The sequence below is a fragment of the Amycolatopsis sp. NPDC101161 genome (assembly GCF_044768185.1).
Classification (GTDB): domain Bacteria; phylum Actinomycetota; class Actinomycetes; order Mycobacteriales; family Pseudonocardiaceae; genus Amycolatopsis.
In genome coordinates, this window is record NZ_JBIWPI010000003.1 from 784913 (window position 1) to 842289 (window position 57377).

At 73.6% G+C, this 57377-nt stretch carries 43 protein-coding genes (1 of these 43 cut by a window edge); 20 read left to right on the top strand and 23 right to left on the bottom strand.

Annotated features, from left to right (window positions below; translation table 11 throughout):
* Positions 1-66: 66 nt before the first annotated feature.
* The 3 genes from ACIRSS_RS25415 to ACIRSS_RS25425 all read right to left on the bottom strand — a co-directional run bounded on the left by ACIRSS_RS25415 (position 67) and on the right by ACIRSS_RS25425 (position 13377).
* Positions 67-6111 carry an AMP-binding protein gene (locus tag ACIRSS_RS25415; protein WP_400898998.1) on the bottom strand — a complete coding sequence of 2015 codons (6045 nt, stop codon included), beginning with the start codon at positions 6109-6111 and terminating at the stop codon, positions 67-69.
* Positions 6108-9914: an amino acid adenylation domain-containing protein gene (locus tag ACIRSS_RS25420; protein WP_400898999.1), complete on the bottom strand. Its 3807-nt coding sequence runs from the start codon at positions 9912-9914 to the stop codon at positions 6108-6110. The genes ACIRSS_RS25415 and ACIRSS_RS25420 overlap by 4 nt, the downstream gene beginning before the upstream one ends.
* A 448-nt stretch (positions 9915-10362) precedes the next feature.
* On the bottom strand, positions 10363-13377 hold the full coding sequence (locus ACIRSS_RS25425; RefSeq protein ID WP_400899001.1) for an MGH1-like glycoside hydrolase domain-containing protein: 3015 nt from the start codon (positions 13375-13377) through the stop codon (positions 10363-10365).
* A gap of 171 nt (positions 13378-13548) precedes the next feature.
* Here ACIRSS_RS25425 and ACIRSS_RS25430 point away from each other — a divergent pair, with 171 nt between their 5' ends.
* A complete protein-coding gene (locus ACIRSS_RS25430; RefSeq protein ID WP_400899003.1) occupies positions 13549-14733 on the top strand; it encodes an MFS transporter in 1185 nt (394 codons plus the stop codon).
* Positions 14734-14763: 30 nt separating this feature from the next.
* Here the strand turns inward: ACIRSS_RS25430 and ACIRSS_RS25435 are convergent, their stop codons facing one another.
* Entirely contained in the window at positions 14764-15957 is a 1194-nt protein-coding gene (locus ACIRSS_RS25435; RefSeq protein ID WP_400899005.1) for an oxygenase MpaB family protein, read from the bottom strand.
* Positions 15958-16130: 173 nt separating this feature from the next.
* Here ACIRSS_RS25435 and ACIRSS_RS25440 point away from each other — a divergent pair, with 173 nt between their 5' ends.
* Entirely contained in the window at positions 16131-17291 is a 1161-nt protein-coding gene (locus tag ACIRSS_RS25440) for a TetR/AcrR family transcriptional regulator (protein ID WP_400899007.1), read from the top strand.
* A 27-nt stretch (positions 17292-17318) separates the two neighbouring features.
* Here ACIRSS_RS25440 and ACIRSS_RS25445 read toward each other — a convergent pair whose 3' ends face one another.
* Both ACIRSS_RS25445 and ACIRSS_RS25450 read right to left on the bottom strand, forming a co-directional pair.
* Positions 17319-19685, bottom strand: coding sequence for an acetyl-CoA acetyltransferase (locus ACIRSS_RS25445; protein ID WP_400899009.1), 2367 nt, complete (start codon positions 19683-19685; stop codon positions 17319-17321).
* On the bottom strand, positions 19682-20743 hold the full coding sequence (locus ACIRSS_RS25450; protein WP_400899011.1) for an MBL fold metallo-hydrolase: 1062 nt from the start codon (positions 20741-20743) through the stop codon (positions 19682-19684). Before ACIRSS_RS25450 ends, ACIRSS_RS25445 begins: the two co-directional genes overlap by 4 nt.
* A 110-nt stretch (positions 20744-20853) precedes the next feature.
* Between ACIRSS_RS25450 and ACIRSS_RS25455 the strand changes: the two genes are divergently transcribed.
* Entirely contained in the window at positions 20854-21453 is a 600-nt protein-coding gene (locus ACIRSS_RS25455) for a TetR/AcrR family transcriptional regulator (RefSeq protein WP_400899013.1), read from the top strand.
* Here the strand turns inward: ACIRSS_RS25455 and ACIRSS_RS25460 are convergent.
* Positions 21450-23105 (bottom strand): discoidin domain-containing protein, encoded by a 1656-nt coding sequence (locus ACIRSS_RS25460; protein ID WP_400899014.1) that lies wholly within the window; start codon positions 23103-23105, stop codon positions 21450-21452. The two genes, ACIRSS_RS25455 and ACIRSS_RS25460, sit on opposite strands and share 4 nt — an antisense overlap.
* 455 nt (positions 23106-23560) lie before the next feature.
* On the opposite strand from ACIRSS_RS25460, the gene ACIRSS_RS25465 reads away from it, so the two are divergent.
* Positions 23561-24043: a carboxymuconolactone decarboxylase family protein gene (locus ACIRSS_RS25465; protein ID WP_400899016.1), complete on the top strand. Its 483-nt coding sequence runs from the start codon at positions 23561-23563 to the stop codon at positions 24041-24043.
* A gap of 50 nt (positions 24044-24093) precedes the next feature.
* On the opposite strand, the gene ACIRSS_RS25470 is transcribed toward ACIRSS_RS25465, so the two are convergent.
* Together ACIRSS_RS25470 and ACIRSS_RS25475 are read right to left on the bottom strand one after the other, a co-directional pair.
* Positions 24094-25455, bottom strand: coding sequence for an MDR family MFS transporter (locus tag ACIRSS_RS25470; RefSeq protein ID WP_400899018.1), 1362 nt, complete (start codon positions 25453-25455; stop codon positions 24094-24096).
* Positions 25452-26912: an aldehyde dehydrogenase gene (locus ACIRSS_RS25475; RefSeq protein ID WP_400899020.1), complete on the bottom strand. Its 1461-nt coding sequence runs from the start codon at positions 26910-26912 to the stop codon at positions 25452-25454. Before ACIRSS_RS25475 ends, ACIRSS_RS25470 begins: the two co-directional genes overlap by 4 nt.
* Positions 26913-27064: 152 nt before the next feature.
* Between ACIRSS_RS25475 and ACIRSS_RS25480 the strand changes: the two genes are divergently transcribed.
* The gene (locus ACIRSS_RS25480) at positions 27065-27607 is read left to right on the top strand and encodes a TetR/AcrR family transcriptional regulator (RefSeq protein WP_400899022.1); all 543 of its coding nucleotides are present in this window, start codon (positions 27065-27067) and stop codon (positions 27605-27607) included.
* Between the two features lie 202 nt (positions 27608-27809).
* Here the strand turns inward: ACIRSS_RS25480 and ACIRSS_RS25485 are convergent, their stop codons facing one another.
* The 3 genes from ACIRSS_RS25485 to ACIRSS_RS25495 are packed head-to-tail and all read right to left on the bottom strand — an operon-like array spanning position 27810 to position 30691.
* Positions 27810-28904 (bottom strand): CaiB/BaiF CoA transferase family protein, encoded by a 1095-nt coding sequence (locus ACIRSS_RS25485; protein ID WP_400899024.1) that lies wholly within the window; start codon positions 28902-28904, stop codon positions 27810-27812.
* 13 nt (positions 28905-28917) lie between these two features.
* Positions 28918-29682, bottom strand: coding sequence for an enoyl-CoA hydratase-related protein (locus tag ACIRSS_RS25490; protein ID WP_400899026.1), 765 nt, complete (start codon positions 29680-29682; stop codon positions 28918-28920).
* Positions 29683-29695: 13 nt separating this feature from the next.
* Positions 29696-30691, bottom strand: coding sequence for a phosphotransferase family protein (locus ACIRSS_RS25495; protein ID WP_400899028.1), 996 nt, complete (start codon positions 30689-30691; stop codon positions 29696-29698).
* 108 nt (positions 30692-30799) lie between these two features.
* On the opposite strand from ACIRSS_RS25495, the gene ACIRSS_RS25500 reads away from it, so the two are divergent.
* The 3 genes from ACIRSS_RS25500 (at position 30800) to ACIRSS_RS25510 (ending at position 33728) form a co-directional block, all read left to right on the top strand.
* Positions 30800-31633, top strand: a complete 834-nt coding sequence (locus ACIRSS_RS25500; RefSeq protein WP_400899030.1) for a TetR family transcriptional regulator — start codon at positions 30800-30802, stop codon at positions 31631-31633.
* 121 nt (positions 31634-31754) lie between these two features.
* Positions 31755-32924, top strand: coding sequence for an acyl-CoA dehydrogenase family protein (locus tag ACIRSS_RS25505; protein WP_400899773.1), 1170 nt, complete (start codon positions 31755-31757; stop codon positions 32922-32924).
* 36 nt (positions 32925-32960) lie between these two features.
* Entirely contained in the window at positions 32961-33728 is a 768-nt protein-coding gene (locus ACIRSS_RS25510; protein ID WP_400899774.1) for an IclR family transcriptional regulator, read from the top strand.
* Positions 33729-33733: 5 nt separating this feature from the next.
* On the opposite strand, the gene ACIRSS_RS25515 is transcribed toward ACIRSS_RS25510, so the two are convergent.
* Genes ACIRSS_RS25515 through ACIRSS_RS25530 form a run of 4 tightly spaced genes read right to left on the bottom strand, consistent with a single transcriptional unit; the run spans position 33734 to position 37174 of the window.
* A complete protein-coding gene (locus ACIRSS_RS25515) occupies positions 33734-34432 on the bottom strand; it encodes an alpha/beta hydrolase fold domain-containing protein (protein WP_400899031.1) in 699 nt (232 codons plus the stop codon).
* Positions 34429-35670: an amidohydrolase family protein gene (locus ACIRSS_RS25520; RefSeq protein ID WP_400899033.1), complete on the bottom strand. Its 1242-nt coding sequence runs from the start codon at positions 35668-35670 to the stop codon at positions 34429-34431. The genes ACIRSS_RS25515 and ACIRSS_RS25520 overlap by 4 nt, the downstream gene beginning before the upstream one ends.
* The gene (locus ACIRSS_RS25525; RefSeq protein WP_400899035.1) at positions 35670-36434 is read right to left on the bottom strand and encodes an SDR family NAD(P)-dependent oxidoreductase; all 765 of its coding nucleotides are present in this window, start codon (positions 36432-36434) and stop codon (positions 35670-35672) included. Before ACIRSS_RS25525 ends, ACIRSS_RS25520 begins: the two co-directional genes overlap by 1 nt.
* A gap of 11 nt (positions 36435-36445) precedes the next feature.
* The gene (locus tag ACIRSS_RS25530; RefSeq protein ID WP_400899037.1) at positions 36446-37174 is read right to left on the bottom strand and encodes an SDR family NAD(P)-dependent oxidoreductase; all 729 of its coding nucleotides are present in this window, start codon (positions 37172-37174) and stop codon (positions 36446-36448) included.
* A 121-nt stretch (positions 37175-37295) separates the two neighbouring features.
* Between ACIRSS_RS25530 and ACIRSS_RS25535 the strand changes: the two genes are divergently transcribed.
* Genes ACIRSS_RS25535 through ACIRSS_RS25545 form a run of 3 tightly spaced genes read left to right on the top strand, consistent with a single transcriptional unit; the run spans position 37296 to position 39546 of the window.
* Positions 37296-37862 carry a carboxymuconolactone decarboxylase family protein gene (locus ACIRSS_RS25535; protein WP_400899039.1) on the top strand — a complete coding sequence of 189 codons (567 nt, stop codon included), beginning with the start codon at positions 37296-37298 and terminating at the stop codon, positions 37860-37862.
* The gene (locus tag ACIRSS_RS25540) at positions 37859-38716 is read left to right on the top strand and encodes a fumarylacetoacetate hydrolase family protein (protein WP_400899041.1); all 858 of its coding nucleotides are present in this window, start codon (positions 37859-37861) and stop codon (positions 38714-38716) included. The genes ACIRSS_RS25535 and ACIRSS_RS25540 overlap by 4 nt, the downstream gene beginning before the upstream one ends.
* Positions 38704-39546, top strand: coding sequence for a fumarylacetoacetate hydrolase family protein (locus ACIRSS_RS25545; RefSeq protein ID WP_400899043.1), 843 nt, complete (start codon positions 38704-38706; stop codon positions 39544-39546). Before ACIRSS_RS25540 ends, ACIRSS_RS25545 begins: the two co-directional genes overlap by 13 nt.
* Here ACIRSS_RS25545 and ACIRSS_RS25550 read toward each other — a convergent pair.
* Entirely contained in the window at positions 39536-40438 is a 903-nt protein-coding gene (locus tag ACIRSS_RS25550; protein WP_400899045.1) for an SAM-dependent methyltransferase, read from the bottom strand. The genes ACIRSS_RS25545 and ACIRSS_RS25550 overlap by 11 nt on opposite strands.
* 47 nt (positions 40439-40485) lie before the next feature.
* Between ACIRSS_RS25550 and ACIRSS_RS25555 the strand changes: the two genes are divergently transcribed.
* The 3 genes from ACIRSS_RS25555 to ACIRSS_RS25565 all read left to right on the top strand — a co-directional run bounded on the left by ACIRSS_RS25555 (position 40486) and on the right by ACIRSS_RS25565 (position 44331).
* Positions 40486-40992, top strand: a complete 507-nt coding sequence (locus tag ACIRSS_RS25555) for a DUF6630 family protein (RefSeq protein ID WP_400899047.1) — start codon at positions 40486-40488, stop codon at positions 40990-40992.
* A 187-nt stretch (positions 40993-41179) separates the two neighbouring features.
* Positions 41180-43867 carry a BTAD domain-containing putative transcriptional regulator gene (locus tag ACIRSS_RS25560; protein WP_400899049.1) on the top strand — a complete coding sequence of 896 codons (2688 nt, stop codon included), beginning with the start codon at positions 41180-41182 and terminating at the stop codon, positions 43865-43867.
* Entirely contained in the window at positions 43864-44331 is a 468-nt protein-coding gene (locus tag ACIRSS_RS25565) for a cupin domain-containing protein (protein ID WP_400899051.1), read from the top strand. Before ACIRSS_RS25560 ends, ACIRSS_RS25565 begins: the two co-directional genes overlap by 4 nt.
* 4 nt (positions 44332-44335) lie before the next feature.
* On the opposite strand, the gene ACIRSS_RS25570 is transcribed toward ACIRSS_RS25565, so the two are convergent.
* The gene (locus ACIRSS_RS25570; protein ID WP_400899053.1) at positions 44336-45202 is read right to left on the bottom strand and encodes a LysR family transcriptional regulator; all 867 of its coding nucleotides are present in this window, start codon (positions 45200-45202) and stop codon (positions 44336-44338) included.
* A gap of 156 nt (positions 45203-45358) precedes the next feature.
* Between ACIRSS_RS25570 and ACIRSS_RS25575 the strand changes: the two genes are divergently transcribed.
* Together ACIRSS_RS25575 and ACIRSS_RS25580 are read left to right on the top strand one after the other, a co-directional pair.
* Positions 45359-45592, top strand: a complete 234-nt coding sequence (locus tag ACIRSS_RS25575) for a hypothetical protein (RefSeq protein WP_400899055.1) — start codon at positions 45359-45361, stop codon at positions 45590-45592.
* A 184-nt stretch (positions 45593-45776) separates the two neighbouring features.
* Positions 45777-46631, top strand: a complete 855-nt coding sequence (locus ACIRSS_RS25580) for an NAD-dependent epimerase/dehydratase family protein (RefSeq protein WP_400899057.1) — start codon at positions 45777-45779, stop codon at positions 46629-46631.
* 2 nt (positions 46632-46633) lie between these two features.
* Here the strand turns inward: ACIRSS_RS25580 and ACIRSS_RS25585 are convergent, their stop codons facing one another.
* The 5 genes from ACIRSS_RS25585 to ACIRSS_RS25605 all read right to left on the bottom strand — a co-directional run bounded on the left by ACIRSS_RS25585 (position 46634) and on the right by ACIRSS_RS25605 (position 53122).
* Positions 46634-49522, bottom strand: a complete 2889-nt coding sequence (locus ACIRSS_RS25585; protein ID WP_400899059.1) for a helix-turn-helix transcriptional regulator — start codon at positions 49520-49522, stop codon at positions 46634-46636.
* Positions 49523-49589: 67 nt separating this feature from the next.
* Entirely contained in the window at positions 49590-49763 is a 174-nt protein-coding gene (locus tag ACIRSS_RS25590) for a hypothetical protein (RefSeq protein WP_400899061.1), read from the bottom strand.
* 40 nt (positions 49764-49803) lie between these two features.
* On the bottom strand, positions 49804-49986 hold the full coding sequence (locus ACIRSS_RS25595) for a hypothetical protein (protein ID WP_400899063.1): 183 nt from the start codon (positions 49984-49986) through the stop codon (positions 49804-49806).
* A gap of 53 nt (positions 49987-50039) precedes the next feature.
* Positions 50040-50219: a hypothetical protein gene (locus ACIRSS_RS25600; protein WP_400899065.1), complete on the bottom strand. Its 180-nt coding sequence runs from the start codon at positions 50217-50219 to the stop codon at positions 50040-50042.
* Between the two features lie 38 nt (positions 50220-50257).
* A complete protein-coding gene (locus ACIRSS_RS25605; protein WP_400899067.1) occupies positions 50258-53122 on the bottom strand; it encodes a type 2 lanthipeptide synthetase LanM family protein in 2865 nt (954 codons plus the stop codon).
* Between the two features lie 411 nt (positions 53123-53533).
* Here ACIRSS_RS25605 and ACIRSS_RS25610 point away from each other — a divergent pair, with 411 nt between their 5' ends.
* The 4 genes in view from ACIRSS_RS25610 to ACIRSS_RS25625 are tightly spaced (at most 31 nt apart) and all read left to right on the top strand, a layout consistent with a single transcriptional unit that may run on beyond the window.
* Positions 53534-54019: a cobalamin B12-binding domain-containing protein gene (locus tag ACIRSS_RS25610; RefSeq protein ID WP_400899069.1), complete on the top strand. Its 486-nt coding sequence runs from the start codon at positions 53534-53536 to the stop codon at positions 54017-54019.
* A complete protein-coding gene (locus tag ACIRSS_RS25615; RefSeq protein WP_400899071.1) occupies positions 54016-55260 on the top strand; it encodes a methylaspartate mutase in 1245 nt (414 codons plus the stop codon). Before ACIRSS_RS25610 ends, ACIRSS_RS25615 begins: the two co-directional genes overlap by 4 nt.
* 31 nt (positions 55261-55291) lie before the next feature.
* Entirely contained in the window at positions 55292-56275 is a 984-nt protein-coding gene (locus ACIRSS_RS25620) for an asparagine synthetase A (RefSeq protein ID WP_400899073.1), read from the top strand.
* Positions 56272-57377: the 5' portion of a glutamate synthase-related protein gene (locus tag ACIRSS_RS25625; RefSeq protein WP_400899075.1), read on the top strand. 148 nt of this gene lie beyond the right edge of the window; 1106 of the gene's 1254 nt are visible here — the first part of the coding sequence; it begins with the start codon at positions 56272-56274; its stop codon lies off the right edge, out of view. Before ACIRSS_RS25620 ends, ACIRSS_RS25625 begins: the two co-directional genes overlap by 4 nt.

The following is a 57377-nucleotide window of genomic DNA, read 5'->3' on the forward strand; positions in this document are numbered from 1 at the left end:
CCCCACCCCCCCACCCCCCCGCGCGCCCGCGAAACCCGCCGTGGGGTCCGCCGGGGGGGGTGGTTCTTAAAAAACCGGTAAAAACCCCTTTTCCCCACCCACGACCCCGGCCGGGCTGGGAGTCTCTTGCGGCTCGGCTGTGCGGAGCCACTCCACTGCCGCCGCCGCGTCCTCGCAAGGCGCCGCCAGGCGCCAGCGAGCCTCCGGCCGGCCCGACTGCAGGTGCCGGAGAACGTCCACATAGGACTCCGGGTGGGCCGACAGGTACGAAGCCACCCGGTCCGCTTCCCGCCGCAACGCGGCCGCGCTGCGGGCCGAAAGCACCAGGCACCGCACCGGCTCCGGGCGCGACGGCGGCACCGGGCGGACCGACTCCAGCACCACGTGCGCGTTCGTCCCGCCGATGCCGAAGCTGCTCACCCCGGCCACCCGTGGTCCGGCCGGCCACGGCTCCGCCCGCGTCGGCACCCGGAACGGCCCCCACTCCACCGCCGGGTTCGGGGCGCGGAAGTCCACCGTCGGCGGGAGGACGCCGTGGTGCACCGCCAGCGAAGCGCGGATCAGCCCCACCACGCCCGCCGCCGCGCCGAGGTGGCCGAGCTGGCTCTTCACCGACGACAACGCGCAGCCCGCCGACTCCGGCATCGCCTCGCGCAGCGCCGCCACCTCGATCGGGTCGCCGAGGCGGGTGCCCGTTCCGTGCGTCTCCACGTACCCGACGTCCGCACCCGTGCGTCCGGCCCGGCGCAGCGCCGCCCGGATGGCCGCGCGCTGCCCCGCCGGGGACGGGGCGCTGTAGCCCTGCTTCACCGCGCCGTCGTTGGTCAGCGCCGAGCCCGTGACCACCGCGTACACCGTGTCGCCGTCCCGGCGAGCCGCCGAAAGCGGCTTCAGCACCACCACGCCGACGCCGCTGCCGCCCACCGTGCCGCCGGCGTCGTCGCTGAACGGGCGGCAGTGCCCGTCCGCCGAAAAGATGTGCTGCGGCCGGTACCGGTACCCCTCGGCCAGGGTGACGTCGACGAGCACCCCACCCGCCAGCATCACCTCCGCCTCGCCCCCGCGCAGCATCCCGGCGGCCTGGTGGACGGCGACCAGCGAGCTCGAGCACGCCGTCTGGGTCGTCAGCGCGGGCCCGGTGAGGTCGAGGTGGTACGCCACCTTCGTCGCCAGGAAGTCCTTCTCGTGGTGCAGGGCCAGCTGGAACCCGTCCGGCAGCGCGGCCGGGTCGCCTTCGCGCAGCAGCTGCTGGAAGTACGTGTTCTCGCCGCAGCCCGCGATCAGCCCGACGCCGGCCCCCGAAGTGATCCCGGCGTGCGCCAGCGCTTCCACGCACGCCATCAGCAGCTGCCGCTGCTGCGGGTCCATCAGGCCCGCGTCGCGGTGGCTGATCCCGAAGTGCTCCGGGTCGAACGCCAGGGGGTCGTCCAGGAGGCTGCGCGCGCCGACCAGGCCCTCGGCCGCCGGGAACTCCTCGATCCCCCGACGCCCCGAGACGACCAGGTCCCAGAACGCCGCCAGGTCCCGCGCGCCGGGCAGCCGCACCGCCATGCCGACGACCGCCACCGGCTCGTCGGCGACTGCGGCGGCGGAAGCCCGAGCCGGGGCCGGGCCGCTCTCCAGGTGCCGCGTCAGGTCCCGGAGGGTGACGTGCTCGAAGAGGTCGGCCGCGGTGAACCGGTAGCCCGCTTCCGCGCAGCGCAGGTGGAACCGCATCAGCGAGAGCGAGCTGGCACCGGCGGCGAAGAACGTTTCGTCCGGACCGATCGGCGTGCCGGTCACCTCCTCGAACAGCGCCGCCAGTTCGCTCGACGGACGCGGAGCCGTCCGCTGGAGGTCCGTCCCGGCGGTGCGGGAGGCGGCGTCCCGGTCGAGCTTCCCGCTCGGCGTGCGCGGCAGGGCGTCGACGACGCGGAAGCGGTCGACGCGCGCGTGCGGCGGCAGCAGCGGCACCAGGAAATCGGCCAGTTCCGCGGCCGACGGCGTCCGGCGGCACTCCAGGAACGCGGTCAGCCGGTCGTCTTCGGCCGCGACGACCGCGTTGACGACATCGGGGTGGCGCAGCAGCGCGGCTTCGACCTGCCCGAGCTCGAGCCGGTGTCCGCTGAGCTTGACCTGCCGGTCGGCGCGGCCGTCGAAGTGCAGCACCCCGGCGCGGTCGAAGTGCGCGAGGTCGCCGCTGCGGTAGTACAGCTCCGGCAGCTCGGCGAACTTCTCCGGAGCCGCTTCGCCGAGGTAGCAGCGGTTCGCCGCGAGCCCGCCGATGAGCAGCTCCCCCACCTGTCCGGGCGGCAGCGGCGCGCCCGCGGCGTCGGCGACCCGCAGGACCGCGTTCGCCACCGGGTGGCCGATCGCGGGCCGGTCGGGCCAGCGCGCGGGATCGCCGTCGAGGGTCAACGCGCTGACGACGTGGGTCTCGGTCGGCCCGTAGTGGTTGTGCAGGCGCGCGCCGGGCAGCCCGGCGAACCAGCGGCGGATCGCCGGCGTGCACACGAGCTGCTCGCCGGCGGTGACGACGTCCCGCAGCCGCGACGGGTACCGCCCGAGCCGGACGCCGTGCTCGGCCAGCAGCTGCAAAGCCACGTACGGCAGGAAGATCCGTTCGATCCCGGCCGTTTCGAGCTGGGCCAGCAGCGCCGGGACGTCGTGGCGCCACTCCGGGCGGATCAGGTGCAGCCGGCCGCCGCCGCACAGCGTCGTGAAGATCTCCTGGAACGACACGTCGAACGACAGCATCGAGAACTGCTGGGTCGCCGCGGGCGGCGCGTCCTGCCACTGCAGCAGGTTGGCCAGGGTGCGGTCGGGGACGCGCACGCCCTTGGGCACGCCGGTCGAGCCCGAGGTGAACAGCGTGTAGAGCGGCCGTCCGGCGTGCCGGGCCGGGACGTCCGGCACCGGTCCCTCGGTAAGCGTGACGAACCGCTGCTCGACGTCGGTCTCGAACGCTTCCCCCGGGGCGAGCAGGACGCACCGCGGCCGGACCCGGTCGAGCATGCCGCGCAGCAGCTCCGGCGGGTACGCGGGGTCCAGGGCCACGGCGGTGATGTTCAGCCGGGCCAGGGCGAGGAGCGCGACGACGTGCTCGGCCGACGGCCGGAAGTACAGCGCGATGTCGGTCGCGTCGGCGGGCAGGGTGGCCGCGAGCCGGGCCGCGTGCGCGTCCAGCTCGGCGTAGGTCAGCGTCGTGTCGCCGGTCAGCGCCGGGGCGTCGGGGGTCCGTGCGACCTGCCGCGCGAAGCCTTCGGCCACGGTTTCCCACGTCAGTTCGGCGGCGGCCCCACGGCCGTGGTCGCGGCGGTCCGGAGTCCGGGCGTCGCCGTGCAAGGCGCGGTCGAAGACTTCGCCGAGGGCCGTCGCCTCGGCTTCGGTGAAGTGGCCTTCGCCGTACTCCCACAGGCAGTCGAAGCCGTCGGGGCGTTCCACGACCGACAGCGTGAGCGCGCACTTGGCCTCGGCCGCTTCGATCCACTGTGGACTGACCGTGCAGCCGGGGAGCCGCAGCGCCGCGAAGTCGGTGTTCTCCAGGACGAACAGGTAGTCGAAGGCCGCGTACCCCGGATCGAGGTCGGCGAAAGCGATGTCCTGGCCGTCCAGGGCCGCACCGGACGCTTCGCCGAGCCGGCGGAGCTGGGTGTCCAGGTCTTCGTCCGGGTCGACGGTCAGCGGCAGCCGGACGGTGTTGGCGAACATCCCGACGCTGTCTTCGAACTCCCGCACCGGCCGGTTCGCGACCGGGGCGGCGATCCGGGGCCGGGTCCGCCCGGTCACCGCGTAGAGACTCCAGGCGAACACGCCGAGCAGGAGCTGAAACCGCGTGAGACCCAGCTCGGCGGCCCATTCGTCGACGCGCTCGCGGTCGATGCGAGTCGTGTGCAGCCGGCCGGCCAGAGAGGCCTCGCCGAGGGGTTCGGCGTCGTCGGACCGCTCGGTCAGCTGGGCGCGGTAGCCGGGAGAGGCGAACCAGCGGGCCTGCCAGGCGGCGAAGTCGAGTGGCGTGTGCGCGTCCCGCGGCGCGGCGCCGGACAGCTCCCGGAACAGGATGTTGAGCGACCAGCCGTCGACCGCGATGTGGTGCAGGCACAGCAGGAACGTGCCGTCGGGACGCCAGGCCGCCCGCAGCAGCCGCCCCGAGGCGAGGTCGAAGGGCGCGGTGAAGAAGTCCTCGCCGGGCTCGGTCCACGGGTCGTACGCCGGTTTCGTCACCTGCCGCAGGCCGTCGGAGGTGGCCTCGAACGCCGTCCGCAGCGCGGGGTGCCGCTCCACGAGCGCCCGCACGTCCCGGCGCAGGGCGTCGACGTCGGGGGCGCCGGTGATCCGGAACGCGAGCGGCACGTGGTACGCCGTGGACGCGGGATTTCGTTGCTGCACCAGCCAAAGCCGCTGCTGTTCACTCGTGGCGGGTGCGGTGGCCGCGGTGGTCGGGGCGCCCGCTTCCGGGTAGGCCGCGCGCCCTGCCCCCGAGATCGCCGCGGCGAGATCGGCGAAGGTCCCGCGTTGCACGACCGACGGCGGCAGGTCCGCGCCCCAGCGTTCCCGGATCGCGAACCGCAGCCGCAGCGCCTTGAGCGAGTCGCCCCCGGACCGCAGCCACCGGTCGCCGGGACGCAGGTCCGGGACGTCGAGGGTCTCCGCCACGACGGCCAGGACTTCGCGCTCCCACGGGGTCGCGTCGCCGCCGGTGTCCGGCCGCCAGGACGAGAACCCGCCGGCCAGCAGCGCGGCTTCGTCGACCTTCCCGTTCGCGTTCCGCGGCAGCTCGTCGAGGCGGAACACGTGGTGCGGCCGCATGTACGCCGGCACGGTCTCGGCCAGGTGCGCTTCGAACGCCTCGAAGGACAGGTCGCCGGCCACGACGAAGGCGAGCAGCTCGGCGGTGGCCGCGCGGCGCACGGCGACGTGGACCTGCCGGACCTCCGGGTGCGCGAGCAGCCGCTGCTCCAGCTCGCCCGGCTCGATCCGGAACCCGCGAACCTTGACCTGCCGGTCGGTCCGCCCGACGTAGGCGTACCGGCCGCCCGGGAGCACGCGGACCAGGTCGCCGGTGCGGTAGAACCGCGCGCGGCCCTCGTCCAGCCACGGCAGCCGGACGAACCGCCGCCCGGTCTCCGCGGGCAGGCCGCGGTAGCCGAGCGCGACGCCGGCGCCCGAGATGTACAGCTCGGCGACTTCGCCTTCGGCGGCGACGCGTTCGTCCGCCGTCACCGCGACCGCGCCGGTGCCCGGCAGCGGACGGCCGATCGGCACGACGTCGCCGTCGAAGCCGCGCGGGATGGCGTAGCTGAGCGCGAACGTCGTCGTCTCGGTCGGGCCGTAGCCGTTCTGCAGCCGCGTCGGCGAATCCGGGTTGGCCCGGTACCAGCGGCGGATCAGCGGGGCGTTGAGCTGTTCGCCGCCGATGACGACCCGGCGCACGGTCGCGAAGCTGCCCGGCACGGTCTCGGCGACCGCGTTGAACAGCGTCGCGGTCACGAACATCGTGTCGATGCGTTCCCGGACCAGGGCATCGGCGAACGCCTGGGGGTCGCGGACGGTGTCGTCGTCGAGGACCACGCAGGTGCCGCCGGTGAGCAGCGGCACCCAGACCTCGAAGCTGAGCGCGTCGAAGGCGGGGTTGGCCAGGCAGGCGAACCGCGTGCCGATGTCGAGCCAGCCGGGTTCGGCCAGCCGCAGGATCCCGGCGTCGCGCACCTCGACGCCCTTGGGGCGTCCGGTCGTGCCGGAGGTGGAGAAGAGGAACGACGCCGGCGCGGGCTCGGCGGGCACCCCTGCCTCGGCCGGAGTCGAGGCGGGCAGCTCGTCGCAGACGACGACCGCGCCCGCGTCGGCGAGGATGACGTCGCGGCGCGCGGGCGGGCTTTGCCGGTCCAGCGGCACGACCTGAGCGCCCAAGCGCAGCACGCCCAGCATCACGAGGATGAGTTCCGCCGAACGCGGCAGGTCGACGGCGACCGCGTCACCGGGGCCGACTCCCTTGCGCACCAACGATTCCGCGACCGCCGCGGCACCGGAGTTCAGCTCGGCGTAGGTGAGCCGGCGGTCTCCGTCGGACACGGCGAGGGCGTCCGGGTGCCGCAGCGCGCGATCGTGGATGCGGCGCGCGATCGAGGTCATCGCGCCGCCAGCTCGGCCGCGATGAGCTTGGCGACCAGCGGCAGCGCGTCGCTTTCCAGCATGTCCCAGTGCCCGCAGTCCGCGGGGACCACCTCGAATTCGCCGCGGGCGCGGTGGCGCCAGAACTCGTCGCTGCCGGGGATCGTGTCCTCGCCGACGGCCTGCACGAACACGACTCGCGCCGCGGTCTCGCCGGGGTCGTACTCGCGCGCGGTCAGCCGGTTGTGGTTGTACGTGCGGTGGTAGCGCTCGATCTGCGCGTCCTCGATCCCGGGGTACATCCCGTTGAAGCGGACCAGTTTCTCGCGGAACTCGGCCGCCGGCACCGGTTCGATCGCGGCCTTCGCGGCCGGGTCGTCGGTGGCGTTCGTGTCGAGCAGGACGACGCTGACGCGCTCGGCGAGCCGGCGTCCCATCTCGTAGGCGACCAGCCCGCCGTAGGACAGTCCACAAAGGACCAAGGTCTCGTCCGGCCGCGGGTCGACGAGCCGCAGGTACTCCTCAGCCATCGCCTCGACGCTGGGCAGCGGCTCCTCACCGGCGTTGAGCCCGGGGGACTGGATCCCGAGCACCCCGGCCTCCTCCGGCAGGGCGGCGCTGAGCGGCAGGTAGCAGAACGCCGTGCCGCCCGCCGGGTGCACGCAGACGACGCGGGCCGCGCCGTCGCCGCGGCGGAACTCGATCAGGCTGCCGGTCTCCGGTGGGCGGTCCGCGCGCAGCAGGGCGGCCTGCGCCTCGATGGTCGGGTGCAGGATGACGTCCCGGATCGGCAGCTCGCGGCCGAACTCCGTGCCGATGGCGTGGGCCAGCTTGATCGCCGAGATCGACGTGCCGCCGACGTCGAAGAAGCCGTCCGAGACACCGATCGCGGGGTGCAGCAACAGGTCCCGCCAGATCTTCAGCAGCGCGAGCTCGACGTGGTCGCGCGGGGCGGTGGTGTTGACCGCGGCCGGCGCGCTCGTCCGAGCGCGCGCCAGCACGGCGTCGCGGTCGAGCTTGCCGCTGCGGCTCAGGGGCAGCCGCTCGAACTCGGCGAACACCGACGGGATCATGTAGTCCGGCAGCCGGTCGGCCAGCGCCGCGCGCCACTCGTGCGGGGTCCGGCCGCCGCCACCCGCGACACCGGCGACGAGCCGCGGCTCGCCTTCGCGGTCGACCAGCACGGCGGCTTCCTTCACCCCGGGAACGGCCAGCAGCGCGGCCGTCACCTCGGCGGGCTCGATCCGGAACCCGCGCAGCTTGATCTGGTCGTCGCGGCGGCCCGCGTATTCGGCTTCCCCGCCGGGCAGCCACCGAGCCAGATCTCCGGTCCGGTACATGCGTTCGCCGGGCACGAACGGGTCCGGCACGAACCGCTCGGCGGTCAGCCCCGGCCGGTGCAGGTACCCGCGGGCCAGGCAGTCGCCGGCCAGGAAGACCTCGCCCGCCACACCCGGCGGCACCGGGCGGAGCCGCTCGTCCAGGAGGTACAGCCGCGATCCGGGCAGCGGCCGCCCGATCGGCGCCGGCCGGTCCCGCGGCTGCGGGTCGAAGTGGGCGGTGGCGTAGAGCGTGGCTTCGGTCGGTCCGTAGCCGAAGCAGATCCGCAGGCCGGGCAGGGCGGCGGCGAACCGGGCGAGCGCGGCCTCCGGCAGCGGTTCGACGCCGGTCAGCAGCTGCCGCAACGCGAGCCCCTGGAGGCGCGCGGGGTCTTCGTCGACCCACCGGACGTACGCGGGCGGCAGGAACGCCTGGACGACGCGGTGCTCCCGCAGCCACGCCATCAGCGCCGCCGGATCCGGCCGGACGTCTTCGGGCACGACGTGCAGCACCGCGCCGGTGGTGAGCGGGAGCAGCAGTTCGTGCACCGACGCGTCGAAGCCGATGCTCGACCACGCCGACGTCGCCTCGCCGGGGGTCGCGCCGAAGCGGTCGAGCCACTGGTCGAACAGGGCGAGGACGCTGTGGTGGGTGACCGCGACCCCCTTCGGGCGACCGGTCGACCCCGACGTGTAGATCACGTAGGCCGTGTCCGCGCGCTCGGCCGGGACCGGTCGGCGGGTCTCGTCGCCGTCGGCTTCCAGCGCCGTGACGTCGTCGCCGAGGACCAGCACCGGGCGCGCGTCCTCGACCATCGCGGCCCGGCGCGCGGCCGGCTGGGCCGGGTCGAGCGGGAGGTAGGCGGCGCCGGTCTTCAGCACGCCGAGCACGGCGACCACCAGTTCGGCCGACCGTCCACTGAGGACCGCCACGACCTGGCCCCGGCCGGCGCCGCGGGTCCGGAGGGCGTTCGCCAGCTTCGTGCTGCGGCGGTCCAGCTCGCCGTAGGTGAGGGTCTTGCCGTCGCAGACGAGCGCGGCGGCGTCCGGCGTCGTGTCGGCGCGGGTGGTGAACCGCTCGACCAGGCCACCGGGGCGCCGGCGCGGGGCCGGGCCGGTGCTCCAGGCCGTGAGGATCTCCCGGCGTTCGGCGTCGTCCAGCAGCTCGTAGCTCGCGATTCCCGCGTCGGGCCGCGTCGCCAGCTGGTCCAGCAGCCGGACGAGGTAGCGGGCGTACCGCTCGGCGGTGGCGTGGTCGAAGAGCGCGACGGCGTAGTCGAGGTGCCCGGCGACGTCGCCGTCCTCGTCGGCGAGACCGAGCGCGAGGTCGAACTTCGCGGGCGCGTGCTCGACGTCGAGGGATTCGACGGTGACGCCCGGCAGCTCGAGGACGTCGTGCATGGTCGGCACCCAGGCGAACATCGTCTGGAACAGCGGCGTGTGCGCCGGGCTGCGCGGCGGGTTCACCAGCTCGACGACCCGCTCGAAGGGCAGCTCGACGTGGTCGATCGCGCCGCGTAAGACCGCGCGGACGTGCTTGAGCAGCGCGGCACCGGTGGGGGACCCGGTCAGGTCGGCGCGCACGGCCAGGGTGTTGACGAAGAAGCCGAGCGTGTCCGGGTACTCGCCGCCGGCGCCGCGGTTGGCGGTCGGGACGCCGACAACGATGTCAGCCTGCGCGGAAAGCCGGTGCAGGAGGATGAACCAGCAGGTCAGAATGGTGGAGTAGAGGGTGACGCCGTGCTCGCGCGCGACCGCCTTCAGCCGCGCGGTGAGGCCGGGGCCGAGGGAGATCGGTACCCGCGCGCCGCGGAAGTCCTGCCGGGCCGGCCGCGGCCGGTCGGCGGGCAGGTCGAGCACGGGCGGCACCCCGTCGAGCCGCTCGCGCCAGTACGCCTCGTGCGGCGCCGGGCCGGAGCCGGCCAGCCAGTCCTGCTGCGCGTTCGAGTGCTCCCGGTAGGGCCGCGCGGGCGGCAGCTCCGGCGCGGTACCGCTCAATTGAGCGGCGTAGAGGATGCCCAGTTCACGCAGCAGCAGGGTGCGCGACCACCCGTCGAAGACGACGTGGTGGACGGTGATCAGCAGGACGTGGAACTGTCGGTGGTCCCCGGTAGCGTGGCTGTCGGGGGGCGGCGCCCCAGCCCCGGCCAGCAGCCGGGCCCGAGCCAGCGGCGCGCGCGTCAGGTCGAACGGCGCGAAGGGGTCGCTCCGCCGCAGTCCGGCCGCCGCGTCCGGCCGCCCGGCGACGTCCGTGACGGGGCAAGGAAAGCCGTGACCGGCGGGTTCGACGATTTGCACCGGCCGGCCATCCTCGACGACGATCCGGGTCCGCAGGCTTTCGTGCCGGTCGGCGAGGGCGTCGAAGGCCCGTTGCAGAGCTTCGCGGTCCAAGGGGCCGCGCAGGGCGAAGGCCATGGTCTCGTTGTAGGCCGGCCCGGCCCCGTCGAGCTGGGAGACGGTCCAAAGGCGCTGCTGGCCGGACGACAGCGGGGCGGACACTCGCATCGAGGACGGCCTTTCCGGGCGGGGCGGGCGAACCGGTACGGCGTCGTGCCGTCGCGCCGAGGTCGGGTCGGGGAAACGCTCTCTGTCTGCCCAGACAGTTAACACCACACCATCGGGTGATGACGAGGGGTGACCGAAGTTTGCCCGGAAGTCTCTTTCGCTGCGTCCCGGCCGGGCGGGTGGCCGCTACCGGGGTCGTGGCGGGTGGCCGGTGGGGGGGGCGGGCCGAGTTGAGTCCACAGTGGACACGGCAGGTGTGGCGTGCGGGCGGCGCGCCTGACTGATGCCCGGCGCGGGGGCGGATCCGCGGTTTGACTCGACTGGCTGGCAGCCGCCCACTCGGCGGCGGCGCGGGGTCGGCGCCGCGGCTTGACTCCGCCCCGCCCCGGCGGCGGGCGAGGTGGCCGCCCCGCCCGCCGACCAGCGGCGAGCGGGGCGGCAAATCGGCCTACCGCCCCGCGATCTCACCCGCGGTCAGCACCCGGTTCCACACCACGACATCATCGACACTGCCCGGCCAGAAATCACTGTGCCCCCCACCGGACACCGCGCGGCCGATGGCGAGCGGCCCAGGCGCCGCATCCCCGACAGGCTGACTCCAGGTCTTGGCCTGTGCCACACCATCCACATACAGCACGTACGTCCCCGCGTCGGCGTCGTGCACGCCCACCAGGTGGTACCAGCGCCCGGTCTGCGGCGCCGCGTCCGACAACGCGCGCCCCGAACTCGTCGAGAACGCCAACCGGTTGTCGGCCGCCGAATACTGCAGGTAGAACCCGCTGCTCGGGGTGCCGTCCTGGCTCACCGCCGTCGCCCACGAACCCGTGCGGTCCAGCCGGACCCAGGCGCTGACCGAATAGTTGCCCGTGGTGTCCAGTACCGGTCCGCTCGTCTGCGCGGACTGGCCCGAGCCGTCGAACTGCAGCGCCGTGCCGGTCACGCCGGGGACCCACGTACCGGTCGAGGTGGCGTCGTGCGATCCGGCGGTGTCGTGGGCGATCGTGCCGCCGCCCTCGTCGAGCGGCCACGTGCCGACCGGGTCGTGCTGGCCCGCCGCGTGGGCGACTTGGACGTTTCGGCGCTGATGCGTGGATGCGGGGCCGTCGGGACCTCGGTAGGACGCCGTTGCCATCAGCGTCGCCGCGCTGCCCGGCTCGGCGTCCGCCGGGGCCGTCAGCGTGTAGGTCCACGTCCGGGACCCGCCGGGCGGGATCGCGGCGGTGGACTGCCCGGTGGCCGTGGCCGACCAGCCGGCCGGCACGGCGACAGCCACGCGTGGGGCGATGAGCGGGCTCCGCGTCGTGTTCCGCACCGTCACGGCCACCGGCGTGCTCCCCTTGACCGTGAGGACCCCGTCGGCCGGCCCGACGGCGATCCGGGCGTCCGGGCTCGACGGCGTCCAGGACTCGAATTCGGTCACCCCGACGAACGCCCCCGGCGGGTTGGTGAACACGAGCCGGACCTTGCTCGTCGTCAAGGTGGGGAAGGTGACGCGGTTGACGCCGTTGCCCACCGGCGTCACCGGTGCGCGGACCTGGCCGGGAACCTCCTGCCACGCCGAGCCGGTCCAGTACTGCAGGCTGTACGCCGCGGCCGGTCTGACTCCGCCACCGTCGTCGTACCCGTGCCAGCGGATGTCGGAAACCGGGGTGGGAGCACCGAAATCGACGCCGTAGAAGTCGTTCGCGTTCGGCGACGAATAGTTGGTCCAGCGGGTGTTCTGCGGCACCTCGTTGTACCAGACCTTGCCGTCGAGGGCGTTCCACGCGTTGTCGTAGGTCCAGGTGTAGGACGTGATCGGCCGGGGATAGCCGGTGCGCAACGGGTTCGCGGCGTCGTTCACCAGGTCGTCGGACCGGGGGAGCAGCGTCGCGCCGACGTCGATGGTGGTGTTCCGCAGCGTCGCCGAGCGCTGGACGAGCCGGCCGTCGACGTAGAGCCGCATCCCGGCGCCCTGCCCGTAGTGCTTCCCGTCGCGGTCCCACAGCACGGTCACGTCGTGCCCGTGGTACGGCACGTTCTCGGCGGCGAAGTGGTCCCATGTGGACGGTGTGAGCGGCCGGACGTCCAGCGTGGTACCGGTTTGCGGACGCAGCCCCAGCAGGCCGGACAGCACCAGGTCGGTGTAGGTCGAGTGGTTGTAGTCCTCGCTGTGGTCACGGCCGTCGTAGATCCACGCGTCGCGGTCCGGGTCGTGCGCCTCGGCGACGTACGGCTTCCCGTTCTTGGTCTGGGTGCGGGCGTACGTGGCCAGCGCCGCCGCGTAGTCCTCTTTGGACACCGCGGTCTGAGCCGGGTATTCGTCCAAGAGGTTCGCCATGCCGGTCAAGGTCTGCGAGGTGGCGAAGGGCCAGCTCGGGCCGTCCCAGCGGCAGCAGCCGCCGGCGTCCTTCATGAAGAACGGGCTGCGGCGCTCCGCCGTGGTCGGGCCATAGGCGCTCGCGAACCCGGCGGGGTCGAGCAGCTGGGACCACGCCGCGCTGTCGGCCGGCTGGGCCGCGCCGAACATCCACGGGAGGAAGCCGATCTGCTCGCGGCTGCCGGACAGCCGGTGGGCCGGGTTGTCGTCGCGGGGCATCGCGTAGTAGAAGCCGCGAGCCGGGTCCCACAGCCACTTCTGCAGCGAAGCCTTCAGCTCGGCGGCGCGCTGGGCGTACTCGGCGGCGAGCCGGTGGTCGCCGACGGAGTCCGCGATCCGGCTGATCGCGACGGCGTCGCCGTACTGGTAGGAGTTCAGCGTCGGACGGTAGCCGGCGCCGCCGTGGTACGGCTCGGGCGACTCGTAGGAGGACGCGGAGAACTCCATGGCGTCCCAGACCGGCACCGACCAGTAGAGGCCCAGCTCGGCGTTGAACTGCTTGTCCCAGCCCCGGTACTGGCGCACGAGGTCGGGCAGCAAGGTGCGCAGCGGCGCGAAGTCCCCGCTCACCTGCGCCTGCCCGTAAGCGGAGGTCGCCAGCCAGACGCTGTACTCGTGCGCCCAGTCGGTGGTGTCGGCGTTGACGTCGTCGGTGGCCGGCTTGGGACCGGCGCCGGGCCCGGTGAGCCAGAACCGGAGGTAGTCCTGGGTGTAGCCGGGGTCGCGCAGCCACCGCCCTTCGGTCAGCTGGTGCCCGGCGGCGGCGTTGATCGCCTGGTAGGGCGCCGCGTAGCCGCAGCAGTCGAGGAACTCCGTCGAGATCCAGCCGTCGGCGGGGTCGGTGTAGCGCAGGTGCTCCTTCCAGACCCGCCACCGGTAGTAGTAGACGCTCTGCATCGTCGCGTCCGGCAGGTCGACGAACGGGATGTTCGCTTCGTACCAGGCAGGATCGGCGTAGCCGGCGAGCGCGGCGGCGTGGTCGAGGAAGTGGGTCCCGCCACTGGGCGCGGGCGCGCTCGCGCCCGCCACGCCGGCGAAGCCGAGCTGGGCGGCGAGTACGGCCGTGGCCAGCCAGGCTCGAGTACGTCTCCAGGACCGCCGCATCACGCCTCCTGCACAGGTTTACAACGTTGTAAAACACAGACTCGACCACTATCGCTCAGGAGAACCCAAAAGGGAACACCCTTCGGTGGACAAGGCCGGACCGGCCGCGACGCGAGGGAATGATCACTTCCGCGCCCGGGAGCGCGCCCCGGTCACGCATGATGGGCCGACATGGTCGACGACTTCCGCCTGCGCTCGGTCGCCGCGGCGGCGTACGGGCCGGCCGCCCTCTTCGGGCTGTCGGAAGGAGCCGTGCTGCCCGTCATCGCGCTCAGCGCGATCGAACGCGGCGCGAGCACCTCGACGGCCGCGCTGATCGCCGCGATGCTCGGCGTCGGCTCGCTCGCCGCCAACATCCCGGCCGGCGTCCTCGCGACGCGGATCGGGGAACGCCGGGCGATGCTGGTCGCCGCGGCCGTCATGGTCGCGGGGATCGTGACCTGCCTGGTCGACCTGGGCCGCGGGCCGGGGTCGCTGCTGCTCTACGGCGGCGGCGTCGTGCTGATCGGGGCGGCGAGCGCGGTCTACGGCCTGGCCCGCCAGTCTTACCTGACCCAGATCGTCCCGCTGCACATGCGCGCGCGGGCGTTGTCGACGCTGGGCGGGAGCATGCGGATCGGCCTCTTCCTCGGACCGTTCGCCGGGGCCGCGGCGATGCGGTTCGCGGGCCTGCCCGGTGCGTACTACGTGAGCCTGGCCGCGATCGCCGCCGCGGCCGCCCTGGTGCTGCGCGTGCCCGACCTCGAGGTCACCGCCGACGACCGGGCCGCCGCGTCCGCCGTGACGACTCGGAAGATGCTCCGGCAGCAGTGGCGGGTGTACGCGACCCTCGGCACCGGCGTCCTGCTGCTGTCGGCGATCCGGCAGACCCGCCAGACGGTCGTTCCGTTGTGGGCGGCGCACATCGGGCTGTCGCCGACGACCAGTTCGATCATCTACGGCGTCGCCGGCGCCGTCGACGCGCTGACGTTCTACCCGGCGGGCAAGGTCATGGACCGCTACGGCCGGCGCTGGGTCGCCGTGCCGTCGACCCTCGTGCTCGGCACGGCCTTCCTCGTCATGCCGCTCGCCGGCGGCGCGGTCCTGCTGACGGTCGCGGCCATGGTGCTGGGGTTCGGCAACGGCATCGGCTCGGGCATCGTCATGACGCTCGGCGCCGACGTCTCGCCGGCGGTGGGCCGCCCGACGCACCTCGGGATCTGGAACGAGCTCGCCGACATCGGCACCGGTGTGGGCCCGCTGATCCTGTCCGCGGTGACCGCGCTGGCCGGCCTCGGCGCGGGGATCGTGGCCAGCGGCCTGGTCGGTTTCCTCGCGGCCGGGGCGTTGTGGCGGTGGATCCCGCGCCGGGCGTGACGCTCCCCGGGACCGGGGAGCGCCACGCTGTCAGGCGCCGGGCCGGTTCCCCGTCGGGATCGTGATCGGCGTGGTCGTCGGCGAGGAGGCCTTGTTGAGGAACAGCATCGCGATCGCGCGGATGAACTGGTCGAACAGGTAGAACCCGGCCGGCGCGATCGGCAGCAGCCCCTCGCGGAACGCGATGTAGGCCGGCCAGCCGGTGCGGACCAGCGCGGCCGCGGCGTAGTCGCGGGGCAGGCCGAGCCAGTCGCCGACGGCGTCGCTGAGCACGTACCGCACGAACTCGTCGAGGAACCCGCGCGTGACGCCGAGGTCGACCTGCGCGGTCAGCCCGAGCAGGTCCGCCGCCAGCTCCTTGCCTTCGGTCGTCGGGGCGAGCAGCGGGGTCAGCACCCGCGTCGACTGCGCGTCCGCCTCCGCCCACGTCTTGGGGATGAACTCGTCCCGCACGCCGAGGAGGTGGATGGCGACCTGCCACTGGTGCAGGAAGGCCTCTTCGTCGGCGGCCGACATCGGGACGCGCCATTCGAGCAGCTTCCGGTGCACGTAGGTGCCGAGGCTGTGGAACGTCACCAGGATGTCGCCGTTGCTGATCGGGACCTGCTCGTCGGCGACCGCCCGCCAGTGCGGCGACTGCGGCAGCAGGTGCCGCACGGCGGCGTGCACGAGCCGTGTCTTGTTGGCCGTGACGACGAACTGGCCCGAGGGCTCGAACGCGTCGAGATCGCTCAGGTCGTAGCCGAAGGTGAACGTCTTGGCCGCGCGGTCCTGCATGTTCGCGCCGCCCGCCGACCAGTAGACCGACTTGGCCTCCCGCGGGATGACCGTGCTCATGATGCCGCTGCCCAGGCCGTAGAGCATGAACAGGTAGGTGTCCTTGCGCCGGTTGAAGTCCGCGGCCCGGCGCAGCTTGGCGGGGTCGGCCCACGAGGGCAGCCGGTTGGCCCCCTGGAAGTAGCCGGCGAGGTCGGCGGGCAGGCCGGTGGGCAGCGGGTCGCTGTTGTTCACCCACGGCCGCAGCGCGGTGTTGACCGCGGGCACCCCGCCGGTGTCGAGGATGCCCGCCATCAGGCGGTCGACCTCGTCGTCCCACGTCCACCACGGGTCGGTGCCCGCCGTGGCGGCGCCCGTCGAGGCCCAGGCCGGGACGACGCTCGTCGCACTCGCCAAGCCCAGCGCGACGCCGAGCGAAAGGACGCTCCTCCTGCTGAGATCGCTCATTGACTTACCTAGCTTCCTTGGTAGGCAAATACCGCTTCGAGCACGTTTCGGGGAGAGATTCTTCATTAACATAGCGAGCCCGGTCGCCGGTCGGCAAGAGGCGTCCGGGGGTCATCCGGTGCCCGCCGTGGTTGACTGGCACGCATGGTCCCGTCCGCCCAGCACCCCGCCCGGTGACCGCCGAGCCGGCGGCGGCCGTCCGGCCGCGCAACCGCAAGCAGCTCATCGTCGAAGCGGGGGCCACGGTCTTCAGCGAGCGCGGCTACCACGCGGCGTCCATGGAGGAGATCGCGGCCGGCGTCGGGATCACCGCGGCCGCGCTGTACCGGCACTTCCCGAACAAGTACGCGCTGTTCGCCGAGTGCGCGAACGTCATGGTGGACCGGCTCGTCGCGGCGCTCGACGAGGTGCCCCCGGACGCGACGTCCGCGGACGTCCTCGCCGCCATCGCCCGGATCACCGTCGCCCACCGGTCCGCGGGGGGCGTGTACCGGTGGGAGGCCCGGTACCTCGACCGCGACGACCGCCGGGTGCTGAAGGGCAAGTTCGCCCACGTCGTCGGCCGGGTCGCGGAGGTGGTGCGGCGCGAGTACCCGCTGCCCGGCGAGCACCTGCGAGCGGTGGCGGCCCTGGGCGCGATCGGGTCGATCACCATGCACCACAACACGATCGGCCGCCGCCGGGTCGAAGACCTGCTGCAGGCGGCCGCGCTGCGCGTGGTCGCGACCGACCCGACGGTGGCGGTCGCGGACGTCGGTCCCGTCGAGCTGCCTGCCCGGCCCGTGCCGCGCACGCGGCGGTCGGAGATCCTCGCGGCCGCGATCCCGCTGTTCGAACGGGACGGGTTCGCCGCCGTCACCAACGGCATGCTCGCCGAGGCCGTCGGGCTGGTGCCGTCCGGGCTGTACCGCTACTTCCCGGGCAAGGCCGACATCCTGGCCGCGGCGTGCCTGCAGGCCGCCGACCTGCTCGCCCAGGCGGTCGAACCCAACCTGCGCGGGCTGACCGGCGTCGACGCGCTGACCGCCCTGGCCGCGACCTACGTCGCCTACAGCTTCGAGTACAGCGCCCTCAACAGCGTGGCCAACGCCGAAGTCGTCGGCTTGCCCGCGGGCCTGCGCCGTCCGCTGGTCGCCGCGCAGCGCGAGCACATCGCGGTCTGGGAGGAACACCTGCGCGAGGCCCGCCCGGACCTCGACGCGCGCCAGGCCCGGGTGCTGGTGCACGCCGGGTTCGGCGTGGTCGTGGAAGCCGGGCGCCACCTGCGCTGGCAGGACACCCCCGAGCACCGGGCGGCCGTCGCCGCGCTGCTCATGGGCGCCTTGGCCCGCTGACCGGGAGCCGGGCCGGGGGCGTCCGGGTCAGCGGTTGCGCCAGACGGGCCGCCGTTTCTGCGCGAAAGCCGTGATCCCTTCGATCGTGTCCTCGCTGACCAGGAGGTCGTCGAACGCCGCCGACGGGTGCTCGACCGCGTCGACGGGATCGGGGATGCCCCGCGTCTCGGCCATGATCCGCAGCGAGGCCCGGACCGACGTGGGGGAGCCGTCCAGGATCCGCGCGGCCAGCTCACGGGCGCCGGCCAGGGCCTGGCCGGCTTCGGTGACGCGGTTGACCAGGCCGTACGTCAGCGCTTCATTCGCGTCGAGACGGCGTCCGGTGAGGATCATTTCGGTGGCGATGGCCGGCGGGACCGTGCGCGGGAGGCGGACCAGGCCGCCGGCGCCGGCGACCAGGCCGACCTTGACCTCCGGCAGGGCGAACCGCGCGGTCGCGTCCGCGACGACGAGGTGGCAGGCCAGCGCGATCTCGCAGCCGCCACCCATCGCGTAGCCGTTGACCGCCGCGATCACCGGCTTGGCCATGTCCCGGCGGCTGGTGAGCCCGGCGAAGCCGTTCTTGGGCACCCACAAGGGTTTTCCGGAAGCCGAGTACACGAGGTCGTTGCCGGCCGAGAAAGACTTCCCGCCCGCACCCGTGAGGATCGCGACCCACAGATCGGGGTCGGCGAAGTAGGCGTCGAAGACTTCGTCGAGCTCCTCGTTGGCCGCCGGGTGCAGGCTGTTGCGCGACTCCGGGCGGTTGATCGTGACTTCCAGGAGGTGCCCGTCGCGGCGGACCAGGACGTGCTCGTAGCCGTCCCGCAGCACCTTCGGCCGCGGTGGGAACAGCGCGGCCATCCGGGCCGCCGTGGTGGTGACCCGGTTGCCGAACCCGAAGGAGCGCACGAACACGCGGCTGCCGATCGGCTCCCCGGTGGACAGCAGCGCGAGCGCGTCCTCGTCGCCGTCGTGGGTCAAGGCGAGGAAGCGCCGGTCGTCGGCTTCGAGCCGCCCGATGACGATGCCGGTGCGTTCGCCGCCGCGGCCGTGCTTCACGGTGTACGTCTCGATCGTGGCCCAGCCGTCGGCTTGCCGGGCCTCCGCCGGCGCCGGCCACGAGTCGATTTCCGCCTGCAGCGCGGCGCTGTCGTCCGGCCGCCACGCCACCGGCGTGGTCGAGTAGACGCCGGCGGAGTACTTGCTCATCAGGCCGCCGTTGGCACCGACGAACCCGAACGTGCCGGGCGCGGCCCGCAGGCGTTGGACGGTCTCGGCGATGGCGTGCATGGAGTAGTTGTTGCCCGCGCCGCCGAAGAACGGCAGGCCGCCGGTGAGAGTGAGACCGCGCGGGTCACCGGGATCGAGGCCGAGCCCTTCGCAGACGGTGAAGACGGGCACCGGGAAGCAGCTGTAGAGGTCCATTGTGGACAGATCGGCGACGTCGATGCCGGCGACGTCGAGGGCGTGCCGGGCGGCCAGCACCGACGCGGGGCCCCTGCTGAAGTCCGCGCGCTCCATGAGGTCGCGTTCGCGCAGGTCCGCGTGCCCGTGCAGGAAAACCCGCTTCTCCCGCGGTATCCCGAGCCGGTCCGCGGCCGCGACCGACGTGACGACGACCGCGGCGCCCTGGTTCACCTTGTCCCGCGCGACGAGGTAGCGGGTGTAGGGATCGGCGATCGGCCGGTTCGCCTCGGACGGCGTCGCCAGCTCCTCGGCGGTCCGTTCGACGGGCGCGGCGGCGTAGGGGTTCGCGGCGGCGACCCGGGTGAACGGCGCGAACAGCTCGCCCATCGCGGCGGCGTAGTCCTCGCGCGACAGCTTCAGACGCGCTCGCCGGGCGTTCTCGAACAGCGCGTACTGGCTGGGGGCGTCCGCGAGCCCGTGCGCGACCTGGTGCCGGGAGGCGAGCCCCTTCAGGCCGTAGCCGCGGTCTTCGAGGCTGCCCTCGACGTGCTCGGTGAAGTCGGGCTTGTCCGCTGCCCGCGCGAGGTGCTGCACGGTGGAGATGGCTTCCGAGCCGAACGCGAGCGCGACCTCGATCTCGCCGGCGGCGATGGCGGCGGCGAACTCGGTGACCAGGTGCTGGGGGCCTTGCCCGCCGGCGACGTCGAGGATCGCGCGGGCCGGCGTCGCACCGACGCGACTGGCCACCGAGCGCGGGTAGTTGTCCGACCGGCCCAGCGGAGCGGACGCGACCGGCGTGGAGTTCTCGAACTGGCGGATGCCGCCGACGGTGTCGGCCGCCGCGGCGACGGCCGCCGGGTCGGCGCCGGTGTCCGCCAGCGCGGCCCGGACGGCTTCGGCCGCGAGGTCCACCGCGGACAGCCGCCGGTAGCCGGGATCGTCCAGGCGTTCGGCGAACTGGCCGACGCCGACCAGGACCGGGGTGCGCGGGTCGAGGCCGGTCACCGGGCGCTCCTCGTCACGCGCGCCGGGACCGGGCCGTACCCCGGCCACGCCAGACGGCCCTGCCCGGCGAGGTGTTCGATGTGGGCGACGGTTTCGGCCACCGCGGACAGCCGCATGAAGCCGATCTCGGGCCACGGCCGCGACCACGTCAGCTGCGTGGCGATCTCCCACGGCGTCGGCTGCCCGAGCTCGGTGACGACGGCGACGATCTCCGCGCACCGCTGCTCGTGGTGCTCGCGCAGCAGCTCGCTGCGCGCGGCGAGCCCGCGGAAGCGGTACTCGTGCGCGGGCAGGGCGTCGTGGTCGTCGAAGGTCGCGGTGCGCTCCAGCGAGCGGAGGAACTGCCCGAGGGGCGGCTCGGCGGCACCCGGCCACGAGCCGATCGCCGGGGTGATCCGCGGCAGCACGTGGTCGCCGGTCAGCAGCAGCTGCGCGTCCGGCTCCTGCAGGCACAGGTGCCCGGGCGTGTGCCCGGGCGTCCACACGGCCCGCAGCCGGCGGCCGCGCACCGGGACGAGGTCGCCGTCCTCCAGCAGGACGTCGGGGTCGGGCAGCTCGGCGGCCGGTCGCGGCGCGGCTTCGAGCGCGTCGAGGAGGCCGGTGATCTCCGGTTCCGGGGCGCCGCAGCCGCGCAGCCAGGTCGTGATCTCGGTGCGGGTGTCGCCGTGCTCGTCACGGCGGCGCTGGGGGAGCGTGTCGCGTTCGGCCGGGTGCATGCCGATCCACGCGCCGGACTCGGCGCGCAGCCGGGCCGAGAGGCCGTGGTGGTCGGGGTGGACGTGCGTGGTGACGATCCCGGCGACGTCGGCGGTCGACGCGCCTGCGGTCGCGAGGCCGTCGAGCAGGGCCGTCCAGCCCGCGTCGGTGTCCCAGCCGGGGTCGACGACGACCAGGCCCTCGTCGGCGGGTACGAGGTAGGAAAGCGTGTAGCGCAGCGGGTTGTCCGGGATCGGGACCGGCACCGACCACAGCCCGCCCGGCAGCTTCTCGACCGGCGGCCGCTGCCGCGCCCGCCACGCTGCCTGCTGCTCGGTGCCGAGCACTTCGATTCCCGGCATGTGTGCACCTTCCGCGAGATACTGAACAAGGTGCGTCCAGTAATGGCCCGACTCTATAGTGGGCGGATTCCGTTCGGCAATGACCCCGATCACCGGGCGAGGTGAGGCGCATGACGGGCGAGGTCCCGGCCGGGCGGCCCCGCGACCCCGAGGTCGACCGGCGCGTGCTGAGCGCGGCCGCGGAGGTCTTCGGCGAGGACGGCTGGGGCCGGTTCACGGTCGACTCCGTGGCCCGGCGCGCGGGCGTGGGCAAGGCGTCGATCTACCTGCGCTGGCCGAACAAGAAGGAGCTGCTGGCCAGCTGCCTCGAAGCGCGGATCACCCCGGTGGCCGACATCGACACGGGCTCGGTGCGCGAAGACCTGGTCCGCCTGGCCGAGCAGATGCTGACGGCGTTCTTCGGCGAGTCGGGCCGCGCGACGACGAGGTTGCTGATGGACGCCGACCGGATCCCCGGCGTGGCGGAACGGGTGGCGCAGCTGAGGCAAGCGCAGGTGCTGGCGGCGAGGGCGATCGTCCGGCGCGGCATCGCCCGGGGGGAGCTGCACGGCGGAACGAGCGTGACGCTGCTGCTGGACGCGATCGTGGGCGGCTGCCTCAACCACGCGCTGGCGACCCCGGCGCACTTGCGGCCCCAGGTGGCGGCGGGGCTGACCGACTACGCCGGCGAGCTGGTCGACTTCGTCCTCGGCGCGGTGACCGCCGGCTAGCCGTAGACCTCGAACCGTGCGAGCTGGCCGGCCGGCCAGCCGGTGTTGCCGGTGCAGGTCACGCGCAGGAACCGCCGGGCACCACCGGGGACGGCGATCGTGACGCTGTTGCCCCGCGCCGGATCGAACACGTACCCGGTCGCCGGGACCAGCGTGTCGAACGTGGTGCCGTCGGCGGAACCGGACACGGTCAGCGTCTGCGTCCGGGTGGCCCACGCGCTCGACGGCGGGACCGCCAGCACGATCCGCGTCACCGCGACCGCCGCGCCGAGGTCGGCCTGCAGCCACTGGGGGAACGCGTTGTTCGCGCTTTCCCAATAGGTGTCCGGGTTTCCGTCGACGGCGTTGCCCCCGCCGTAGTTCTGCGTGTGGCTGCTTTCGCTCGTGGCGCGGCCGCGCGCCAGGTCGGTCGCGCCGCCGGTGGTGAGCGTGGGCCGGGTCGGGCGGACCGGCGTCAGCGGGATCTCGCCCTTGAGCATGCGGCCGCCGTCGGCGGTCAGCCGCAGGTAGTAGTCCGACGAGCAGGCCGTCCCGTCTTCGTCGAGCGCGAGCAGGCCGGAGCCGACCGGGGTCATCGAAGCGTTTTCCGCCGTCTTCGCGATCTGGTTGCCTTCGCCGTACTCGTCGAACATCGAGATGTAGATGCCCGCCACGCCGGCGCGCACCACGTTGTAGAACTGGCGCCACATGAAGTCGCCGTGGGCGCGCTGCCGCCCGGAGACGTCGCCGGGCAGGACGCACGGCTGGTAGTCGATGCCGTGGGCGGCGCAGTCGGCCTGGTCGGGCACGGTGAGGTTCTGGTACGCCCAGTCCGAGCCCGCCGCGTCGCCGATCGCGCCGACCATCCACGGCGAAATCATGTCGAACGAGCGGTAGACACCGCCGAAGCCGGGCCGCGACCCGCCGTCGCTCGTGCGCCATTCCCGCGGTACGCCGCCGATGACGTAGCAGCCTTGGGCCTTGAACCAGTTCACGACGTCGAGGCACGTACCGGCGTCCCACGGGTGGTTGCCGTCGTTGTACCCGAAGCCCCAGATGCAGACGACCGGTTTGCCGTTCTGGCGCGCGTACGCCGGCGACGCGGTGTGCGCGGACATCTTCGCCGTCCAGTCGGCCTTCAGTTCCGTCTGCATGGCCGCCCAGCCGGTGGCGTCGTACATGATGTAGAACTTCCGCCCCTGCGCCTCGGCGGCGGCGCGGACCTTGGCGGCCATCGCGTCGCGCGTCGGACCTTCGCTGCTGTTGGGGTTGAAGCGCTGCAGAGCGGCGGTGTCGCAGCCGTTCTCGCGCATCCACCGGAAGTGCGTGTCGACGGTCTGCTGGTCGTAGGACGAGAAAAGCGTTGCGGCCTGGCCGTTTCCGAGGTTGCCGTAGGCGGTGGGGTAGGTGCGGGTGTACTCGCGCAGGTCCGGCCAGGCTTTGATGACGTTGTTGCCCGGCGACGGCGTCCGGCCCCAATCCTGGCTCCAGTGCCACCAGCCGCCGATCGGCGCGCCGTCGCCGGCGCAGGCGAACCAGCCCTGGTACCCGACGGTGATCTTGCCGACGACGTCCCCGGGCGCGCTCGCCGCGGCGGCCCCTGGAGCACCGAGGGCGGACAGCGCGCCCCACGCCGCGGCCGAACCGAGGAAGACCCTGCGCGAGATCGCCATGCCAGTTCCTCTCGCCACGCCGCTCGAGTTACGAGACCGGACTGTAGGCGGCCGGACAGGAACTGGCAATAGTCGGACCGATTGCAGAAATTTTCGTACCGATGCTCGAAAAATATGACGTCAATTGACGTCCATCCGGTTCGCCAGGCCTCCTGCTGACGCTGCCACAGCGGGTCGTGTGGGCTTTGAACTTCTCCGCCGTGTCGGAGTGCCGCCGTGTCGGAGTGCCGCCGCGTCGGAGTTCTGCGCGCCGGTCGGGTCCGGCATGTTTCTTGGGCTGGGGCGGATCGAGCTCGGCCCAGTCTCGGCCGTCGGGCTCTCGTAGAAGCTGCCGTAGCGGATCCAGACCCGGCTTCGTGCTGGTGACGGCCGTCACGACGGCGAGCTGTCACAGGGTTCCCGCACCCGGTGTCTTGAGGTCGTTCACCCGCCACGACACGAGTGAGGACCAAGCCATGGAACCCCGGATCGACCTGTTCACCACCGAGATCGGCGCCCGGCTCGGCAAGCGGTTCGCGAACCTCGGGCTGGTGGTCGAGCGGTCGCCGCTGCCGAAGGCCACCCGGGAGCTGGTGAGCCTGCGGGCCAGCCAGATCAACGGGTGCGGCTGGTGCATCGACATGCACACCAAGGAAGCCGCGGCCGCCGGGGAGACGGCCGTCCGGCTGCACCTCGTCGCCGCCTGGCGGGAATCGACCGTCTTCACCGAGGCCGAGCGGGCCGCGCTCGCGCTGGCCGAGGAGGGCACCCGGCTCGCCGACCACCACGACGGCGTCTCCGACGCGACCTGGGCCCGGGTGCGCGAGCACTACGACGACGAGCAGGTCGCCGCCCTCGTCGCGCTGGTCGCCCTGATCAACGCCGCCAACCGGCTCGCCGTGATCGTCCACCAGAAGGGCGGCTCCTACGAGCCCGGGATGCTCGCCGAGTTCGCCTGAGCACCCGCGGAGGCGCCCCGGACTGGGGCGCCTCTCCCGGCCGGGCCGGGTCACATTGTCGCTTGTGGACGCTTCAGCCCGGCCGCGAGCACCGTGCCGAGCACGACCACCGGGGTGATCGCCAGGAACGCCCCGCCGATGGTGTGCGCGACGTCCTCGCCGAGCAGGGTGCCGAAGACCGCCACCCCGAACGCGGCGCCGATCGACCGGGCGAACGTGACCACCGCGCTCGCCGCGCCGATGTCGGCCGGGGCCACCGCGTTCTGCGCCGCCGTCAGCGCCACCATCGGGACCATGCCGATGCCGACGCCCGCGACCAGGAAGTACGCGACCAGCGCGAGCTGGGCCGTTCCCGGGGCCAGCGTGCTCAGCAGCAGGAGCCCGGCGACGTTCAGGGCCATGCCGGTCACCAGGACCACCCGCAGCCGCGCCGGGTCGGCGACCCACCGGCCGGCGAGCGATTGGCTGACCACCAGCCCGATCACCAGCGGCAGCAGGTGCACGCCGGACAGCGTGGCCGACACGCCGTCGGCGACCTGCAGGAACGTCGGCAGGTAGACCAGCGCGCTGAACATCGCGACGTTGGCGATGAAGCCGACGAGCGAGGCGATGACGACCGTGCGCGAGGCGAACATCGACAGCGGCAGCACCGGCGCGGCGGCCCGGCGTTCGACCGGGACCACCAGGAGGGCCAGCACGACCGCCGCGGCCGCGAGCGCCAGGGTGCCCGGCGACGTCCAGCCCCAGCGCGGCCCGAACGAGGTGATCAGGACCAGTGCCGTGGCCGCGCCGGCCAGCAGCAGCGCGCCGAGGTAGTCGATGCGCGCCGCCGGTTTGCGGACCGCGGCGGGTAAAGCGCGGGCCGCGAGGACGACCGCGACCAGCCCGACGGGCACGTTGATCAAGAAGGCCCACCGCCACGACAGGTGGTCGGTGAACAGGCCGCCGAGCAGCGGCCCGGCGATGCTGGCGACGCCGTACACCGAGCCGAACCGGCCTTGGTGGCGCCCGCGCTCGGCGGGCTCGACGATGTCGCCGACGAGCGCGAACGTGAGGACGATCATGCCGCCGCCGGCCAGGCCCTGGACGGCGCGGGCGGCGATCAGCTGGGGGAGGTCCTGGGCCAGCCCGCAGAGCGCGGAGGCGACCAGGAACGCCGTCGTGGCGACGAGGTACAGGCGCTTGCGCCCGAGCATGTCGCCGAGCTTGCCCCACAGCGGCGTGGCGGCGGTCGAAGCGAGCAGGTAGGAGGCGGTGATCCAGGCGATGTCGCGGAACCCGCCGAGGTCGGCGGCGATCTTCGGCAGCGCCGTGGAAACGATGGTCTGGTCCAGGGCGGCCAGCAGGACGGCGAGGATCAGCGCCGCCATCGCCGGGCGCACCGCGGGTCTGGCGGGGACGTCGAGGGTCATTTGTCTCGCTCTTCCGGGATCGTGATGGTCTGGTACTCGGTGTAGGTGCCGAGGCCGACGGCGCCGTACTCGCGGCCGAGGCCGCTGGCCTTGAAGCCGCCGAACGGGCCGTCGAAGCCGATCGGCGCGCCGTTGACGGTGACGGTGCCGGTCCGCACGCGGCGCGCGACGGCCAGCGCGTGCGCCGGGTCCGCCGACCACACCCCGCCGGAGAGGCCGTACTCGGAGTCGTTGGCGATGCGGACGGCGTCGTCCTCGTCGTCGTAGGCGATGACGACCAGGACCGGGCCGAAGATCTCCTCCTGGGCGATGCGCATCCCGTTGTCGACGTCGGCGAACAGCGTCGGCGTGACGTAGTTGCCCTTTTCCAGCCCCGCCGGCACTTCCGGGCCGCCGGTGACGAGCCGCGCGCCCTCGGCGACGCCGAGCCGGATGTAGTCGAGCACGCGCTGCTGCTGGTCGCGGCGGATCATCGGGCCGATGAAGGTCGCGTCGTCGGCCGGGTCACCGACGCCGAGGGACTCGATCAGCTTCTTCAGCCCGGCGACGACCTCTTCGTACCGGCTGCGCGGCGCGAGGATGCGCGTCTGGGCGATGCAGGATTCGGCGTTGTTGAGCAGGGAACCGAACTTGAGGCCCTGGACGGCCGCGTCGACATCGGCGTCGGGCAGGATGATCGCGGCGGACTTGCCGCCCAGTTCGAGGCTGACCCGCTTGAGCTGCTCCCCGGCGAGCGACGCGATGCGGCGCCCGGCGCGGGTCGACCCGGTGAAGGCGATCTTGTCGACGTCCGGGTGCTTGACGAGGTATTCGCTCGTCTCGCGGTCCGCGGGCAGGACGCTGATGACGCCGTCGGGCAGCCCGGTCTCCACGAGCAGGTCGGCGAGCAGGCTCATGCTCAGCGTGTTCTCGGGCGAGACCTTGAGGACGACGCTGTTCCCGGCGAGCAGCGCCGGGATGATCTTGGCCAGGGCCGAGGAGAACGGCGAGTTCCACGGGATGATCGCGGCGACCACGCCGATCGCCTCGCGGCGCACGACCGACCGGAACGGCAGCGCCGGGTCCGACGGCTCGAGGGTCTTCTCCCAGTCGAACTCCGCGGCCGCCTTCAGGTAGGCGTTGGCCTGCCGCCCCAGTCCGGGCTGGCCGGCCTTGGTGAACCACAGCGCCGAGCCGTTCTCCGCGGAGATGAGCGCGGCGATCTCGTCCGCCCGCTTCTCGCGGAGGGCGGCCAGCCGGCGGAGCACGGCGATCCGTTCCGCCGGTGTGGTGCGCGGCCACGGGCCTTCGTCGAACGCCTTCCGCGCGGCGGCGACGGCGCGGTCGACGTCGGCGGGCACCGCCTGCGCCGCGCGGCCGATGACCGCGTTGTCGTGTGGGGAAACGATGTCCAGCAGTTCGGCGCTGCTCGGGCTGGTCCACGCGCCGCCGATGAAGAGCTGGGTGTGGGTGATCACGGCTGCCTCCTGGTCGTTCTCGATCTGCCACATCAATGTAGCACTTAAGATGACCAACTGGCTCACGTGTGAGGCGGTGCACATTTGGAGATCAGCCCCACTCGGGTGGCGGTTACGCCGGGGAGAGCGACACCGAAGGGTAGGTTGGGACCGTGAGAGCCGACGCCGCGCGCAACCTCGAACTCCTGCTGACGACGGGCGCCCGCATGCTGGCCGAAGACCCGGCCACGAGCATCGCGGCGATCGCGGCCGAGGCCGGCGTGGACCGCCGGACGGTGTACCGCCGGTTCACCGGCCGCGAGGAGCTGCTGACGGCGGTCTACCAGGCCCGGCTCGACGCGATCGAGGCGGCGATCGAAGCCGCCCGGCTGCGCGAGGCGCCGGTGCCGGTGGCCCTGCACCGGTACGTGGAGGAGATCGTCGGGGTCAACCGCAAGTGGCCGACGGAGGTGAGCCGCATGCGCTCGGACCCGGAGATCTGGGCCCGCCGCCTGCGCGCGGTCGACGAGGTCGACGCCTTCCTCCAGCGCGCGACGGACGAAGGCTTCCTCCGGCCCGGGCTCCCGCCCCGCTGGCCGGGCAACGTGCTCGGCCAGCTGGTGCACCTGTCCACAAAGGACCTGCCCGACCTGAGCGACGCCCAGGCGGCCGACATCATCGTCGACACATTCTTAAGGGCGTTCGGCGCGAGCTGAGGTTCCCGGCCGCGGCGGCCGGCTGGTATTCGGCGCGAGCTGAGCGGTCAGGGTTCCCGCTCGGCGAAGACCGCGTCGGGGTCCGCGACCGGCTGCGGCGGCGGCTCGGATGTGCTGTGGGCCGTACCCGAGAACCGTTGCGGCCGGATCGCCTACTCGCGGCGGGCGATCGTCGCGCGGGCATTCGGTGCGAACTGAGCGGTCAGGCTTCCCACTCGGCGAAAACCGCATCACTGTCCGCGCCCGGCTGGGGTGGTGGGGACGGATGCGCCGTGGCCGTGCGGGAGAACCTCGGTGCCGGGGCCGCCTGCTCGACGCCGTCCACCTCGATGATCGTCGCGCGGGCCGCGAGGTGCGGGTGGGCCGCGACCTCCTCGGGCGCCAGCACCGGCGTCACGCACGCGTCCGTGTCGGCGAACACCGCCGCCCACTCGTCACGCGTCCGGGTCAGGAACACCTCGGCGAACCGGGCGCGCAGGCGCGGCCAGCCGGTGCGGTCGAGCTGGTCGGGCAGCTCGGCGGGGTCGAGGCCCAGCCCGGCGAGGAGCGCGCCGTAGAACTGCGGCTCGATCGCGCCTACCGCCATCCACCCGCCGTCCCGGCAGACGTACGTGTCGTAGAACGGGGCGCCGCCGTCGAGCAGGTTCGCGCCGCGCTCGCCCGACCAGGTGCCCTGCCCGCGCATCGTCCACAGCATCTGCAGGAGCACGCTGGTGCCGTCGACCATGGCCGCGTCGACCACCTGGCCCTCACCCGACCGCTCGCGCTCCCACAGCGCCGCCAGAATGCCGGTGACGAGGAACATCGAGCCCCCGCCGAAGTCGCCGACCAGGTTCAGCGGCGGAACCGGGCGCTCGCCCGCGCGGCCGATCGCGTGCAGGGCGCCGGTCAAGCCGATGTAGTTGATGTCGTGGCCGGCGCGCGCGGCCAGCGGCCCGTCCTGGCCCCAGCCGGTCATCCGCGCGTAGACGAGCCGCCGGTTCACCTCCCGGCAGGCGTCCGGGCCGACGCCGAGGCGTTCGGCGACGCCCGGCCGGAACCCTTCGAGCAGCACGTCGGCCCGCGCGACCAGCCGCAGCACCCGGTCCCGTCCTTCGGGCGACTTGAGGTCCGCCGCCACGGACCGGCGGCCGCGCAGCAGGTGGTCCGGCTTGCCGCCGGTCAGGTCGAGCGTGCCCCGGGGACGCTCGACGCGCACGACGTCGGCGCCGAGGTCGGCGAGGATCATGGCCGCGTGTGGGCCCGGCCCGATCCCGGCCAGCTCGACGACGCGCAGCCCGGCGAGGGGTCCGGTCATGGTGGGTCCTCCGTCAGCGGAACTCGGGCGGGCGCTTGCCCAGGAAGGCCGCGACTCCTTCGCGGCCGTCCGGACCGGCGGCCCGGTCCCGGATGGACACGCTCTCACGCCGCAGCGCGGCTTCGGCCGCGGGGATGGCCGTCTCGCGCAGCAGGCGTTTCGTCGCCACCTGGGCGGCTCTCGACCCGGCAGCCAGCTGACGCACGACCTCCTCGGCGGCGGCTTCGAGTTCGCCGTCCGGGTGGACCTGGGCGACCAGCCCGAGCCGGTGCGCCTCCTCCGCGGTGACCACCGGGTTCAGCAGCGCGAGGTGCAGGGCCCGGTGCAGGCCGAGGGAGGCGGTGAGCAGCGAGCTGCCGCCGTCGGGGGAGAAGCCGAGTTTCGTGTAGGCCAGCGTGAACCGCGCCGACGTCCCGGCGAGCACCAGGTCGGCCGCCGCGGCGAGCGCCAGCCCGGCCCCGGCGGCGACCCCCTGGACGACGGCGACTACGACGGCGTCCAGCCGGTGCAGGTCGCTGACGGCGCGGTGGAGGGTTTCGGCGAGGTCGTCGACCAGGGCGCCGACGTCGTCGGCCGCGGCGAAGGCCGCCACGTCGCCGCCGAAGCTGAAGGCACGGCCCTCGGCGGACAGGACGACGACGTGCGCGTCGTCGGACCGGGCCCGGCGCACGGCCAGGCGCAGATCATCCACAGTGGACTGGTCGAGCGGGTTGCCGCGCTCGCCGTCCGCCAGCCGGATCCGCGCGACGCGCCCGTCGAGGGTGTAAGTGATGCTCATTCCTGGTCCCGGTTCACGCGGCGAGGGCGGCGTGGCCGCGGTCGACGAGGGCCGGCACGAGGGCGCCGAGGCGGTCGAAGCCGTCGCCGACGGTCAAGCCCTGCCGGGCGCGGTAGTGGATGCCTTCGAAGATCGCCGCGATCTTGTAGCACGCGAACGCGAGGTACCACGGCAAGCCGGCGAGGTCCCGGCCGCTGTGCCGGGCGTACGCCTCGACGAGGAAGTCGCCTCCGGGGAAGCCGGGGACGGTCCCGGGCGTGGCGGCGACCGGGCTTTCCGGGCCGTCCCACCAGACGGCCGCGGACGCGAGGTCGGTGAGGGGATCGCCCAGCGTCGCCATTTCCCAGTCGAGGACGGCGACCACCCGCCCGCTCGCCGGGTCGACCACGAGGTTGTCCAGGCGGTAGTCCCCGTGCACGATCGCCGCCGCGCTCCGCTGCGGCACCCGCTCGGCCAGGCGTTCGCCCAGCGCGGTGAGCTCGGGCAGGTCGCGGCTATGGGAGTCGCGCAGCTGCCGGGCCCAGCGCCGCAGCTGGCGTTCGAGGTAGCCGTCCGGGCGGCCCAGCTCGCCCAGTCCGACGGCGGCGGGGTCCGTGTCGTGCAGCCGGACGAGGGTCTCGACGAGCGCGTCGGCCAGCCGCGTGGCCCCTTCGCCGCCGAAGGGTTCGAGCTGGTGCCGTTCGCGCAGCACGCTGCCTTCGGCGAACTCCATGACGTAGAAGGGAACGTCGGCCACGCCCTGGACGATCGGCTCGGGAACGGGCACCCCGCTCGGGTGCAGGGCCCGCAGGACGCGGAACTCGCGGTCCATGTCGTGCGCCGTGGCCAGGACGTGCCCCAGCGGCGGCCGGCGCAGCACCCACCGGCCGGTTCCGTCGCTCAGCAGGTAGGTCAGGTTGGACCGCCCGCCCGCCAGCAGCTCCACCCGCAGCGGGCCGGCCAGCAGCCCGTGCTCGCGCAGGAACGCCTCGAGGGCGGGGACGGACACCCCCGGTGGGCTCGCCGACATGACCGGACCCTTTCCGAAAACCGAGCGTTTGCACGGTAAAACTGAACAGGATGTCGAGTACCATCCCCGAGGCGGCCGGAAGTTGTCAAGCGCCGAGAGGACGGACCGGTGGGAGTGCGTGGGATCGCCCCGGAGGAGCTCGACGCCCGCAGGGAGGTGGGCGCCCGGTTGCGCGCGGCCCGCCGGACGGCCGGGCTGACCCTGCGGCACGTGGCCCAGGCCCTCGACGTCAGCGCCGGCACGTGGAGCGCGGTGGAGAACGGCGCGACGAAGATCGACGACGCCCGGCTCGCGCGGGCCGCCGGGATCCTGGGCATCGAGCCGGCGGCGCTGCGCGGCTCGGCGCCGGCCGCCGGCTGGCGCGACTTCGGGCCCCTGCGGCTCGAACCGCCGCTGGCCGGCGCGCTCGCGGCCTTCGTCGAGCTCGGCTACCACGGCGCCACCATCCGCGACATCGCCCAGCGCGCCCGGCTGTCGGTGCCCGGGGTCTACCACCACTGGCCGGCCAAGCAGGACCTGCTGGTGGCGCTGCTCGACCTGACGATGGACGACCTGCTGACCCGGGCCCGCGCCGCGCGCGCCGAGGCGGACGGCCCGGTCGAGCGGTTCACGCGGCTGGTCGAGTGCCTGGCGCTGTTCCACACCCACCGGCGGGAGCTGGGGTTCATCGGCGCGAGCGAGATGCGCAGCCTCGACGAGCCGAACCGGATCCGCATCGCGGCCAGCCGCCAGGAGGTGCAGCACATGGTCGACGACGAGGTCCGGGAAGGCTGCCGGCGCGGGGAAATGGCCACGCCGCTGCCGAAGGAGGCCGCGCGGGCGGTCGTCACGATGTGCACCGCGCTGCCGCAGTGGTGGTCGCCCGAGGGGCCGTCGTCGCCGGAGACCGTCGCCCGCCAGTACGTCGGGTTCGCCCTGGACGTGGTGCGGCTCGCGCGTTGACACCCCGTTGCCCCGCTCGTACGGTCGAGCCGACCATCCGATCGGCGTTGTTCAGGAGTATCCCGTGGCGGCTTACGACCTCCCTGCCCCCTCTTCGCACGCCCGCGAGCTCCACGAACGGATGCTGGCGTTCATGCGTGACCAGGTGCTCCCGGCCGAGGCCGAGTACCTGGCCCACCGCCGGGCCGCGGGCCCGGACGACCACGTCGTCCCGCCGGTGGTCGAGCGGCTGAAGACGGCGGCACGCGCCCAAGGGCTGTGGAACCTGTTCCTGCCGGCCGAGTCGGGGCTGACGCAGCTGGAGTACGCGCCGATCGCGGAGCTGTCGGGCTGGAGCCTCGACCTGGCGCCCGAAGCCATCAACGGCCAGGCGCCCGACACGGGGAACATGGAGCTGCTGCACCTGCTCGGCAGCGAAGCGCAGAAGCGGGATTGGCTCGCGCCGCTGCTGGCGGGGGAGATCCGCTCGGCGTTCGCGATGACCGAGCCGGACGTCGCCAGCAGCGACGCCACGAACATCGCCACCCGCATCGTGCGCGACGGCGACACCTACGTCATCACCGGGCGCAAGTGGTGGACCAGCGGGGCGATGGACCCGCGGTGCGCGTTCTTCATCGTGATGGGCAAGACCGACCCCGGGGCGGCGACGCACCGGCAGCAGACCATGGTGCTCGTCCCGCGCGACACGCCGGGCGTCACGATCGTGCGCGACCTGCCGGTGTTCGGCCACCACGACCAGCACGGCCACGCCGAAGTGCGCTTCGACGACGTCCGGGTGCCGGTGGAGAACGTGATCGGTGAGGAGGGCGGCGGGTTCGCGGCCGCGCAGGCCCGGCTCGGGCCGGGCCGGATCCACCACTGCATGCGTGCCCTGGGCGCGGCCGAGCGCGCCCTCGCGCTCCTGGTGGCGCGGGCGCGCGACCGGGTCGCGTTCGGCGGGCCGCTGGCCGACCAGGGGGTGGTGCGGCAGCAGATCGCCGAGTCGCGGCTGGAGATCGACCAGGCGCGGATGCTGTGCCAGCGGGCGAGTCACGTCATCGACGTGGCCGGCAACAAGGCGGCCCGCGACCTGGTGGCGATGGCGAAGGTGGCGGTGCCGCGGGCGGCGACCCGCGTGATCGACCGGGCGATCCAGGTCCACGGCGGCGCGGGCGTCACGGACGTGACCCCGCTGGCGGCGATGTACGCCTGGCACCGCGCGATGCGGCTGTTCGACGGCCCGGACGAGGTGCACCTGCGGTCCATCGCGAAGGCCGAGCTGCGGCGGGACCCGGTGCTGCCCCCGGCCTGACGGCGGCTTCGGCTACGGTCGGCGGTTGTGCCACCCATGGGAAAGCGCGGCCGGCGGCCGGCGCACGGCGAGCCGGTCGTCGACCGCGCGCTGGCGTTGCTGGCCGCGTTCGACGCCGAGCACCGCACCCTCTCGCTCGCGGAGCTGAGCCGCAGGTGCGAGATGCCGCCCAGCTCGGCGCTGCGGCTGGCGAACCGCCTGCGCGAGTGGGGCGCGCTCGAACGCGGCGACGACGGCCGCTTCTGCGTCGGCCTGCGCCTGCTGGAGGTGGCGACGCTCGCCCCGCGCGGGCACGGCTTGCGCCAGGTCGCGCTGCCGTTCATGAACGACCTCGCCGAGGTCACCCGCCAGCACGTCCAGCTCGCGGTCCGCGACGGCATGCAGGCCCTGCTGGTCGAGCGACTTTCCGGGCACCAGGCCGCACCGGTCGACTACCGCACCGGCGGGCGGCTGCCGCTGCATTCGACCGGCGTCGGCCTGGCGCTGCTGGCGTTCGCGCCCCGGGAGGTCCAGGAGGAGCTGCTCGCGAAGCCGGTGTACAGCGAGCCGGACAACCGCCTCATCCCCGCCGACAAGCTGCGCCGCACCCTGGCCGAGGTCCGGCGGGAACGGCTCGCGATCTTCCGCCGCCAGGACGAGACCGTCGCGATGGTGTCGGTGGCCGCGCCGATCTTCGGCCGGGGTGAGGTTCTCGCCGGTGTGCTGGGGGTGCTGGTGCCGAAGCGGGTGGCCCAGCCGCGGCACCTGGGGTTGGCGGTCCAGACGGCGGCGCGGGGCATTTCGCGGGAGCTGGGCTCGCGCTGACGCGCTCAGCGAGGCAGCGCGGCCAGCACGAACTCGACGGAGGTGGCCACGACGGCCGCGGGATCGGCGCCTTCCCAGCGGTGGCGGGCGCCGGGCACCAGGTGGAGTTCCACTGGCGCGCCCGCGTCTCGCAGCGCCTCGGCCATCCGAACGCTTTGCGTGGGCGGCACCAGGTCGTCGTCCGCACCGTGCATCAGCAGGACGGGAGGAGCGCCGGCGTGGGCGAACGACACCGGGCTCGCCGAACGGGCGAGGGCCGGTACCGACTCCGGCGGTGCTCCCAGCAGGGCCGCTTCGCGGGTAACGTCGCCGGTCAGGCCGAGCAGGTCGGCCGGCGGGAACCACGCGACGACACCGTCCACTGTGGACCCGGTCAGCGCCGCCAGCAGACCGAGGTGCGCACCGGCCGACTCGCCCCAGACGAACAAGGGTTTCCCGTCGCGGACGAACTCGATCGCCGCGCGGACGTCGTCAAGGGGTGCCGGGAAGATCGCCTCCCCGCTGAGCCGGTAGTCGGCGGCGGCGACGCGGAAACCTTGTGCCACCAGCTCTTCCGCCAGGCGATCGAACCCGGGCAGCGGCGTGAGCCGGGAGCCGCGCCGCCAGCCGCCGCCGTGCAGGTACACGATCGTCGCGAGCGGATCGTCCGGTTCGGACAGTTCCAGTTCCAGCGGACGGAACCCCGGCACCTCGCGGTAGATCACGCGTTCGCCTTGTGGAACCGCCCACCCTGCATGATCACCGTCAGGTTGGCCGGGTCCTGCAGCAGCGTGACGTCCGCGGTCGGGTCGCCGCGGACGACCAGGACGTCGGCGAAGTAGCCCTCGGTGAGCAGCCCGACCGGCAGGTCCATCACCTGCCCACCGTGGAAAGTCGTGGCCCGCAAGGCTTCGGCGGGGGAGTAGCCGAAGAGCCGGACGAACAGCTCCAGGTCCCGCGCGTTGCGGCCGATGGGGTTGTTCGGGAATCCGTAGTCACCGCCGGGCAGCACGCGCAGGCCGCGTTTGCGCAGCTCCGGGTACAGCTGTTCCATCGCGGCCAGGGACTTCACCGAGCCGGTCTTCTCCGCGTCGATGCCGAACTCGGCGCCCTCGTGGACGTTGGCCCACATGATGCCGACGGCGGGGGACAGGAAGATCGAGTCTTTGTGCTCCTCCAGGAGGTCGATGGCTTCGGGGTCGGCGTAGGAGCAGTGGTAGATCGAGCGGAACCCGGCCCGCACGGCCAGCTTGATCGACTCGGGTGCCTGGGCGTGGCAGTTGAGCCACACGCCGGATTCGCGGGCCTGCTCGCCGGCCGCGTTCGCCTCCTCGGCGGTGTACTGGGTGACCATCGAGCCGCCTTCGAAGAAGACGTCGTCGTTGCTCATCAACAGCTTCACGCTGTCGAAGCCGAGTTCGGCCTGTTCGCGCACGAACGCGCGCACAGCTGCCGGGCCGGTTTCCTGCGGGGCCGGGCCGATCTTGACCGGGTTGTTGTCCCGTTCGAACGACGCCGCCCGCAGCCGGGGCCCGGCGGCCAGGCCGGCGGCGATCCGGTCGCGCAGCCGGACCTCGGTGGGCACCGGCGTCAACGACCCCGCGGAGTAGGCGCTGGTGAAGCCGTGGTCGAGGAGGATCCGGGCGTTGCGCTCGGCGAGCGCGAGGTGTTCGTCCGGGCTGGGCAGGTGGTGGAAGAAGCTGACGTCGACCGGCGGGTTGAACGACGGGTCGAGGTGCCCGACCGCCGACGGGAACGTCAGGTGGCAGTGCGACTCGACCAGCCCGGGCATGACTGTGGCGCCGCGGCAGTCGACCACGCGGTCGCCGGGCCCGGGTTCCGTGCCGCCGCCGGGCCGGACGCTCTCGATCCGGTCACCCCGGACGACGACGTCGGCGGGGACCGCGGGGGAACCGCTGCCGTCGAAGACGCGGCCGCCGGTGAAGACCACCCTGGCGGCCATCACGCGCCCAGCATGGTGTAGCCGCCGTCGGCGACCAGGAAGCCGCCGGTGATGTGGCCGGCATCCTCGGTGGCGAGGAACAGCGCGGTCCCGGCCAGCTCTTCGGGCTTCGGGATGCGGCCCATCGGGGTCGCGTCCCGCAGCTTCTCCGCGCGGCCGGTGCGCCAGTCTTCGCGGCCGAGCGTGGCTTCGGTCTCGATGAAGCCGGGCGCGAAGACGTTCACCCGCACGGTGGGGGCGAAGGCGTGCGCGTACGACTTGGTGAGGCCGATGATCCCGGCCTTCGCCGCCGCGTACTGCGGGGCGCGGGCGCTGCCGCGCGCGACGACGGTCGACCCGATGTTCACGATCGCGCCGCCGCCCTGGGCGAGCATGCGGTCGCCGAACTCGTGCGTGCACAGCAGCGTGCCCTTGATGTCGACGGCGAGGACGTGGTCGACGGACTCCTCGGTGAGCTCCCGCCACGACATCTGGTCGCGGGCGACGTCGCCGACGTTGTTGATCGCCACGTCGACCCGGCCGAAGTGGTGCCACGCCTCGTCGGCCATCCGGCGGATCTGCGCGTGCTCGGAGATGTCGGCCTGGACGAGGAAAGCCTTGCGCCCCAGCTCTTCGACGCGGGCCGCGGTGCGCTCGGCACCGGCGCGCGAGCCGCGGTAGTGCACCACGACGTCGGCGCCCTCGCGGGCGGCGCGGACGGCGATCTCGGCACCGAACCCGGTGCCGGCGCCGGTGACGAGGACGGTCTTGCCGGTGAAGCGCACGAAGTTCTCCTTCAGACGAGGGTGCGGCCGCCGTCGGCGTACAGGACGTGCCCGGTGACGAAGGCGGCTTGGTCGGAGCAGAGGAACAGGATCGGGCCGGTCAGGTCGGCCGGGGTGCCGAGCCGTCCGGCCGGCACCAACGCGGTGAGGTTCGCGCGGACGCCGGGCTTTTCGAGGTGCTCGTGGGTCAGGCCGGTCTCGGTGTAGCCGGGCGCGACGGCGTTGACCGTGACCCCGGACGCGGCCCACTCGCGGGCCATCACCCGGCACAGCTGGTCGACCGCGCCCTTGCTGGCCGCGTAGGGCGCGTGGTGCGGGTGGGCGAGCAGGCCGGACACCGAGGACAGGTAGACGATCCGGCCGTACCCGCGGGCGACCATCAGCTCGCCCGCCGCCCGGCCGGTCCGAAAGGCGCTGTCGGCGTTGACCGAGAGGATCCGGCGCCAGACGTCGTCGGGGGTGTCGAGGACCGGCCGCCGGTCGTTGACGCCGACCGCGTGGACGAAGATGTCCAGCCGGCCCAGCAGTTCGTCGGCGCGGGTGACGCACGCGCGGGCGCTGTCGGCGTCGGTGAGATCGGCTTCGAGGGTCCGGAGTCCCAGTTCGCCGAGCCGCCGGCGGTCGCGGTCGGCGACGACCACGTCCGCACCCGCTCCGGCGAGCGCGCGGGCCGCCGCGGCACCGATCCCGCCCGCGCCCGCCACCAGCGCGCCCTTGCCCCGCAGACCCAGCCAGTCCACTCCCGCTCCTCGCTCCCGACCTGACGGCGACGCTAAGCGCGGGTCCGTTTCGCGGGAACGGATGTTCCAATCAATGGCAGGCCGGCGCTCGTCCCGGTGCGGGCGCTGCTGGGATCGGGGCATGACGAGACTGCCCGGGCTGACCCCGGCCGACCTGTCCGACGACCAGCGCGCCCTCCGCGAGGCCATCACCGGCGGGCCGCGCGCGGGCGGCCCGTTCCCGCTGACCGACGCCGCGGGCGTGCTGACCGGGCCGTTCAACGCGATGCTGTTCGCGCCCGGCGTCGGGCAGGCCCTGCAGGGGCTGGGCGCGGCCGTGCGGTACGGGACCGCGCTGGGCGACCGCGTGCGGGAGCTGGCGATCCTCGCGGTCGCGGCGCGGTGGGACTGCGCGTTCGAGCGGTACGCGCACGAGCCCGCCGCGCGCGCCGCCGGCGTGACGGACGCCCAGCTCGCGGCGGTCGCGGCGCGCACGGTGCCGGACGGCCTCACCGACGTCGAAGGGGCCGCGCTGCGGTTCGTGCTGGCCCTGCTGGACGGCGACGCCGACGACGTGACCTACGCCGAGACCGTGCCGACCATTGGCAACCGCGTGGCCGTCGAGCTGACCACGCTGGTGGGCTACTACGCGACGCTGGCCCTCCAGCTGCGCGTCTTCCGAGTCACCGTCCCCGTGGAGCAGCCGTGAAGCTCGTGACCTTCGACGACGGCCTGGTCGGCCGCCTCGCCGACGACCTCGTCCTGGAACTCGACACCGCGTCGGCGCGCGAGTTCTTCGAACGCGGCGGGAGCGTGCCCGAGACCGGGCGCCGCTTCCCCGCGTCCGAGGTGCGCCTGCGCGCCCCGATCGTGCCGAAGAAGTTCTTCCACACGGCGGGGAACTTCCGGGAGCACCACGAGGACCTCGCCCGCGTCAACTGGTCGCACCCGGTCAACAAGGGCATCGTGTTCTTCCAGAACGTCGACGCGATCATCGGGCCCGGCGACCCGGTCGTCTACCCGTCGCACCTGACGAACGAGCTGGACTACGAGCTCGAAATGGCCGTCGTGATCGGGAAACCCGGCAAGTTCTTCTCCGCCGAGCAGGCGGCCGAGCACATCGCCGGGTACCTCGTGTTCAACGACATCACCGCCCGCGACATCCAGCGCCGCGAGATGGAGTCCGGGGTGTTCTCGTTCTCCAAGGCGATCGACACGTTCTGCCCGATCGGCCCGTACATCGTCACCGCCGACGAGGTCGGCGACCCGCACGACCTGGACATGGAGCTGCGGGTGAACGGCCAGGTGCGGCAGAAGTCGAACACCCGCCGGATGTCGGTGACGATCCCGGAGCTGGTCGCCTACCACTCGCCGCAGGTCTACAGCGCGGGCGACCTGATCACGACGGGCACGGTGGCCGGCGTCGCCGCGAGCACCGAAAACCCGTTCGAGAACTACCTGAAGCCCGGGGACGTCGTCGAAGCCGAGATCGAGAAGCTCGGGGTGCTGCGCAACCGGGTCGTCTCGTGGGAAGACGCGTACGGCAAGCCGTGGGCGCAGTGATGCGGCTGGCGAACCTCGGCGGCCGCGCCGCCTTGGTCTTCGGGGACCGCGCGCTGGACGTGTTCGAGGCCGGCGGGTTCGGCCCGGACCCGATGGCCGTCCTGGAGAACTGGCCGGCGTTCACGGAGTGGGCGCGGTCGGTGGCCCCGGCGGGCCGCCCGTACGACCCGGCGCGGCTGGGTCCGCCGGTGCCGCGGCCCCGGCAGGTCTTCGCGGTGGCGCTGAACTACCCGCCGCACGCGGCCGAAGCGGGGTTCGAACCGCCGGCGGACCCGTTGGTGTTCACCAAGTTCCCGACGTGCGTCGCGGGGCCGCACGAGACGGTCGAGCTGCCCGGCGACCGCGTCGACTGGGAGGTCGAGCTGGTGGCGGTGATCGGCCGCGGCGGTCACCGGGTGCCGGCGGAGCACGCCCTCGACCACATCGCGGGGTACACGGTCGGCCAGGACCTGTCGGAGCGGCGGGTCCAGGCGCTGGGGAAGCCACCGCAGTTCTCGCTGGCGAAGTCGTTCCCCGGCTTCGGCCCGACCGGCCCGCACCTGGTGACCGAGCTCGCGCCGGACGCGGAGATCTCCTGCCTGCTCGGCGACGAAGTCGTGCAGAAGGCGTCGATCGCGGACCTGATCTTCGGCGTCCCGGAGCTGGTGGCCCGGCTGTCGGCGGTCTGCCCGCTCCTGCCCGGCGACCTGATCTTCACCGGCACCCCGGCAGGGGTGGGCAACCGCCGGACGCCGCCGCGCTACCTGACCGCGGACGACGTGCTGACCAGCCGCATCGACGGCCTCGGCGAGCTGCGGACCCGCTTCCGCCGGCGCCCGGCTACTTCGTGAGCTCTCCGCGGACGTAAAGCACGTCACCCATGCGCAGGTCGTCCTCCTCGAGCGGCGGCAGGCCGTGTGCCGCGAGCAGTTCGCGGACCGTCCGGCCCGTCACCGCCCAGCCGAGCCCGGCCAGGTAGGGCGCGGCCTCGTTGCGCTCGCCGAAGTAGCGCAGCTTCGCCATGTCCGAATCGAACTCCGCCGACCGGAACAGTTCCGAGATGCGGTTCAGGCTCCGCTTCGTCCGGTCCTCGTCGCCGGGACGCGGGTTGGGCCGGCTTTCGGTGGCCACCCGGCTGCCCGGCGCGCTGAGCTCGGTGATGGTGTCCAGCAACCGGTCCTGCGCTTCCGGCGGCAGGTAGCCCAGCAGGCCTTCGGCGCTCCACGCCGTCGGCCGCGCCGGGTCGAAGCCGGCCGCGCGCAGGGCCCCGGGCCAGTCGTCGCGCAGGTCGGCCGCCACCGCCCGCCGTTCCGCGGTGGGCTCCGCACCCAGCGCGGCCAGCGTGCGCGTCTTGAACTCGACGACCTCGGGCTGGTCCAGCTCGTACACCACCGTCCCGGCCGGCCAGGGCAGCCGGTACGCGCGGGAGTCCAGGCCCGAAGCCAGGATCACGGCCTGCTCGAGGCCGGCGTCGAGGAAGAACTCGTCGTAGAACCGGGTGCGCACCTTCGCGCCGTCGATCGCCGCCTGCCCGACCAGGTCGCCGGGTGGCTGCTCGCCCGTCGCCAGCCGGGTGAGCAGGTCGACGCCGACCGCGCGGACGAGCGGCTCGGCGAACGGGTCGGCGATGAGCGAGTCGTCCGCGCGGGTCGCGATCGCCCGGGTCATCGCGGCCATGGTCGCGGTCGCGCCGACACTGGACGCCAGGTCCCACGTGTCGCCGTCGCGGCGAGGGGAAGTCATGGTGCGATCATGCCCCTGATCGGCACCCGGCCCCACGGAGGACAGCGATGACCGCACCGGCCCGCGACGCGCTCGTGGCGGTGGCCACCCTGCTGGCCCCGGCCGTCCCTGAGGTAGCGGCCCGCGCGGCGGCCGCCTTCGACGACCCCGGTGCCTACGTACTCGAGCATGCCGACCGGCTCGACGACCGCGGCATCGACGAGCCCTTCCCGGGGCTGGCGTGGATTGCGCTCGTGGACGCCCTGGCCGACCACGGCCTGCTGGCCGAGTTCGACTGGAAGGAAGCGCCCGACGAGATCGCGGGTCAGCTGCGGGCGTTGCGGTCCGCGCCCGCCGCGGACGAGTTGTGGACATCGCTGGCGGAAAGCGAGCTGCCGACGTACGAGTTCCTCGTGACGGCGGGGGAGCGCTTGCTCGGCACCGGAACCGCGCTCGCGGTCCTCGACATCGAGTCCGACTGCTACCCGCTCGTGCTGCTTCCGGCCGCCCGCGCGGGCGAACTCGTGGCGTCCGCTTCGACGGCGGGTTTCACGGCCGAGGTGTTCGGGCGCTAGCCCGGTGGAGGGCGCGACCCCCAACGACGCGCCCGCCACCGGGTCGCCCCGGCATTCCCCCTCTTTCGCCGTGCCCCTAGGGTTCCCGACGCCGTCCTCGTTTCGTCCTCGCGCCGGCATCCGGGGTGCGACCTGCGCGTTTCGGAGGGGGACGCGCGGTGCCGGCGTCGGGGGAGAGGGGGATGCGATGAGGTTCCGGGTTCTCGGGACGCTGGAAGTGCGCGTGTCCGGGGACCGGGTCACCCTGGCGAGCCCGCGCCAGCAGCGCGCGCTCGCCGCCCTGCTGCTCAGCCCGAACGCCGTTGTCCCGGTGGAGCGCATGATCGACGCGCTCTGGGAGGACGAACCGCCCGCGACCGCCGTGAAGCAGGTGCGCAACTGCGTTTCCGCGTTGCGGGCCCGGCTCGGCGAAGCCGGTGCGCTGATCGTCACCGACGGCCCGGGGTACCGCCTGCGGACCGACGCCGACGACCTCGACTCGCTGCGCTTCCGCCGGCACGTCTCGGCCGCGCGGGCGCTCGCGGGGCAGGCGAAACTCGTCGACGCCGTCCAAGAAATCCAGGCCGCGCTCGCGTTGTGGCGCGGTCCGGCGCTCGACGGGCTGCGGACGACGACGCTGGCCGGCCGGGCCGCGGTGCTCGACGAGCAGCGCGCCGACGCCGTGGAGCTCTGCGCCGAATGGCGGCTGCGGCTGGGCGAAACGGGCGAGGTCGTCCGCGAGCTGACCGAGTTCTGCGGCGAGCACCCGACGCGCGAGCTGTCCCACCTGCTCCTGATGCGCGCCCTCGCGGAGGAAGGCCGCTACGCCGAAGCTTCGACTCTGTTCCACGGCCTGCGCCGGCGGCTGGCCGACGAGCTCGGCGTCGACCCGAACCCCGAGCTGCGGCGGCTGCACGACCGGATCCTCGCCGAGGCCACCCCGGGTGAACCCGACCCCGAACCCGCGCCGGAGCACCACTCCCTCGACCGCGCGGTCACCGAGCTGGCCGAAGCCGTCACGTGGCAGTGGCGGGCGGAAGCCGAGCTGCGTTCGCTGCACCGGCCGCAGCCGATCGTGCTGCGCTGGTCGGCCCTTCGAGGGAAGCCGCGCGGCGATCTCGACGACATCGCGGACACGTTCACGGCGCTGCCCGTGCCGCAGCTGGTCGTGCTCGGCGAACCGGGCTCGGGGAAGTCGGTGCTCGCCCTGATGCTGACGCTGGAGCTGCTGCGCGCCCGCGCGGCTGGCGGCCCGGTGCCGGTCCTGCTTTCGCTGGCGTCGTGGGATCCGCGGCGCGACCACCTGGACCGCTGGCTGGCGGCCCGGCTCGCCGACGACCACCCGGCCCTGCTCAACGCCGGCGAGTACGGGCGCGACGCACCCACCCGGCTCGTCCTCGGCGGCCACGTCCTGCCGGTGCTCGACGGCCTGGACGAGATGCCGGCCGACCTGCGCGTCGCGGCACTCGACGCGCTGGACCAGACCATGGGCGCGGGCCGCGCGCTGGTGCTGACGTGCCGCTCCGCCGAGTACGACCAGGTCGTGCGCGAAGCCGGCGCGGTGCTGAACGCCGCCACGGTGGTGCGGCTGGAACCGGTCGCCCGGCAGGAAGCGATCACGTACCTGTCCGCGCGGGACGGCCAGGATCGCTGGCGCCCGGTGGCCGACCGGCTGCGCCGCGATCCGGACGCGGCCCTGGCCCGGGTGCTGCGCACGCCGTTGATGGTCGACCTCGCGCGGATCGGCTACGGCCGGCCGGGCGCCGATCCCGCCGAACTGCTCGGCGCTTCGGACGCCGAAGCCCTCGAAGGGCAGCTGCTCGATTCGTTCGTCCCCAACGCCTACGCGCAGGTGCCGCAGCCGCCGGGGCGGAACCCGAAGACGAGCCCGTCCGGGCGGTATTCCGCAGCGCAGGCGACGCGCTGGCTGGGCTTCCTGGCCCGGCACCTCGACCAGGCGCGCAGCCGCGACCTGGCGTGGTGGCAGCTGTACCGGGCGGTGCCGGCGAGCACGCGGTCCGGCCTGGTCGGCGTGCTGGTCGCAGTGCTCTTCGTCATCACCGGCTGGGTCGACGACGGCCCGGTGCTGGCGGCGATCTACGGCGTCTCGTTCGGCGGCGCCGCGTACCTGACCCACCGCTTCGGGCGCGCGCCCGAGCCGTTGCGCACCGAAGTGCGGTTCGCCGGGGCCGCCCGGAAGTTCGCCGGCCGGTTCGCGATCGGGGCCGTCGTGGGCGCGCTGCTCGGCCTGGGCTGGTCGCTCGCGACCGGCCTGGTCGTGTTCCTGGCGCTGGCGTTCGGCCTGGTGTTCGCGGTGCACGTGTGGCTCGCCAAACCGGTCGACGCCAGCCGGGTGTCCAGCCCGCGGACGATCCTGCGCAACGAACGCACCGGGGCGGTCGCGTTGTCGGTGTCGTTCCTGGTGTCGCTGGGGTTGTTCGACGGGATGGCCTTCGCGTTCACCGCGCAGACGCGGTTCCTGCCGGTGCTCGGCGGCCGGTACGACCTGGCGCTGGCGATCGCCGGCGGCCTGGCGGGGGTGTCGTTCGGGTGGTTCATGGGCCGCGGCGTCGCGGCGGTGTGCTACGGCCTCGCGGGCGCGATCGTGGGCGGCCAGGTGTTCCCGGCGGCGACGAACCCGGTGCTGCCGTTCATCACCGGCATCTGCTTCGGCGGCGGAATCGGCTTGGCGGTCCTGGTGACGCGGGCGTGGGGCAACTACTTCGTCCACCACGTCTGGCTGGCGGCGACGGGCCGCCTGCCGTGGCGCCTGATGCACTTCCTCGACGACGCCCACCGCCGCGGCGTGCTCCGCCAGGCGGGCGGCGTCTACCAGTTCCGCCACGCCCGCGTCCAGGAGCGGCTGGCCGAGGCCCACCAGGAGGAGACGTCATGACCGGTGAGGAAATCGTGCTCGGCCCGCTGCCGAAGGGGATCACGCCGGCCGGGGAGGGGAAGGTGTGGAACGTGCTCGGCCACACGTACTCGCTGAAGGCGGCGAGCGAATCGAGCTTCGCGTTCGAGACCTACGACCCGCCCGGCACCGGGGTACCGCCGCACGTGCACCCGACCCAGGACGAGCACATCTACGTCCTCGAAGGCGTGTTCACCCTCTACCTCGACGGCCAGTGGGAGACGGCGGGGCCGGGCGACACCGTCCGGCTGCCGAAGGGGCTCCCACACGCCTACTACAACCGCGGCGAAGGCATCACCCGCGGGCTGTTCTGGGTGAGCCCGGCCGGGCGGCTGGCGCAGCTGTTCGACCGGCTGCACGACCTCGCGGACCCGGCCGAGGTGGTCCGGCTGTCGGCCCTGCACGACGTCGAGTTCCTGTCGCCGGGTGCGGTCGAGGGCGCTTGACCGGTCAGCCCTCGCGGGGCACGAGGCTCGCCGCCGCGTCGACGAACGCCTCGATCAGCGCCGATCGCCGGGAAGTGAGCCACGCCAGGCACACGCGGTTCGGCGCGATGTCCTCCACCGGCACGGCGACCACGTCCGGGCGGGTGTAGAACGCCGCCGTCGAGCGCGGGATGATGCTGATCCCCGTCTCGGCGGCGACCAGCTCCAGCTTCTCTTCGACGCTGTGGATCGGCGGGACCTCGGCCCGGTCGGTGCCGCGCAGTTCGACGGCGATGTCCCGCCACTCCGGGACGGCGTCGGGGTCCTGCAGCAGGTGCTCGTCGGCGAGTTCGGTGACCGACACGGATTCCTTGCCCGCCAGGCGGTGCCCGGCCGGCACCGTGACGACGCGCGGTTCCTCGAACAGCGGCCGCACCGTCAGCCCGCGCCGGTCGAACGGCAGCCGGACGACCCCGACGTCGACGCGGCCGTCGTGCAGGACCTCGACCTGGTCGTGCCAGCTGGTGCGCAGCAGCCGGACGGTGAGGTCCGGGTGGCGGTCGGCGAGCACCCGGACCGCCGGCGTGACGACGATGCCGGGCATGAACCCGACGGTGAGCGCGGGCTCGGCGGCCGCGGCGACCCGCCGCCGGACCGCGTCCGCCGCGGACAGGAGACCGCGCGCGTCGTCGAGGAGCCGTTCGCCCGCCGGGGTGAGGACGGTGCTGCGGCGGTCCCGCACGAAGAGGGCGGTCTTCAGCTCGTCCTCGAGGGCACGGATCTGCCGCGACAGCGCGGGCTGCGCGATGTGCAGCCGGGCGGCGGCCCGCCCGAAGTGCAGCTCTTCAGCCACGGCGACGAAGTACCGAAGCTTCCGCAGGTCGAGGTCCACGGCGGGTCACCACCTCCTGTTCCGCCCCCGATCATCGCAGGTCGGGGAGGGGCTCGCCGGTGAGCTCCACGCAGTAGCCGAGAGGGCGTCCTGGAGCTGCGGGCCTGGGCGCCGGCCGTGGCCGCGCGCTCGCGCTGGCGGAAGAGGTGGCGGCCGGTGACGTCGTCGCCGGTGGCGAGCCGGGCCCGGGTGACCGGGGCGAGGCCGTCGGGCGCGCCGCGGCCGCCCATCCTGGTGGCGACCCACCCGGGTTCGACGGAGTTCAGGAGCACACCCGGCCACCGCCGCGCGACGCCCAAGGCGACCAGGATGTCGAAGAGCTTGCTGTCGCTGCAGGCCTGGGCGCCCGTTCCAGCGCCGGGCCGTCCACTGCGGATCCGCCAGGAATGACGGCGCCGGCCATGAGGCCGAGGCCGTCGGACGACCCGGTGCCGCCAGGGCCCGGCACGTCCAAAGACCGCCTTCGTCGCGCGTGATGCCGCCCGGGCATCACAGAGCGCGCAACGGGTCTTGGACGCGCCACGCCTGCGCGGGACACGCTGGAAAGCGCAGGCACCGCAACGAAAGGACAGCGATGAAGGTCTTCCTCACCGGCGGATCGGGCTACATCGGCCGCGCGACGATCGCCGAACTGGTCCGGCTCGGGCACACCGTCGAAGCCCTCGCGCGCAGCGATCGCGCCGAGGCCGCGGTCGCCGGCGCCGGGGCGCGGGCCGTCCGGGGCGGCCTGGCCGACCTCGACGTGCTCAACCAGGCCGCCGCTCGCGCGCAAGCCGTGATCCACCTGGCCCAGGCCACCAGCGGCGAGGAGGACCTCGCCGCGGCCGGCGCCATGCAGGACGGCGTCGGCGGCGGCACCTACGTGCACACCGGCGGCAGCTGGGTCTACGGCGACACCGACGGCGTCCAGGACGAGACGGCCGCCTGGAACCCGCCGGCAATCGTGGCGTGGCGCAAGGCGGTCGAAGACGCCGTGCTGGCCCGCGCGAAGAACGGCGGACGGCCGGTCATCGTCCAGCCCGGACTGCTCTACGGCGGCGACAACCGACTGATCGACGTCTTCTTCGTCCGGCCGGGCCGGGAAAGCGGCGCGATTCCGTACATCGGCGACGGCGGCAACCACTGGGCGCTGATCCACCTCGACGACCTCGCCCGGCTGTACGCGGCCGCGCTCGCGGCGCCGGCCGGCTCGGTGTACCTCGGCGTCGGCGGGGTCGACCCCACGGCCAAGGAGGTCGCCGAGGCGTGCGCCCGCGCCGCGGGACTGGAGGGCAAGACCGTCTCCATCACGCTGGAAGAGGCCCGCGAGCGGATGGGCCCGGTCGCCGACGCCTTCGCGCTCGACCAGCAGCTGACGTCGGCCAAGGCGCAGCGCGAGCTGGGCTGGACACCGGTGCACGCGGATCCGCTGAGCGTCCTGGGTTCCTGAGTCTACTGTGGAGTGTTGCGCGCGTACTCCGTCAGCGCGCTGCGGTTCTCCAAATGGGACTTCGCCATCAGGCTCGCCACGTGCTTCTCCACCGTGCGCGGGGAAATGTGCAGCCGCCGGGCGATGTCCTTGTTGCCCATGTTGTCGGCCAGCAGCTGCAGCACCTCGTACTCGCGGACCGTCACGCCCGCCGAGCGCAGCTCCGCCGGGAGGCGGTCCGAGCCCGTGCGGCGCTGGCCGACCGGGGCGCCGATCTTGCGCAGCAGCCCGCGGCACGCGCTCGCCACCGCGGTCACCTCCGCCTGGTGGAAGAACTCCTCGGCCTCCTTGAGCCACGTCACCGGGTTGCCCCAGCCGTCGGCCGCCGCGGACTCGGCCACCATGCGCAGCCCCAGGTGCCGGCTCACCGGGAACGGGGCCGCCGCCTCGATCGCGGCGGCCACGGCGGCGTCGGCCTGCTCGACGTCTCCCGCGCGGCCGTGGCGGACCGCGTCGCCCAGCAGCACGAACTGGCGGTTCCAGCGCATGCCGCTCACCGCCGCCGGGGGCCGGTCCGGCGGCGGTGCGCCGTCGAGCGCCTCGATCAGCAGCCGGAGACCGTGCTGGCCCGCCAGGTGGAAGCGGCTCGGCTGGCGCTCCTCCAACGCGAGTACCTGCGCCAGCTCGCGGCGGGCGCGTTCGGCGTCCTCCTCCAGCAGGGAGCAGAACACCTGGGCCAGCCCGACGCTCAGCACGAGCTCCTGCGCCGTCGCGCCGCCCTCCGCGCGGAAGTCCTCGAGCGCGCGCTCCATCCGCGGCCGGTCCGCCTGGTGGGCGGCCACCATCGCGCGTGTCATGTGCGTGTACTGCAGCAGCGCGACCAGCCGGAGCCGGCCCAGTACCGCGAGGTTCTCGTCGAGGATGCGGTCGGCCTGCGCGAACTCGCCGCGCATCACCGCGTGCACCGCGCGGCTGGCGTCGACCGCGCAGGTCAGCGTGATCGCGCCGGTGCGCTGGGCTTCCGCGCGGGCGAGCTCGAACGTCCGGATGTCGCCCTCGGCGAGCATCCGGTGGCCGCCGAGGCGGACCAGCACCTGGGTGCGCAGGTGCGTCAGCTGGTGGCGCTCGGCCAGCCGCCGCGCCAGCTGCAGGTAGCGCTCGGCCTCGGTCAGGTCCGACTCCAGCGCCACCATGCCGAGCACCTGCAGGGCCTGGCACGACACGAACGGCACGCCGGCGCGTTCGGCGACCTCCCACGCCTGCTCGGCGAGCTTCCGGGCCCGCTCGGTGTGCGCCGGGCCGGGGATGTCGAGCCACAGCGTCGCTTCGACGGCGTCGAGACCCGCGTTCTGCTCCTCGGTCATCTCGCCGCCGAGCGGGGCGCGGGCCTGCTCGATCTGGTTGAGGCACTCGTCGTGGCGGCCGCCGATGTAGGCCGCCCACGCCAGCTGGATGTGCAGGTCGACGGCCCGCTCGAGCCGGCCGATCTCGGCGAACCGGGCGGAGAACTCGACGGCCCGGTCGAACTGCCCGGTCTGCCCGAGCGCGTGCAGGAGGACTTCGAGGGCGTCGGCGCGGTCGTCGGGGCTCGCCGTGGCCAGCAGCTCGACGGCGCGGGTCAGCATCGTCACCGCCGTGTCGGCCGCGCCGCCGTCGAGCGCGCGGCGGCCGGCTTCGGCGAACAGCCGGCCGGCGCCGGGGTGGTCCATCGCCGTCAGCCGCAGCCCCGCGGCCAGCGCGCACAGCTCGCCGGGCAGGCCGGGGTGGAGCTGCTCGACGGCGTCGGCGGCCCTACGCGCCAGGTTCGCCTTCGTCGACGGCACCAGCCGGGCCAGCAGCGCCTCGGCGGTCAGCGGGTGGCGGAACGCGTACCAGCCGGGCGTGGTCTCGTCGGTGGTGACCAGGTGCGCGGCGACGCTCGCGCTGATGTGGTTGTGCAGCATGCGGTCGTCCATGTCGGTCACCGCCTGCACGACCGACAGCGGGAACCGCCGGCCCAGCACGGCGGCCACCGACAGCAGCGTTTCGCCGTCCTCCCCGAGCGCGTCGACGCGGGTGGCGATGCTGCTGATCAGCGCCTCCGGTACGCGGGCCTGCAGCTCGCCGACGACCTGCCAGCCGCCCGGCCCGCCGACGAGCAGGCCGTCGCTGACCATGCCGTGCAGCAGCTCCTCGACGACGAACGGCACGCCTTCGCTGTTCTGCCACAACAGGTTCGCGACGGCGGCGGGCACCGCGGCCGGTTCGGTCTCCAGGCAGGCGGCCGCGAACTCGCGGGTGCGCTCGGCGTCGAGCCGGGTGAGTTCGAAGGTGTGGCTGGACGAGCGCTGCGCCGCGGCCGAGGCCAGCCGCAACGCTTCGCCCGGTTCGCCGCGCAGGGTGCCGATGAGCATCACCCGGCTGGACGCGAGGTTGTCGACGAGGTACTCGACGATGAACAGCGTCTCGGCGTCGGCGTTGTGCAGGTCCTCCAGCACGATCAGGCAGCCGCTGTCGCGGCCGGCGACCGACAGGAGCCGGAACACCGCTTCGGCCAGGACCAGCAGGTTCCCGTTGTCGTGCGGGCGGTCGCCGCGGTACCAGTCGGGCACGAGCCGGGCGAGGACCGGCACGAGCGGGTCGAGTTCGGGCGCGGCGGGCGGGAGGCCGCCGCGGAAGTGGGACAGCAGGGCTTCGGCCAATGGCCGGAACGGCACCATCGGGCCGATCGAGCTGGCGCGGCCGCGTAGCACCGGGAGCCCGGTCGCCAACGCCCGCGAGGCGATGTCGGCGGCGAGCCGGGACTTCCCGATCCCGCCTTCACCGACAAGGAAGAAGGCCCCACCGTGGTCGGTGCGGGCCTTCTCCAGAGCCTGGGACAGCGCGCCGAGCTCCCTGTCGCGCCCGATCAGGCGCGTCGATCGGATGCCCATCGCGGTCACTATAACCGGACGGGCACCCTCCGGGCGTAGGTCGAATTACCGACGCCCGGGCGTCTCACTATTCGGTGAAGCCACCGGTCACGACCGTGATGTCCATCGTGGTCAAGGAGTTCTGGCTGACCCGCGCCGCGCGGCCGGACAGAGCGTGGTTGCGGGCGCCCGTGCGGGCCGACGTCGGGAGGGTCAAGTCGCCGATCGGGTTGTCCGTGCCGGCGAAGTCGTGCTCGGTCATGCTGGAGGCTCCACTCTGAGTAGTGCTGAGGGTCGGACGGTTATTCGGCGAAACCGATGCTGACGGTGAAGACGGGCGTGATGTCGAGGGTGTCGGCGCCGTGCTGGCTCAGCCGGCCCGTCTTGCCGGACAGGGCGCGGTTGCGGGCGCCGGTCCGGCCGGCCGTCGGGAGGGTCAGGTCGCCGATCGGGTCGTCCAGGCCGGGGAAGTCGTGCTCGCTCATGCTTTCTGCTCCACTCTCGGGCGGTCTCGGGAGGTCTCGGGCGGGGAGGACGGTCAGAGGGCGAAGGTGCCGTTGGTGACGACGGTCGGGTCGCCGAGGGTCTCGAGGGTGATCCCGGACAGCCGGGGCCGGGTGCCGCCCAGCGCCTGGTTGCGGGCACCGGCGCGGTTCGCGCGGGGGAGCACCAGGGCACCGACGGTGGCTTCGACGGTCTCGGCGGTGATTTCGGGCATCGTGCGTTCTCTCCTCGTGAGGTGGGGTGGGGAAGGGGTCAGCGAGTCGGGGGCTGCAGCAGCAGCGCGGAGGGGACGCGCCGGCCGAAGCCGAGGCGCAGCAGGCCGTAGCCGATGCCGGCCAGGCCGGTGAGCAGGCCGGGGGAGGCGACGCCGTCGGGCGTGCCGCAGCGCGCGCCGTCCTGCTCGACGGCGGTGAGCAGCTGCCCGGTGCGGGTGGCGACCGCGGCGGCGGCGCCCTCGTGGCCGCCTTCGGCGAGGAAGCCGAGGACGTCGGTGATGCCGGTTTCGCCGTGGCAGAGGCTCAGGTCGCGCAGCGGGTCCTGGCCCGCGAGCGCCGCGACCTGCTCGTCGAGGCCGAGCAGCGCCGGTTCGCCCGCGTAGGCGAGGACCTGGCCGGCCAGGCCGGAGCACCAGCCGTGCCCGGTGGCGGCCTTCGCGGGCGGCAGCGTCGCGGTTTCGCGCGGGTAGCCGGCCAGCGCCCAGTCGACGCCGGCCGCGCCGTGCGCGAACCCGGGGTCGGCGAGGTCGGGGTCGATCGAACGGACGGCGAGCTCGGCGGCGTAGGCGTCGGCCAGCAGGGTGGCGGTGGCGAGCCCGGTCTGGGCGGCCACCGAGCGCAGCGCGACGAGCCCGCCGGCGAGGCCGGTGGTGTACCGCGGGGACGTCTCGGGCGTCGGCGCGGGCATCACGGCGACCGTGCGGGCGGTGAGGTCCAGCAGATCGGGCCGGTCGAGCAGCCGCGAGAGCCGGGCCGCCGCGTAGGCGACGCCGCCGAGCCCGAGCAGCCCGCCGGGACCGGCCGCGGCGGCGAGGTCCGGGTCGGCTTCGAGCGCCGAGACCAGCCCGGGCAGCCCGGAAAGCGCCTTCCCGGCCAGCTCGCGGTAGCGGTCGATGCCGGTCAGCTCGGCCAGCTGGGCCAGGAACAGCGCCACCCCGGTGTAGCCCTCGCCGAGCCCGGCGCCCATCGGCAGCACGGTCCAGTACTTCTCGTCGACGAGCTCCAGCCCGACCCAGTTGACGCGCCCGCCGCCCGAGGCCGCGCGGGCGACGATCGCGTCGGCGATGCCGCAGGCGGCCGAGAGCAGGTGCGCCGGTTCGGGGCTCTTGCTCGGCAGGACCGGGTCGGTGACGCCGGTGCCGGTGTGGGTTTCGGCGGCGGGCCGGGTGGCCAGCGCGGCCGAGATCAGCCACTCCTGGTCCCGGCGGTCGATCGTGGTCATCCCGGCGACCTTCGCGCGGACCGACGCCAGCGGCGGCTCGGCCAGCAGTTCCGGCAGCCGGGTGCCTTCGGCGTCCCAGAGGTCCGCGGTGCCGGGCCGGCCGGTGAACATCGGGACGTCGCCCGCCCACAGGTCGGTCAGCTCGGCGGCGACCAGCCCGCGGCGGACGTCGTCGGTGCTGTCGTCGTGCAGCAGCCCGAACGCCTCGTCGCGCGCGGCGGCGTCGGCCAGCAGCGACGGGTGCGTGGTCTCGTCGAGCAGCCGCGTGTAGAAGCTGGTCGGGCGGACCAGGACGCGGATGCCGGCCTCGGCGCAGCGGTCGAGCAGCGGCCCGAACTCCCCGGCGCCGGCGGCGATGGCGTCGTACCCGGCGCGGAACCCGGCCAGCAGCGCGGCCCCGTGCTCGGCCGGCTCGACGTCGACGCCGCCGAGGGTCGGCCGGTTGACGCCGGTGCCGACGCCGCCGGGCACCCGGGTCAGCCGCATCCGGTCGGTGCCGGCGTCGAGCCAGTCGACGCGGGTGAGCGCCGGGGCCGCCGCGCGGCCGCCGCCGAGGCCGGAGATGTCGACCGCGCCGTGCTCGCCGACGATCATCTGCGGCAGCAGCATGGTCCGGTGCACCGACCGGGCGAGCAGCTCGGCCGCGGGGTCGACGTCGCCGGTGTCGGCGGGCAGCACCGGCTGGAAGAGCGTCTCGATGTCGATCAGGACGGGCTGGTCGCCGGCGGCGATGATGTTCTCGAAGTGCACGTCGGTGCCGTCGAGGGCGTGCAGCAGGGCGAGGAGCACGCCCTGGCGGCGGTAGAACCGGTCGACCCCGGTCAGGTCGGCGCACGGCGTGTGCTCGACGAACCGGAGCCAGCCGTAGCCGGGGCGCACCAGGACGTCCACCGTGCTCAGCTCCAAACCGGGCACGCGCGGGTTGAGCCACTCGACCAGCTCGGTGAACGCCGCGTGCAGGTCGAGCGGGCGCGGCTTGTAGATCACCCGCGCCCCGCCGGCGAACCGCAGCTCCCGGACCGAGCGGCCGCGCTGGTGCGCGTCGCCGGTGCCGCCGCTGATCTCCACCAGCGGGCCGGGTTCGGGACCGGTGAACGCCGTGAGCGCGGCGCGGTCGGCGTCGAAGCGGTCGAGCAGCTCGGTGACGGCCGCGATCGCGTACAGCGCCGTCTGCGCGGCGAGCCGGGCGAGCACGGGGTAGCGGTGCAGCAGCTCGGTGAGCCCGGCCGGGGTGCCGGTCCGCCGCACGAAGTCGGTGAACCGCGCTTCCCCGGTGTCCCCGGCCAGGATCCCCGCGCGGCGGGCCCGGCCCAGCTCCAGCACCAGGCTGCGGGCGGCGAGCCCGGCGAGCTGGTGCCCCAGCCGCGTCGCGCACCCGTCGGCGACCGCGGTGGCGTCGACGGCGGGCGAAGCCGCTGCGGCGCCGGCGATCGCGGCGCGGGCCGCGTCGGTGAAGGGGCGGAACACCGCGGCGAACGCGGTGCGCCAGTGGGCGTCGCTCTCGCGGGAAAGCGGCACCTCGGCGCTTTCCCGGGACAGGGCCGCTTCCGCGAAGTCGACCCACGCGGGACGGGCGCCGCCGGGGCGGCGTTCCTGCGTGGTCAGCGCCGCGGCCCACCAGGTGGGCGGGAGCGTCGTGGTCGCCGGGTTCGGCTGCGGGGGAATCACGGGATCGAGCATGCCAGCGGGTGACGTGGGTTACATGGGGGTGCCGCGCCCGCATTCCCGCGCGGCATGGGGGCTTTCTAGGGGTTCATGGGGGCATCGCCGGCGAAACGCCTGGTCGTGAAGTGAGTGGTTGCGCCGTTCGGACGTGGCGGTTGCGCTGTTCGGCGGGCGGGCGCCGCAGGGGTTGACGAGGGTGCGCGTACCCCCGATCCCCCATGCGGGGCACCCCGCCCCCACCGGACTCCGCGGTCGCGCGCGCGGCCGTGACGCCCGCGCGCGAGGCGGGCTCCTGGGCCGGGTGCGGCGCCGGAATGCGGGGCCGCCGCACCCATGTGCGGCGGCCCCGCGCCGATGACGATTCGTCGTGAGAAGTTCGCGGCTCGCCCCGCGGACGTTCCCCGAACGCACAGGGAGCGACGCACGATGACCACGTTCCAGATCGAGCAGACCCCCGACGGGCCCGGCGTGGCCGCCGGGTCCCCGCTCAAGTTCGTCCTGTCCAGCGTCCAGTCCGACTCGCACATGTGGAACCTCGTCGCCCTCCAGCTGATCATGGAGGAGATGGGGCACGAGGTGGTCAACCTCGGCGCCTGCGTCCCGGTCGAGCGGCTGCTGGCCGCCTGCCGCGCAGAGCGCCCCGACTGCCTGGTGATCAGCACCGTCAACGGCCACGGGCACGTCGACGGCGCCCGGGTGATCTCCGCGCTGCGCGCCGACCCCGCGCTGGCCGGCCTGCCCGCCGTCATCGGCGGCAAGCTGGGCGTGCGCGGCGCCGCCGACGCCGAGCTGGAGACCGAGCTGCTGGCGCTGGGCTACGACGCGGTCTTCCACGTCGGCGCCGGCGACTCCGGCCAGGCGATCGAGTCGTTCCGCGAGTTCGTCGCCGCGAACGTCCGGACCTTGCGGTGACCGCTGCCCGGTCGGTGTTCAGCAGCTTCGTGGCCGAGCACCGGCGCCGCCGGACGCTGGTCGTGCAGCCGCGGATGGGGTTCTCCGACCCCGTCCTGATGCGCCGCGGGCTGCGCGCGGTGGCCGGGGCCGGCGTGCCGGCCGTGGGCACCGTGACCCTGGACAGCTACACCCGCACCGGGCAGCACGACCTCGCCGCCATGTCGATCGCCTCCGGCGTCCCGCTCAACGGCTACCCGCTGGTCGCGCTCGGCCCGGCCGCCGCCGCGGAGCTGGTGGACGGGCTGCCCGGCTTCCCCGTCCAGGTGCGGCACGGGTCGGCGCAGCCCGAGGACATCTTCGCCGCGATGCTCGAAGCCGGGCTCGACGCCTCCGAAGGCGGGCCGGTGTCCTACTGCCTGCCCTACAGCAGCGTCCCGCTGCGGACGGCGGCGAAATCGTGGACGCGGTCGGCGTTGCTGCTCGCCGAGCAGGCCGTCGACTGCCACCTCGAGAGCTTCGGCGGCTGCATGCTCGGACAGCTGTGCCCGCCGGGCCTGCTGGTCGCGCTGTCGGTGCTGGAGTGCCTGTTCTTCGCCGAACACGGCGTGCGCAGCGTCTCGGCCAGCTACGCGCAGCAGACGAGCCCGGAGCAGGACGCCGAAGCGCTGTGGGCGATGCGGCGCTTGTGCGCCGAAGAACTGTCCACTGTGGACCACCACGTGGTGCTCTACACCTACATGGGCCTGTTCCCGGAGTCCCCGGCCGGGGCGCGGGAGCTGGTCGCCGAAAGCGTCCGGCTGGCCGTGCGCACCGGCACCGAGCGGCTGATCGTCAAGACCACCGCGGAGGCGCACCGGATCCCGACCGTCGAGGAGAACGTCGAGGCGCTGCGGCTGGCGCACGCGACCGCGCTGGACCAGCCCGGCCCGGCGACGCCGCCGCCGGGGGACACCGAGGTCTACCTGCAGGCCCGGCTGCTCGTCGACGAGGTGCGCTCGCTCGCGCCGACGCTCGCCGAGGCGCTGCCGGCGGCGTTCGAGCGCGGCCTGCTCGACGTCCCGTACTGCCTGCACCCCGACAACGGCGGCGAAACCCGGTGCGTGCTCGACGACGACGGCCGCCTGCAGTGGTGGCACACCGGGCGGATGCCGCTGCCCGCCGCGCTCGGCGGCCGCCGCGGCCACGACCGGGTCACCGCGACCCGGCTGCTCGCCGACCTGTCCTACCACCGCCGACGGCTCGACCCGGTCCTGTCCTGATCCGCACCGACCAGCTGGGAGTGAGAACGCCATGTCCTACACCGATCCGCCGGACCCGCGCACGCACCTGACCGCGGAGCGCACCCGGCACGTGCTGGGCCTCCAGCACAAGCTGCTCGCCGAGGCGCGCGCGTTCCTCGGCGCCCGCGGCTTCACCGAGCTGCTCCCGCCGGTGATCGGCCCGGTCACCGACCCGGGCGGCCGCGGCGCGAAGCAGGTCGACGTCGACTTCTACGGCCACCGGTACAAGCTGATGACCAGCGCGATCCTGTACAAGCAGGCGTCGCTGCTGGGCTTCCGGAAGATCTTCTACGTCGCGCCGAACGTGCGGCTGGAGCCCTTGGAGACGGCGAACACCAGCCGGCACCTGGCCGAGTTCCACCAGCTCGACGTCGAGGTCGCCGGCGCGTCCCGCGACGACGTGCTCGACCTGCTGCAGGACCTGGTCGCCCACGTGGTGCGCCGGGTCGTCGAGGACGCGGGCGACGTGCTGGAGGCGCTCGGGCGCGACTCGGGCGCGTTCGCCGACCTGCTCGGCGGGGCGTTCGGCCGGCTGTCGCACGCGACCGCCGTCGAGACGCTGCGCGAGCTCGGGCACCCGCAGAGCGAAGACGCCGAGATCGACTGGGCGGGCGAGGCGATCCTGTCGGAGAAGCACGCGCGGCCGTTCTTCCTGGTCGACTACCCGAAGGGCTCCCGCGGGTTCTACGACCGGGAAAGCGTTTCCACGCCGGGGGTCCTGCGCAACTTCGACCTGATCGCGCCGGAGGGCTACGGCGAGCTGTGCAGCGGCAGCGAGCGCGAGCACGACTACGGCCGGATCGTCACGCGGATGCGGGAGACGGGGGAGAACCCGGCGAAGTACGCGTGGTACCTGGACCTGGTCCGCGCGGGCATCCCGGCCAGCGCCGGGTTCGGGCTGGGCGTGCAGCGGTTCACCCGGTACGTCGCCGGGCTGGACGCGGTGTGGCAGGCGACGGCGTTCCCGAAGCTGCCGGGGGTGGTCTCGCCGTGACCGCGTTGCAGGCTTCCGGTTTCCCCGCCGACCAGGTCCGGGAGCGCGCCCGGCGCGGCGCTTCGGCGGTGTTCCCCGACGCTTCTTCTTACGGGACTTCCTTGTTCGGTGCTGATCCGGTCTCGTCCGCGGATGTTCTGGAGCAGGCGCGGCTGGTGCCGCCGGTGTTCGTGCCGCGGCGGCTGGAGAAGCTGATCGAGCTGGGCCGGGAACCGTTGTACGGCGATGTTTCGCTGTCGACGTCGATCGGCGGGTTCGCGTCTTCGCTGCCGCTGTACTTGTCGGCGTTCGGCTCGACGCAGGTGGCGGGCCGCGGGCTCGGCGCGGCGGCGTCGGCGCAGGCCGCGCGGCTCGGCATCCCGATGGTGATCGGCGAGAACGTCGTCCCGATGCACGGCCACGGCCGCGTGGACGGCGCGTCGGCCGGGACGCTCCTGGAGCGCCTGCGGGCGTACGCGGACGCGGTGCCGGACGGGCTCGGCGGCGTGGTCGTCCAGCAGAGCACGGAGGACGCGGACGCCGAGGTGTGGAACCTGGTGTATTCGGACCCGTCGGCGCTGCCGCTGCTGGAGTCCGGGCGGCTGGCGTTCGAGCTGAAGGTCGGCCAGGGCGCGAAGCCGGGGCTCGGTGGCATGACGCTGGTTTCTTCTGCGGAAGCCGCCTCGCTGGCCTCGTTGTACGCGGTGGACCAGTCACTGGGTGCCGAAGTGCTGCGAAGCAGTTCGCCGGGGACGTTCACCGACGAGATCCTCCGGCAGCAGATCCGCTTGATGCGCAACAACTTCCCGCGCGCCGGGGTGTGGGTGAAGCTCCCGCCGGGGCGCGATGTCGGTGTGGCGGCTTCGGTGGCTTGGGCGGCCGGTGCTTCCGCGGTCACCGTGGACGGCGCCGAGGGCGGTTCCGGCTGGGCGCCGTTGTCGTTCGCTTCGGTCGGGCTGCCGTTGGCGGAGTGCCTGTCCCGCATCGGAAGACCGGCCGGCTGCCTGCTGGCGTCGGGCCGGATGTGGGAGGGGACGCGGGTGGCGAAGGTGCTGGCGCTGGGGGCGCGCGCGGCGGGCTTGGGCCGGGCGGCGCTGCTGGCGGTGGACACGGACCCCAGCTC

What these genes read in the sequence shown, in the direction of transcription:
- ACIRSS_RS25415 (WP_400898998.1), bottom strand. Translation starts at nt 6,111, where the DNA reads ATGACCTCGATCGCGCGCCGCATCCACGATCGCGCGCTGCGGCACCCG.
- ACIRSS_RS25420 (WP_400898999.1), bottom strand. Translation starts at nt 9,914, where the DNA reads ATGCGAGTGTCCGCCCCGCTGTCGTCCGGCCAGCAGCGCCTTTGGACC.
- ACIRSS_RS25425 (WP_400899001.1), bottom strand. Translation starts at nt 13,377, where the DNA reads ATGCGGCGGTCCTGGAGACGTACTCGAGCCTGGCTGGCCACGGCCGTA.
- ACIRSS_RS25430 (WP_400899003.1), top strand. Translation starts at nt 13,549, where the DNA reads ATGGTCGACGACTTCCGCCTGCGCTCGGTCGCCGCGGCGGCGTACGGG.
- ACIRSS_RS25435 (WP_400899005.1), bottom strand. Translation starts at nt 15,957, where the DNA reads ATGAGCGATCTCAGCAGGAGGAGCGTCCTTTCGCTCGGCGTCGCGCTG.
- ACIRSS_RS25450 (WP_400899011.1), bottom strand. Translation starts at nt 20,743, where the DNA reads ATGCCGGGAATCGAAGTGCTCGGCACCGAGCAGCAGGCAGCGTGGCGG.
- ACIRSS_RS25455 (WP_400899013.1), top strand. Translation starts at nt 20,854, where the DNA reads ATGACGGGCGAGGTCCCGGCCGGGCGGCCCCGCGACCCCGAGGTCGAC.
- ACIRSS_RS25460 (WP_400899014.1), bottom strand. Translation starts at nt 23,105, where the DNA reads ATGGCGATCTCGCGCAGGGTCTTCCTCGGTTCGGCCGCGGCGTGGGGC.
- ACIRSS_RS25465 (WP_400899016.1), top strand. Translation starts at nt 23,561, where the DNA reads ATGGAACCCCGGATCGACCTGTTCACCACCGAGATCGGCGCCCGGCTC.
- ACIRSS_RS25470 (WP_400899018.1), bottom strand. Translation starts at nt 25,455, where the DNA reads ATGACCCTCGACGTCCCCGCCAGACCCGCGGTGCGCCCGGCGATGGCG.
- ACIRSS_RS25485 (WP_400899024.1), bottom strand. Translation starts at nt 28,904, where the DNA reads ATGACCGGACCCCTCGCCGGGCTGCGCGTCGTCGAGCTGGCCGGGATC.
- ACIRSS_RS25490 (WP_400899026.1), bottom strand. Translation starts at nt 29,682, where the DNA reads ATGAGCATCACTTACACCCTCGACGGGCGCGTCGCGCGGATCCGGCTG.
- ACIRSS_RS25495 (WP_400899028.1), bottom strand. Translation starts at nt 30,691, where the DNA reads ATGTCGGCGAGCCCACCGGGGGTGTCCGTCCCCGCCCTCGAGGCGTTC.
- ACIRSS_RS25505 (WP_400899773.1), top strand. Translation starts at nt 31,755, where the DNA reads ATGCTGGCGTTCATGCGTGACCAGGTGCTCCCGGCCGAGGCCGAGTAC.
- ACIRSS_RS25510 (WP_400899774.1), top strand. Translation starts at nt 32,961, where the DNA reads ATGGGAAAGCGCGGCCGGCGGCCGGCGCACGGCGAGCCGGTCGTCGAC.
- ACIRSS_RS25520 (WP_400899033.1), bottom strand. Translation starts at nt 35,670, where the DNA reads ATGGCCGCCAGGGTGGTCTTCACCGGCGGCCGCGTCTTCGACGGCAGC.
- ACIRSS_RS25535 (WP_400899039.1), top strand. Translation starts at nt 37,296, where the DNA reads ATGACGAGACTGCCCGGGCTGACCCCGGCCGACCTGTCCGACGACCAG.
- ACIRSS_RS25550 (WP_400899045.1), bottom strand. Translation starts at nt 40,438, where the DNA reads ATGACTTCCCCTCGCCGCGACGGCGACACGTGGGACCTGGCGTCCAGT.
- ACIRSS_RS25555 (WP_400899047.1), top strand. Translation starts at nt 40,486, where the DNA reads ATGACCGCACCGGCCCGCGACGCGCTCGTGGCGGTGGCCACCCTGCTG.
- ACIRSS_RS25560 (WP_400899049.1), top strand. Translation starts at nt 41,180, where the DNA reads ATGAGGTTCCGGGTTCTCGGGACGCTGGAAGTGCGCGTGTCCGGGGAC.
- ACIRSS_RS25565 (WP_400899051.1), top strand. Translation starts at nt 43,864, where the DNA reads ATGACCGGTGAGGAAATCGTGCTCGGCCCGCTGCCGAAGGGGATCACG.
- ACIRSS_RS25580 (WP_400899057.1), top strand. Translation starts at nt 45,777, where the DNA reads ATGAAGGTCTTCCTCACCGGCGGATCGGGCTACATCGGCCGCGCGACG.
- ACIRSS_RS25585 (WP_400899059.1), bottom strand. Translation starts at nt 49,522, where the DNA reads ATGGGCATCCGATCGACGCGCCTGATCGGGCGCGACAGGGAGCTCGGC.
- ACIRSS_RS25590 (WP_400899061.1), bottom strand. Translation starts at nt 49,763, where the DNA reads ATGACCGAGCACGACTTCGCCGGCACGGACAACCCGATCGGCGACTTG.
- ACIRSS_RS25595 (WP_400899063.1), bottom strand. Translation starts at nt 49,986, where the DNA reads ATGAGCGAGCACGACTTCCCCGGCCTGGACGACCCGATCGGCGACCTG.
- ACIRSS_RS25600 (WP_400899065.1), bottom strand. Translation starts at nt 50,219, where the DNA reads ATGCCCGAAATCACCGCCGAGACCGTCGAAGCCACCGTCGGTGCCCTG.
- ACIRSS_RS25605 (WP_400899067.1), bottom strand. Translation starts at nt 53,122, where the DNA reads ATGCTCGATCCCGTGATTCCCCCGCAGCCGAACCCGGCGACCACGACG.
- ACIRSS_RS25610 (WP_400899069.1), top strand. Translation starts at nt 53,534, where the DNA reads ATGACCACGTTCCAGATCGAGCAGACCCCCGACGGGCCCGGCGTGGCC.
- ACIRSS_RS25620 (WP_400899073.1), top strand. Translation starts at nt 55,292, where the DNA reads ATGTCCTACACCGATCCGCCGGACCCGCGCACGCACCTGACCGCGGAG.